Raw genomic sequence first — 57,671 nt, forward strand, 5'->3', positions numbered from 1 at the left:
GGACGAAAAAGATTTACCAGAAAAAGAACAACCAAAAGATAACATCTTATATTAATGCCAGTAATAGACTCTCAATATAATCCTCCTTTTTTATTTAGAAACGGACATATCTCCACCATATATCCTAACTTATTACGTAAAGTAAAAGACATATCTCAAAAAAGAGAACGAATAGAACTTGATGATGGAGATTTTATAGATTTGGATTGGAGTCATGGCTCAGCCAAGCATTCTAAAAAACTAGCCGTAATTATTCATGGATTAGAAGGCAATGGACAACGACAATATATGCTTGGATTAGCAAGACATCTTAATCATAATGGTTGGGATTCTGCCGCAGTTAATCTTAGAAATTGCAGTGGTGAAGTAAATCGCTTGTACAAATCTTACAATGCCGGAGCTAGTGAAGATCTTGATCATATTATCAATCATATCCTTTCTATCTATGATTACAACAGTATAACTATTTGTGGATTTAGTCTGGGAGGTAACCTTCTACTCAAATACTTGGGAGAAGGTCGTGTTCTTCCATCAGAAGTAAAAAATGCTGTTGCCGTTTCTGTTCCTTGTGATCTTTATGATTCGTTATCAGAAATAAATAAACCCAAAAATTATATCTATCAACAACGTTTTATTAAAAACCTTAAAGCCAAACTATATGATAGGCAGATTCAGTTTTCTGAGGTCCTAGATAAATCCGACATTAAGGCTTGCACTTCGCTTATAGATATTGATAACTTATATACCAGCAAAGCCCATGGCTATGAAGATGCCATGGACTATTACTCAAAATGTAGCAGCAAACAATTCCTAAAAGCTATCCAAATTCCTACACTTATTCTTAATGCAAAAAATGATTCTTTCCTTGGAAATCAGTGTTATCCAATAGATGAAGCAGAAAAAAATCCTAGTATATTTCTAGAAATGCCTGATTATGGTGGTCATGTGGGTTTTTATCTTCCAGACAAAACCTACTACAATGAGCGACGAACACTGGAGTTTTTTGAAAAACATATATCTTAAACCATCTTAAAGAAGGTTTTTTCCTACCCAAAAAACACCTTAAACGAACGTTAAGCGTTTGTTAAGGTTTTATGAAGTATTTTTCTTTCACTTGATCGAAAATCTTTTTTTAATTAAGAATATTTTAAGAATTTTGGTTGTTTCCTTTTAATTTTTCAAGGAAATGTATTTAACACTAACTCAAATTCAATTAAAATGAAAAAAAGCTACAAAAGCCTCAATACTTCATTGAGCTTTATGGGCAAAGTGACTCCTGCAATGAGCACCTTTGCTTTTATGACAATGGTTTTACTATCTTCAGGACTTTTTGCTCAAAATGCTAAACAAAAGCAACAAATCGCACAAGAAACTAATCTTGCAAAATTAAGTCAACTTCAGATTGAATCTTCTAACAAAGCAACTTTACAAAAGAAAGAAGCTTTACAGGCTGCAAAGTCTAATGGATGGCAGGTAAAAATGACCAATGCCGATGGAAGTTTTTCTGAATTACAAAGAATTGCTAAAGACGGAAGCCCACTTTATTACACAACATTTAATGTAGATGCGGCAAAATCTACAAGAACAAATCATCTTAATTCTGGAGGTTCTCTAGGATTAAATCTTGATGGTCAGAATATGACTGCCCACGTTTGGGATGGTGGTCATGCCAGAGCATCACATCAGGAATATGATGGTGCTGGAGGTAGCAATCGTGTTACTATAAGAGATATCGCTGGTGAAGGTGGTTTAAAACTTAACTTTCATGCAGCTCACGTAACAGGAACTATTGCTGCATCTGGTGTACAAGCTAACGCAAAAGGAATGGCTCCTCATACAAAAATCGATGGATATATGTGGAACAACGACGTTGCAGAGGCAACTGCTGCTGCTGCTAACGGAATGTTAGTTTCTAATCACTCTTATGGTTTTAGAGGTGACCTTGTTCCTGATCAGTATTTCGGGGCATATATTGACGAATCCAGAAATTGGGATGAGGTAATGCACAACGCTCCATTTTATCTAATGGTTGTTGCTGCAGGTAATGATGGTAACAGAGATACATATAATGCTGCACCTTTAGACGGTAATTCTTCTTATGATAAATTAACTGGTCATTCTACTTCAAAAAACAACTTGGTAGTTGCAAATGCACAAGATGCCAATGTAAATAGTAGTGGTACTCTGGTAAGTGTATCAATCAATAGTTCTAGTAGTGAAGGACCTACAGATGATTATAGAATCAAACCAGATATTACTGGTAACGGTACAGGTGTATACTCTACTTATGAAAGTAGTGATACTGCTTACAACAGCATTACCGGAACATCTATGGCATCACCAAATGTTGCTGGTTCTCTTTTATTATTACAGCAACATTATAACAACGTAAATGGAAACTTTATGAAAGCGGCTACTTTAAAAGGTTTAGCTTTACATACTGCAGATGATGCTGGACCTTCTGGACCAGACGCCGTATATGGATGGGGATTATTAAACGCTAAAAAAGCTGCCGAAACAATCACTGATAACGGTAGTGAAACAAAAGTTGAAGAATTAACACTTACTAGTGGTCAAACATATACAATAACTGTAGATTCTGATGGTACTAGTCCTTTAATGGCTTCTATCTCATGGACAGATGTACCAGGTGCTGCAGTTACAGCTACGAATTCTAACACAGCTGTATTAGTAAATGACCTAGACATTAGAGTATCCAAAGGAGGAACTACATATAACCCTTACAGATTAACAGGAATTACAACTAATGGAACTGGAGATAACACCGTTGATCCTTATGAAAGAATCGATGTTGCTAATGCATCAGGAACATATACAATTACAGTAACCAACAAAGGTTCATTAACAGGAGGAAGTCAAAATTTTTCTCTTATCGTAACTGGATTAACAGGAACTCCTGTAGTATGTTCTGCAACAGTACCTGCAGGTGTTAACAACTCTAATGTTGGAAACACTAGTGCAACTATTGGATGGACAGCTGTTCCAGGAGCAACATATGATGTTAGATATCGTCAAACAGGAACTACTTCTTGGACTACCCAGACTGCTAGTGCAACTTCTTACGCAATTTCAGGATTATCAGCTTCTACATCTTATGAAGCGCAAGTAAGAAGTAAATGTTCTGACGGAACGACATCTTCATATAGTGCTTCTACTACGTTTACAACTACAGCAGTACAATTAAACTATTGTGCTTCGAATGGAAATAGTGTAGCCGATGAATATATTAGTAATGTACAATTAGGAACAATTAACAATGCTTCTAGTGCGGGAAGTGGTGGTTATACTGATTTCACTTCTATTTCTACAACAGTAGCAAAAGGAAGTTCTAATACCATTTCTGTTACTCCTACCTGGACTGGCACCCAGTATAACGAAGGATACAGTGTATGGATTGATTATAATCAAGATGGGGATTTTGCAGATTCTGGAGAACAAGTTTGGACACAAGCTGCTACACAAACTACTCCGGTAAGTGGAACTTTCACTGTTCCTGCAAGTGCTGCAGATGGGAGCACAAGAATGCGGGTATCTATGAAATATAACGGTATCCCAACTTCTTGCGAGTCTTTCCAATATGGTGAAGTAGAAGATTATACAATAATAATAGGCACATCTACAGGAGGTGGAGGTGGAAACACAGGTTGTACGTCTGGTATTTCATCTTTCCCATATAATGAAGGGTTCGAAAACACTCTTGGAGCATGGACTCAATCATCTGCAGATGACATTAACTGGACCGTAGATGCTAGTGGTACTCCTTCTAGAGGAACTGGACCTTCTAGTGCAACTCAAGGATCTTACTACATCTTTGTAGAAGCTTCTGGAAACGGAACAGGATATCCAAACAAACAAGCCATCTTAAACTCTCCATGTTTTGATTTATCTGGACTTACTTCTGCAAGTTTTACATTTAGTTACCATATGTATGGTGCTGCTGATATGGGAAGTATTGCAGTAGAAGCAAGTAACGATAATGGAGCTACCTGGACTAGTCTATGGAATCAAACTGGAAACAAAGGAAATTCTTGGCAAACTGCTAATATTGACCTTGCTTCTTATGTAGGTAATAGTGTACAACTACGATTTAATAGAGTTACAGGCGCTACATGGCAAGCTGATATTGCAATAGATAATGTTGCTCTATCTTCTGGTTCTTCTACAACTTCAATCTTTGCTGTAACAGCAGATACTTTAGGACAAGAGGTTAGTGAATTAAGCACTAAGATAACTGCTTATCCAAATCCGCTAGCGCCAGGAGACGTTCTTAATATTGCTTCTCAAAACAGTGAAGCTAAACCATATACAATCTACAATACGCTAGGGCAAGTTGTAGGTCAAGGAAAAGTGACAAATACTATCAATGTTGATGGATTAGAAGCTGGACTATATATGCTTAAAGTAAATACAACGATAATTAATATCGTTAAGCAATAAAAAACCATAAATAAACAAATTTTTAACCCTCAGGAACAAGAGTTCCTGAGGGTTTGTTTTTTCAAAACTATCGTTTGACAAATAATATAACACTTACATTATTTAAAAATATTTAGATTTGTAGCAACTACGAACTGATTTAGTATTTTTTATTCGAACTGAGAACAAAACAAAAACATTATGATTTTTAGACTTTTAGTTATCTTTTTAGCTATAGCTGGGGCATACTATATTATAAGAAACGTATTTGGTAATTCTGAATACAAAAGCTGTAAAAAGTGTGATGGCAAAGGATATTGGATTGCTATGAGAGGCGAAAAAGATAAATGCGATATTTGTAAAGGATCAGGAAGAATTCCAAGGCAATATTAAATGAACATGAAGAAACTTATAATCCTTGCAATACTCGTTATACTCTCCATAAAAACTTATGGGCAAATCAAAACAATTCATGTTTTTGTTGCTTTATGTGATAACAAGAATCAAGGAATAGTTCCTGTTCCTGCAAAAATAGGAAATGGAAAAGACACTAGAAATAACTTGTATTGGGGAGCTGGATATGGTGTAAAATCATTCTTAAAACTAAAAACAAAAGACTGGAAATTAGTAAAAGAATTAGATACCTCCAACTCCAACATTTTAGACAGAGTATTATTTAAACATGCAACAGAAGAAGTCTACTTACTCGCCGATGCTTATGATGGCGAACAAATTAAAACATGTATTGAAGACTTTTTAAAGGCATCAAATGCGCAAGATCCTCAAAAAATTCAATTTAACACTAAAGAATTAGGGTTTGGCGGAGATTCTGATTTGTTAGCCTATGTAGGACATGATGGATTGATGGAATTTGATGTTTCTATTTCGTACAAACCAGTACAAACAAAACAGAAAGATATCATCGTTTTAGCTTGTTATAGTAGAAATTTCTTTTCTCCCGAAATTAAAAAAGCAAATGCCAATCCAATTTTATGGACTACACATTTAATGGCTCCTGAAGCATATACACTAAAATCTGCTATTGATGGGTGGATAAAAAATGAAACCGGAAAACAAATTGATGAAAGAGCAGCTCAAACCTATAATAAGTACCAAAAATGTGGAATACGAGGTGCGAGAAATCTATTTACTACTGGGTTTAAGAATTAAATACTCTCCTAAATAAAAATAAAATTCCCAGTCCCGAAAAATGAAACTGGCGGCGTTTATCTTTGTTCCTATGAAGTCGAAAACTCCGACTAAAAGCTTTATAGCTTATCCATAAAATAGGAAAGCCCTATGATATTAAAAACTCTGTAAAATCTAAAAACAATGAAAAACCTCTTCATTAAAAAGTCTTTAAAAGGTCAAATAACTAAGTTATTGTTAGCACTATTAGTCTTATCAGGATGTTCTAAAGATGATTATATTCTTGAAGCAAACAAGGATACTTCATCCGTAAAATCATCATCAAATAATTGTTCTATAGGCACCTCGACTACTGATCTTATTAATATCGGAAGTGCTTCGTATCAAGTAAATAATTTAGCTAGTTTAAAACAAGCTATTATCGATGCAATAGACGGTGATATAATTTACATTGAAGACTCTGCCATAATAAATGTTTCAGAATTTGATGCTATTATAGTAGATAAAGCTATCACACTAGCCAGTGGTCGTGGTGGGAATGGAAAATGTGGAGCCATTATAAAAACAGATGTATACGGTCGTTATAATACTATTGCAGGAGAATGGGAAGACTCCTTAGCCTATAACAGATCAAAAGCAATTCTAGAAATAAATTCTTCTAATGTTAGAATTACAGGAATCAGATTTGAAGGTCCTTTTGGCGAAAAAAACGAAGACGACACAAAACTAGAATTGAAACATGGAATTAGTATTAATGGGCAATTCCAAAATATAACTATTGATAATTCTGAGGTCTACAATTTCCCATATAGTGGGATTACTTTAGGTCAAGAAGTGAACAATAATATTGTTATAAAACATAATTATTTTCACAATAATAAACAAAAGCATTATGGATATGCTGTATCTATGGGAGGACAATCTTTTGCTCTGGTAACAAAAAATTTCTTTAAGCACAATAGACACGATATTACTTGTAGTGGGCTTAAAAATTCTGGTTATGAATTTTCCTATAATACTGTTTTAGGAGGTAGTACCAACGAAAATGTAGATACGCATGGTAATAAAGATATAAAACCAGAAAATCAAGATCCTGAAAACCCTCATATAGCAGGAACATTTTTTTACGTACATCATAATACTTTTTATGAAAATGAAAGAGGAACCGTTAGAAATATTCTGATTCGAGGTATTCCAGAAGTTATGTTTTTAGTGGAAAAAAATAACTTTATTAAAAGTAACATGGGAGACGTATTTATGATAAACAGCAGTAAATCAGGTGATGAGACTATTTATGGAGATAATGTCTTTGCCTTTAATAATAGTTATAATGGGTATGTAAAAGGTCATATATTCCCAAATATCTATAAGCATAATATCTCGGATGTAACTTATTTACCTATGGAAAATACGGGGGAGAATATCTTAAACATGATGGAAGTTGGATGCGGTGATTTTGATGGAGACGGAACTGCTGAAATTTTTACTAATAGAAATGGCAGATGGTATAGAATAAACTATCCAAAACCAGAAACCATGCATATTAGAGCTGAATTTAATAATTATAAATGGATCGATATGGGAGGTTCTGGTTACCAACCTAGTAATGTGAAAATTGCAGATTTTAATGGAGATGGTAAAACTGATATATTTTCTACTTCTGGTCACAATTGGCAAATAGCATATAGTCCAATTACCGGTTGGGAGCAAGTTAACTACTCCCCTTCTTATAATCTTACTAATCTAAAATTTGGTGATTTTGATGGAGATGGTAAAACTGATACTTTTAAAACAAATGGAACGGATTGGTCCATTTCTAAAGGAGCTACAACTAATTGGAACAAAATTGGATCATCAGATTATAATATTACCCAATTACTGACTGGAAATTTTAATCTTAACGAAACGACTGATATATTTGTTTCAAACCAGACCCATTGGTTTTATGCAGATTATAAAACTGGAAATAATTGGGAAATTCTAAATACAAGTGGTGAAGAGAGTGTAAATCTATTTTCTGCCGACTTAGATAATGATGGAGAAACAGATATTTATAAAAAGTTTGGTGATGGTTATAAAATATCAAAAGGCGGAAAAACTAACTGGGAAATATTTAGCTTATAAGTTTCTTCATATATTTATAAAAGTTTAAAAAGTAGTAAGACACGTGGATTATCTGCGTGTTTTACTAATTTCAGGAACCCATCGCCATGAAAATCTGTAGTGTACAGACTAAACCAATAACAGGAGATATCGAATGTAATATTGCAGATCATAAAGCATGGATAAAACTTGCTGTTTTACATCAAACAGATTGTATCATATTTCCAGAATTGTCATTGACTGGCTATGAACCAGAATTAGCAAAAAAACTTGCTATATTCCCCAATGATCATCGTCTTGATGATTTTCAAAAATTGAGTGACCAACATAAGATTGTTATTGGAGTTGGGGTTCCAACAAAAAGCAAGACAGGGATTTTCATTAGTATGATTGTTTTTCAACCCCACATCAACAGACTCACATATTCAAAAAAATATCTACATATAGACGAAGAGCCTTTCTTTATTCCTGGAGAGAATATAAAGCCGTTAATTATTAATGAAGAACAAATTGCAATTGCAATTTGTTATGAAACATCAATACAAGAGCATATAGATCAAGCTATAAAACACAAAGCCACTCTATATATGGCTAGTGTTGCAAAATTTACAAACGGAATTGAAAAAGCCAATCATCGATTAACAGAGATTGCAAAAACACATCATATAACAACGATGATGTCAAATGCTATAGGAAAAGCCGATAATGGTCAATGTGCAGGAAATTCTTCTGTCTGGGATGAGGCCGGTCATAAAATAGGACAATTAGATAACACCAGTGAGGGAATTTTAGTTTTTGATACAAAAACAAAAAAATTGACTACAGTATATCGTCAATAAAAATCAATTCATCCTTGGGTTCAGTACATCCAAAAATTTGTAGTAGCATTAAATTTTTGTAAGTTTAAGGGGATAAACCCAATTGATAAAATTGGTTTAGCTACATCTCCTCTAGTTCTTTAATTCAGTCACATAACCCTCACTCTAATGAATACAAACATCATAAAAATCCGTTTGCTTTTTACACTGGTTACACTTTTTATAGTAAATACATCATGCTCTCAAACTGAAACGATAGAAACGCAGATTGCCTGGGATACCTGGGGAGTTCCTCATATTACTTCAACTACTATTGAGGATTTATTCTATGCACAAGGCTGGGCTCAAATGCACAATCATGCTAACTTGATTTTAGAACTTTATGGAAGTTCAAGAGGAAAAGGAGCAGAATATTGGGGGCAAAGCAAGCTTCAAAATGATATGCTTATCCGTACATTAGGGTTTGAAGAATTAGCAAAAGAGTGGGAAACAAAACAAGATCCCGAAATCAAAACCATTTACTCTTCTTTTATCAAAGGTATGAATGCTTATGCAAAAGCCCATCCCGATGCAATAGATCAAAAAAATAAAGTTGTCTTACCGCTTACAGCTCAAGATATGAACATGCACAGTATGTATGTTATCTTCACTCGATTTATTGGTGGCAATGATTTGGGGCGTGTTCAACAATGGCCAGATATGGGATCCAATACGTATGCCATTGGTCCTAAACGCTCTGCTTCTGGAAATGCTATGTTAGTACAAAATCCTCATTTACCCTGGTGGAAAGAATTTTTATTTTTCGAATCACATTTAAATCTTAACGGAAAAAACATGTATGGGACAACGCTAGTTGGTTTTCCTGGAATTGCAATTGGTTTTAATGAAAATTTAGGATGGAGTCATACCGATAATACTATTGACAATGCAGATACATATGAACTAGAATTGAAGGATGGTGGCTATCTTTTAGATGGTAAACGAACAGCGTTTAAAACCTCTTCAAAAACAATAAAAATAAAACAAAAAGATGGTTCATTGATAGATCATAAAATCCCCTTGATGAAGACTATCCATGGTCCAGTAGTTAATAAAACCAAAGACAAGGTACTAGCATTGCGTATGGTGGGATTAGATCGCCCAAATATGTTATTACAATGGTGGAGAATGATTAATAGTGCCAATTTTAATGAATTCGAATCTGCATTAAAAATGGCACAAATCCCATTTTGGAATGTAATGTATGCTGACAAAAAAGGTGAGATTTTTTACCTGTTTAATGGTTTGGTCCCTAAAAGAAACCATGGTGATTGGAAGTATTGGAATAGAATTATCCCAGGAGGTAAATCCAAAGATGTGTGGACAGAAGTGCATCCTTATGCCGATTTGCCAAAAGTAAAAAACCCTGCGAATGGTTGGTTACAAAACGCAAATGATCCGCCCTGGACCAGCACTATACCTATGGCCTTAAATCCGGATGACTACCCCAGTTACATGGCTCCTCAATATATGCCTTTTAGACCTCAGCGTTCTGCAAGAATGTTACTAGAGGATGAATCTATAACTTTTGAAGAATTGGTAGCTTATAAACTCTCTACTCGGTTAGAATTTGCAGACCGTATTTTGGATGATCTTTTTGCCGCTGTAGATGCTTCTGATTCCAAAAAAGCAAAAGAAGCAAAAGTAGTTCTCGAAAATTGGGACAGAGAAGCAGATACAGATAGTAAAGGGATGTTACTATTCTTTAACTGGGCTCGTAAATTTAATGTAAGACGAAGCTCTAATTATTCTAAATCATGGAATATCAAAAATCCCAACACAACGCCAGATGGACTTTCTGATCCCAAAAGAGCAGTTGAATTATTAGAAACCTCAGCAACCGAAATAAAAACAAAATTTGGAAAACTAGATATGCCTTGGGGAGATTATTATAGAATCAGATATAACGGGAAAAACCTTCCTGCCAATGGTATTGATGGATCTATGGGTGTTTTTAGAGTAGCATGGCCAGGAGGTACTGATGAAAACCATATGTATGTAGGCGGTGGTGACTCCTGGGTAGGTGTCATAGAGTTTGGTGATACAGTACATGCAAAAGTATTATTAAGCTATGGTAATGCCACTCAAAAAGATTCTCCCCATAATGGAGATCAATTAGAGTTATTCTCTAAGAAAGAATTACGTGATGCATGGTTTACAGAAGAACAAGTCAAAGCCAATACTGCTAAAGTGGAAATTCTTACCGAAAGTGGGTTTCAGGAAAAAGAATAAGGAATATTTTTCATCTAATACAAACAAAAAATGATGTTTTAACTTTAATCATCTTTGAAGATATTATAGTAATTGATCATCATTCATTCCATTTTAGCAAAATAATAAAAACCGAATATTTCAAACAATGAAATTCATATTTTGTATCCTTGTAACCTAAAATCAATATTAATAAATAAGGTAATGAAAAATAAAAAAGCTCTTTTAGTGATCGACATGCAAAAAGGCTCTTTTACATCCAAAACACCCCGATTTGATACTAAAGGCGTGGTTAATAAAATCAATGCACTTGCCCAACTATTTAAAGCATCTGATTTGCCTGTAATCTTTATTCAGCATGATGGAACAAAAGAAAATGAATTTATACCTAGTACAGAAGAATGGGAATTATTAGACACTTTAGAGGTCGTTTCTAATGATATTTTTATTGATAAATATGCTAACGATGTATTTTACGAATCTAAGCTACAATCAACGTTAACCAATCTCGCTATAAACGAATTATACATTACAGGATGCGCAACGGATTTTTGTGTAGAATCCACTATACAATCGGCTCTGACTAAAGATTATAATATAACTGTTGTGAGTGATGGTCATACTACTGGTGAAAGACCACATCTCGAAGCAGAAAAAGTGATTGAACATTATAATTGGGTTTGGCAAAATATGATTCCAACCAAAGGAAAAATAGAGGTAAAAAGCTTCGAAGAAGTAAAAAATGATATATAAACACCCCCTTTAGGGAATGTAAATTTTTAGACTACATAAAAACAAGTTATTTTTGAAAACAGTCGACCAAAAAAATGTAATCCTTTATTGATCATGAAGCATATTTTTTTTATAATTTTTATCTTATTTATTTCATCCTGCGCTACAAATAAATCATCCAAAAATGTGGACATAATTATTTATACGGATTTTTTAAACCCGCAACAAACTTATGATCAAATAAGAAACAATATGATGCAAACGGGGCTTATAGACAGTCTTAAAATTATAGGTAGACCCATTACCGTTTCTTCTTTAGATATTCAAATTGATTCTGTAGCTGTACAACAACTTGAGATTTCGGTTGAAGATTTAGAAAATAAAATTGAGGCCATCTATACATCCAAAATTAGCCCTTCAGATGTAATGCATCAATCTATAAATAACAATAGTGGCAAAAAAATTCCGATAAGTGCTTTCTCAAAAATTATGATTAAGCCCATCAATTATGAGCCAAAAATATTTATACCGCTTCCAGAGGTTTATTATCATGAGGATAAAAAAGCGGTAAAGATTGAATGTTACCATAAAAAGAAAAACAGAAAAAAACTCCTCGAATTTATCCAAAAGACCATGCCTAAATATGCTGATGAGTTTTCTCTTCTAAAAATCGATTTTGAAATTATACAATAGAAAAATGCACAGTTCTGATGTTATAATAAACAGCATTTTTAAAGACATAGCCTTCACAAAACCAGAGGTTAGTTTTATGGAGAATACATTCGAAAGAGTTATACTAACCAAAGGGGAAATTGTCCTCAAAGCAGGTGAAAGAGTTACTGATCAATATTATGTATACGACGGATGCTTACGAACTTTCTTTATCGACAAGGCAGGAAAAGAGCATACTATACAATTTGCAATACAAGATTGGTGGATTAGTGATTATATTGCTTTTTTTACTGGCGAAAAGGCCGTGCTAAATATAGAATGTATTCAAAATGCGATATTATATAAAATTTCTAAAAAAAATATAGAAAAAACGTATGATAGAATCCCAAAAGTAGAACGATTCTTTAGAAAGAAAATGGAAAAATCATTTGCAAGTTTTCAGAAAAGAATTTTGGCTAATCTCGCACAGTCTGCTAAAGAACGTTATGTTAATTTTATCTCTACATACCCCAATATAGAACAGCATATAAAAAATTATCATATTGCTTCATATCTAGGAATCACAACCGAAAGTCTGAGCAGAATTCGAAAAGAATTGACAACAAGTTAATTTATTACCATACATCAATTTTTTTAATCATCATTAGTTCTAATTTCGCAATTAGAACTAACAAACTATATCTAACTAGTAAGATAAATTACCCCAATTATAATTATTATACTATTCTCTTCTTGTGAAAAGCATAGGAGAATTTCCCCGTTAAAGAAAAATAAATCAACAATAAAAGAAACACAAAAATGAAAAACGTATTATTTGTCTTAACAAGTCATGAGGATTTAGGAAACACTGGACATAAAACTGGATTTTGGATTGAAGAATTTGCAACCCCATATTATCTTTTAAAAGATAAAGGAGTTAAAATTACTATTACCTCTCCTAAAGGAGGTCAACCACCAATTGATCCAAAAAGTGCTTCATCAGATTTTGAAACAGAATCGACCAAAAGATTTGCCTCTGATAAGGAAACACAAGAAATTTTAGCAAAGACAGTACAATTAGAAACTGTAAATCATTCTGATTTTGATGCCGTATTCTATCCAGGGGGCCATGGTCCACTATGGGATTTGGCTGAAGATAAAAATTCGATAGCACTAATCGAATCCTTTTATACCAGTAACAAACCTGTAGCTGCAGTTTGTCATGCGCCTGCAGTCTTTAAACACACAAAAAACACAGATGGATCGTCTTTGGTAAACGGTAAAAAAGTTACCGGTTTTACAAATAGCGAAGAAGAAGCCGTACAATTAACTTCTATTGTACCATTTCTAGTAGAAGATATGCTACAAAAAAATGGAGGAATTTATTCTAAAGGACAAGATTGGACCCCTTATGCCGTAGAAGATGGGCAATTAATTACAGGGCAAAACCCTGCTTCATCAGAATTAGTAGCAGAGTTGTTACTTCAAAAATTGAGTTAAAGATAATTGATTGCTACATCGATATTATAGCGGCTTGGGTATATATCCTTGCCGCTATTATTTTTAATCAAATGTTAATAAAACATATACTATCAAGGGCTTACGGAAAAATTAAACATAATATCAAAATCGTAGATTCTTAAGGGGAAGATAAATAAATCTTAAAAAAATGTTAATAAAAATGTGATTTCTTAAGATAAATCTCTATATTCGCCCATTCAAAGTAGCTTCACAACCTCACACACATCATTTTAACATTTAGTATTTATTCTATACAATAGCTTAGTATTATTTCATTAATTTTTTTGACATTAAGCAATGTCATTTTTAATGAAAATACTAGAAAGAAATAATAGCATTAACAGTGCGGAAATTTTTCGCCTGCTTGCTAGTAATTATATCGAAGGGAAATTATCGAATTTAGCTGTAGTATCAGCATATAGTTCGAGTGTGTTGGGGGACACAACAGGTATATAATTACTGAATCCCTTCTCTGAGGAGAGGGGATTTTTTTTTATTTATTATAGTACATAATCTCTACATATCAAATTTTAAAAAAAACTGATATAAACTTCACAAAACAACTTTACAAGAATTTTCTCTTGAAAACATTTGTGTTTAGCAATAGAATCTGTATATTAGTTAGATACTTCGTAAATACTTCTTCCCCACATTTTTGTATATAAGCAAATAAAAGACTTGTTTCTTTTTCCAATATTTTATGCTTTAAAACCAACCATAAAACAAAAAAAATGATTACACCTCCTATAGAAAAAATACTTTCGGTAATGGATCAAAAAGGATATAGAGTTTATAATACTCCCGCAATCGATTGGAATCTAAATATAGTTGGAATACGAAATAAGAACATAGTTCCCGATAAATTTGATGACACTCTGGTTATCTTTCATAACTTTCTTAACCATTGGCATATCTCATATTATCCTATCACCACCGATCCAAGTATTTTTTATCTAAAAAAGCCTCTCAATCCTAAAGGGACAGCTATTTTATTAGAAGGCCAATATAAAAGCACATATAAAATCGATAAACATAATGGACGATATTATGCATTATGTCAAAGATTAGCAGACGTTTCTGTATATCGTGACAATGACAAAAATGGCACATTAGCTTTACAACCAGATACCATACAAACAGGTAGGTTTGGTATCAATATTCATAGAGGACCGAGAAATGGTAATTGGGGTACTGATAATAACCCTGCATATTCTGCAGGTTGTCAGGTTTTTGCAGACTCCAGACATTTTAATGAGTTCATGAATAAATGTAAAAACGGTGAGAAAGCATTTGGAAACAAATTCACCTATACTCTTCTTAATGAAGCTGATTTTTTATAAAGAAATTGTTACCCCGTTTTATCAACTTGACTTCGTAAGCACTACGTCATGATTTAGCAAAATTATGGAATAAGAAAGGACTTGTTTCCTTTCTTTTCCATATCAAAAGTTAACTACTGTAGATCTTCTTCTTTAAAATACAATAATATAAGAAGTCAAAGTACTTTACACAGATATCACTTCATCATCATCTAATAGTTCCTCTTGTCGAAGACGCAGCAAAATTTGGGCTACAGCAACAGTATCTTTTTCACAATAAATCACAATGCGATCGATATCCTCTTCTTCATAAAAAACCTGTCGTACCTGACTACCATCTATATCATCTTTTGGAGAGGGAATTCCCAGAATACCGGTAAGTAATTTTAAAGAAGTATAATGTTTGTAATCTCCGAATTTCCATAAATCTAAAGTGTCTAAATGTGGTACTTCCCAGGGTTTTTTACCAAAGAGATTAAGCTTGTGAGGTAGTGATATATTATGAATAATCATCCTACGGGCGATATAAGGGAAGTCAAACTCTTTTCCGTTATGAGCACAAAGTAAATGATGCGGCCTGCTAAAATGAGTTTCTATTAAATTCTTAAAATCTATCAATAGTTGTTTTTCTTCTCCAAAAAAGGAGGTAGTTCTAAAAGACCTCGTTTCTCCTTTGGACGTAAAATACCCAACTGATATACACACTATCTTGCCAAACTCTGCCCAGATACCAGCTCGTTCATAAAACTCTTCTGGAGAGAATTCTTCTTTACGTTGATATTTAGTTTTATCCGCCCAGAGATATTTCATTTCTTCACTGAGTTCTTCAAAATCTTTATGCTCAGGAACTGTTTCTATATCCAAAAACAGGATATGCTCTAAATTAAGTTTATGAAGCATTCTCCAACATTTTATATGCTTCTTCAATGAAGACAAAGAAATCTTCTGTAAATGATTCTCCTGGAACAAACTGACCTCTGTTATGACCTAATCTAACTATCATAATATTATCTTCTGGTATGCAAATTACGTACTGTCCCAAAATACCTCTCATTGCAAATATCTTCTTGTCCAAATGATCTGATAACCAAAAGCCATACCCATACATTTCGCCATCTTCAAATCTCGCTCTAGTTGCTATTTCAGTAAATTCTTCGGGTAGTATTTGCTCTCCCTCAAAAACACCTTTATTCTTAAACAACATCCCGAAACGTGCAAAATCTCTTGCATTACTTGCTACACAACAATATGCTTTCTCCATACCGCTATCATCACTATCTAATTGCCAGATTGCATCCTGCTGCATCCCTAAAGGTTTCCAGAAACTTTGACTTAAATATGATGATAATTGTTGGCCCGTAGCTTTCTCAATCACCATACCTAATAACTGAGTATTTCCGCTAAGATATTTGAATTTTTTTCCCGGCTCGTCTACCACTTCTAATCCTAACATTACATCTCTAATATTGGGATCATAGTATACCCTTGCTGTAATAGAAAATGGACTTGTGTAGTGTTCTGTCCAATTAAGACCCGATGACATAGAAGAAAGATCTCCTACTGTTGTTTTTGCTGCAAGTCCCTTAGAAAATTCAGGGAAAAAGTCTCCTAAAGGTTGATCTAGACTTTTTATATGACCATCCATTATTGCTTTACCGAGCATCCCTGTCACCAAGCTTTTTGCCATAGAGAAAGAATTAGTTTTTGAATCTTTATTATATCCTTCGGCATAATTTTCATACCAAATACTATCATTCTTAACAATCATAAAAGCAACAGTTCCAAGTTGTTCATTAATTGCATCCAATTTATCAGTAGATTTTGCCTTATTATAATCTGGATGAACAGCCCAAGCAGATGTACTATTTCCTTTTTCTATTTTACGGTTATCAAAATGTGGATAATCATCTATATATGCTGTAGTATGCCCAGTCATATATACCACTCTTACTCCTTTTAGGATATAATCGTAATCAAAAATATATAATAGTGCTACGCAAAGGAGAATAATAATTAGAAAACTTTTAAGAAGAAATTTAAGTATACGTTTTATCATTTCTATGTAAGATTGAGTTTATATGATCATTTGCCAAACAAGTACCTTGTTTATAGCTAATGTATGAAAATTAATTGCACATAAATAACCACTACAAAAATTTAAAAGCTCTAAAGTTTTTATGATTTATAGGATTAAACCACAATAATAGAACATCTCAGTTTCATTTTTTGAAACTGAATATTTCTATGACAATATTGTTTTAGGTTTAGGTTATAAAAAAGGAATTTTTAGAACAACGATTGTTGCTTTACTGGATTTTCATGATCTAGCAGCCATTTTTTTCGCCATAGTCCTCCTGCATACCCTGTAAGCGATCCATCACTTCCAATCACCCTATGACAAGGTATAATAATCCACAATGGATTCTTACCATTAGCACTTGCTGCTGCACGTATACATTTTGGATCTCCTAATCGTTTGGCCATATCCAAATATGTAGCAGTTTTACCAAAGGGAATATGAAGTAATTCATTCCAGACTTTTTTTTGAAAATCAGTACCCTCAGGATTTAAAACAAGATTAAAATCAGTGCGTTTTCCTTCAAAATATTCGTGTAATTGAGAAACTGCATTCTGTAAATGAGAAGGTATATCAATCGAAGGTGTATTTGTAGATTCTTTGGTAACAGAAACACTAGTTATTCCATCCTTATTTCCTGTTATAGTAGCAATCCCTAATGGAGTATCTATATACACTTCTTCTATCATTCTTCTTTTTTGTCGTCTAAAATCCCTAGGCGTCGGGCGCGGCTTTCCCAATTCTTACGAGCAAGTACCTGCATATCAGTTTCGGTATCACTTTCATCAACGATCTCTAATCCTAAAAGGGTCTCAATTACGTCTTCCATAGTTACCAAACCACTTATTGAACCATATTCATCAACAACCAATGCTATATGATTTTTGGTTTGAATCAATTCATTAAATAAATCTGGAATCGGTAGGTTTCTCGTTGTGAAAATTATAGGTCTTTTTATATCTGCCAAGGTTTTATGACCATTTTGATTGGCCATTTCTTTAAAAATCTCATCTTTTAATACCTGTCCCGTGATATTATCCGCTTTCTCATTATAAATAGGTATTCTTGAAAAACGAAGGTTTTGATTCTCATTAAAAAATTCTTCGACTGTGGTTTTTTCTGATGCAGTTTTCATTACTGTTCTTGGAGTCATTACATCTTTGGTGAAAATCTTTTTAAAATTTAATAGATTTTTGATCACTTTTGATTCTGACTCTTCAAAAACTCCTTCTTCTTCGGCAATATCTGTCATTGCTGTAAAATCCTCTCTACTCAATACTGATCCATGATGGCCTTTACCTCCAATAAGCTTGGTAGTAAGTCGTAATATCCACAAGATTCCTGTATATTTTAAAGGAGCTATTAAAATAACCAGTGCTTTAGAAGTAAAATTTGCCAATTGCTTCCAAAATGTAGCTCCAATAGTTTTGGGAATAATTTCTGACAATACCAGAATCAGTAATGTCATGATAGTAGAGACAATCCCTACCATATTAACCCCAAAAATTTCATACTTATATGGTAATTGCTCTGCTTGTACTCCCACTAAAATTGCTCCAACAGTGTGGGCAATTGTGTTTAAGGTAAGAATGGCAATAAGTGGTTGGTCTACATCTTTTTTTAGATTCTCTAATGTAGTTGCATACGATTTTCCTTCTTTCTTTTTAACATTAATAAATGTCGGAGTTACACTAAGCAATACTGCTTCTAATATTGAACATAAAAACGAAAAGAAAATAGAAAGTACGGCGTAAATAATTAGTAAGGTCATTGTTGTTTTATTGAAGATACTAAATTAACTAATTCCTTCTCTATTCGGCATTGAATCTACAAAATAAATTTATTTATAATCAATTTAATCGTATTAGCAAAAGCCCGATGTAAAACAAAATCAATGGAATAAGATTAATTATAGTTTTAATATAACTTGAATTATTGTACTTGAAAAAACCTTGAATTATAATTTTCATAGCAATTAGCCAACCTATATAAAAAATCATATTCCAATTAAAATCTAAATCCTTGAAAAAGAATCTTTTTGAAAAGAAAACAATAATTAGGCTTATGGTTATAGGCACTGATGTATGCGAAATAACTGATTGTATATCTGCATAACTTCCATTACCTGATAACCACATATTGATCTTGTGTAAGATTAAACTAAATAATACCCCAAAGAATATAAAAACAAACACGATAAGTACAAAATCAAGATAAGGATTAATCAAAATAGTGTTTACATCGATTTTCAAAAAAAACACAATCATCCCATAAAAAAAGAATAGAAATATGCTCTTGATATTGAGATTTACCTCATCTTGATTATCTAAATACTCTAAAGTTCTTTTTGTATTAAATATAATTAGGAAAATTGATTTCATACATCCTTATGTTCTTGTTCTTACCAACATATGTAATCAGAAAGTTTAATTTCATTAACGTTTCGAACCATATATCTGTATTCTTAATATCTTAAGCAATCATTCGGTTTTACCTTTACCCATCTCATTCATATACACAGTCACCGCTTTAAGTTCTTCTTCTGTGAATGTTTTGATAATAGCAAAATTGGTTTTCATCACCGCATAAGTTTCTGGATCCACAATAGGTTCTGCTTCTTGTTTTAAGAATGCAATTAGATCCCCATTTTGTTCTTCATATATCTTTATAATATCGATAACTCCGGGGCCTATAGATTTCTTATCAATTTTATGGCACGTATAGCACTTCCCTTTTCCATTAAAAACACTTTTTCCCAAATCAAAAGAAGAAATTTTCTCTTTCTTTGTCCCTATTTTTATCTTTTCTTTATCTTTTTTTTCTGATTGACAACTTGTTGAAAATAATAGTACTATTCCAAACAGTACTCCGATTTTATTTATGTAATTCATGAAAGGTTTTAACTATATTTTTCTTTAATCTTTTCGATATCATTTTTAAAGCGTTCTAATAAATCTCTTGAAAAATTAGTAATCACTTTTTCTTCTTTGCTATTCATTCCCTCACTTGCATCTGCAATTTTGGCAAGTGCGTAAAGCATAAATTCATACTCTTCATCGGGTCCATTATCAGAAAACACTTCTATTACTTTCTTGTATAGGGTTTCTATATCATTTTGATTTTTATTTTCATAATCAAAAGACCACTTGATTACCGCTCCTTTTGGATGTCCTTTCAAAATTTCTTCGAGTGTTTCGACTTCTTCTTTCTGAATAACCCCATCACTCATTGCAATTACATAAAGTAATTCTCCAAAGGTCTGATATAATCTATCTCTGCTTACCATAAAATCATAGTTTTATTTTATTAACCCCATTTAATTTATTTCAAACTTGTTATGCACAAACGACATTTGTCTTAACTCAAAAGCTTAACAATATCTTTTGCAAAATAACTAGCGATAATATGCGCTCCTGCTCTTTTGAATGCCATAATCTGTTCTAACATGACAGTATCATGGTCTAACCATCCTTTTTCTGCTGCTGCTTTCACCATTGCATATTCTCCACTTACTTGATATACAGCTACAGGAACATCTACTGCATCTCTTACATCTCTTACGATATCCAGATAACAAAGACCAGGTTTTACCATGACAATATCTGCACCTTCATCGATATCCATAAGCGTTTCTTTGATCGCTTCATCCCGATTAGAAAAATCCATTTGATATGTCTTTTTATCTCCAAATCCGGGAGCAGAATCCAGTGCATCTCTAAAAGGTCCATAAAAGGCTGATGCATATTTCGCACTATAACTCATGATCCCCGTTTGTTTAAAACTCTCTTTTTCTAATACTTCCCGAATGGCCAAAATTCGTCCGTCCATCATATCACTAGGTGCAACAAAATCTGCACCTGCCTGAGCATGTGACAAAGACATCTCTGCCAAAACTTTGCAGGTTTCATCATTGATGATATACCCTTTCTCTACAATCCCATCATGCCCGTATGAAGAATATGGATCTAATGCTACATCGGTCATTACTAGTATATCTGGAGCAGCCTCCTTCACTGTTTTAACTGCCCGTTGCATGAGTCCTTCTGGATTTATTGCCTCTGTTCCTTTATTATCTTTAAGATCATCGGGGACTTTTACAAAAAGTAATACTGATTTTAATCCCATAGACCAAAGTTCTTTTACCTCATTTGTAAGTAAATCGAGGCTATATCTATAATACCCTGGCATCGAAGGGATCTCTTCTTTTATTCCTTTTCCTTCTACTACAAAAAGGGGAACTAAAAAATCATGTGGAGTAATGGTATGTTCTCTAACTAAAGAACGAATCGCTTCATTAGTTCTTAGTCTTCTGTTTCTGCGAAGTTGTTGCATTCTTAATGGTAAAATTTGATATGTGTAAAGATACTCATATATCTGTTATTTTTTTTTGTATTCGAATTTGTCTAAAAACAAAATATATTTTTTCGCGTTTATGCAAAATAGAAATTCAAAAGTGGGGTTTGATTGGTCAAATTAAAATAAAAAAACAGTACTAGTTCAAGCCAAGTTGATAATTGGTTATAAAGGTAATTTTACTTAAAAAATATATCAAATAATGTAACAAAACCTTAACAAAACCTACTAACATTGAAATATCTAACTCGCAAATTCAACTGTATGCTTACGATAAAAAACCTCAATAAAACATATCCTAATGGAACACAAGCTTTGAATGATGTTAATCTGTCATTAGAAAAAGGAATGTTTGGCCTTTTGGGACCCAATGGTGCAGGTAAATCTACCTTAATGAGAACTATAGCTACTCTGCAACTAGCAGACTCGGGCACAATTGATTTTGATGGTATTGATGTGTTTAAACAGCCTGGAGAGTTGCGAAAAATACTAGGGTATTTACCACAAGATTTTGGAGTGTACCCAAAGGTTTCGGCAAAAATGATGCTTGATCATATTGCTAGGGTAAAAGGTATTACCAACAGCCAGGAACGTAAAGGTTATGTTGCCGATCTTCTTCATAAAGTAAATCTATACAAATTCAGAGATCGTAACCTCGGTGATTATTCGGGAGGAATGCGACAGCGTTTTGGTATTGCTCAGGCGTTGTTAGGTAACCCAAAATTAATCATAGTAGATGAACCCACGGCTGGTCTGGATCCTCTAGAACGTAACCGTTTTCATAACCTACTTAGTGAGTTAGGAGAAAATGCTGTTGTAATTCTAAGTACCCATATTGTGGATGATGTGACCAATCTATGTCAAAATATGGCTGTTTTTAATGAAGGGAAAATCCTGGTACAAGGAAATCCTCAAGAACTCTCGAATACTTTGAATGGTAAGGTATTTAAAAAGCGTATTGACAAATCAGAATTAGAAACACTTGAAAACGAATTTACCATATTATCAAACTACCTTAGAGCAGGACAATTTTATGTAAATGTATATGCCGAATCTAATCCTGGAGAAGGGTTTGAAGTAATAAACAATGATTTAGAAGATTTTTACTTCTACTGCATCAATAAGAAAGAACAGGAGGAGGTAACGGTATGATAGAAATCTTACGATTCGAATTACAATATAGATTAAAAAGACCCGCTACCTGGATTTATATCATTTTAGGGTTAATCATAGCAGGAATGTGGGGTGCATTGATGCAATCTTCTACACCAGAATTTATAAATAGCCCAAACAATATTATTGGAATCATCGGTCCTGTTTCTATTATTTCGATCTTTTTTTATGCTGCAATTATGGGAGTTCCGATATTTAGAGATAAGGATCATAAAACTGCACAAACCTATTTTACTTTTCCAATTACACAAAAATCGTATGTTTTAGGGAGGTTTTTGGGGAGTTTTACCATAGTTACTTTATTAAATCTATTTATACTTTTAGGAATTATTATTGGTCTTGGTATAAATATGTTCCTTGATCGCCCTGATTATGGAACCTTTACTTCATTTAATTTTACATCATATTGGCTTCCTTTTCTATTTTTATTAGAAATCAATGCATTTTTAATTGGATCTCTATTTTTTTGTTTGATGGCATTTTTTAAAAAGATGCCCATTATCTATCTTGGCGGAATATGTCTTTTTCTATTATATAGTATTTCTGGAGATTTACTAAGAAGTTTAGATAATCAATGGTTAAGCGTTTACTTAGATCCTTTCGGAACTAGAGCCTTTAGTTTTGTTAAAAAATACTGGTCAATCAATGAGTTAAATACAAACCAGCTTCCTATATATGGTAAATTTTTATTCAATAGAATATTATGGTTCGGCATAGGCTTACTTCTTTTTTTAATTACTTTTTTCAAGTTTAATTATAAAAAATTCTTGCTTTCCGGCAAGAAAAAGAATACTATAGAGAACGGAGAGTATACTCCATCATTAGTATCTTCAGTTACACAAGTATTCACCAAAAAAACAGAACGAAACAATTTACTTTCTCTTAGTAAAATTGAATTCTTATCTATTTTTAAAAGTCCGGTTTTTGTTATTCTCCTAATTATCGGAGTCATATTTTCTATATTTAGTATATATAGTGCCAATGAAACGTACGGAACCCCTAACCTGCCACTAACCCGATATGTGGTTATGTATATCAACGGACTTATTTCTTTCTTCTGTGTTATAATTTTAGTCATTTATTCTGGTGAAGCGGTACATCGAACAAGAAGTAACAAGACGTTTGTGTTTTATGACGCATTGCCCATTAGCAATTCTAGTTTATATTTTTCAAAAATAATATCGCTTATCGGTATTGCTTTTACATTGGTTATCGCTAATATTTTTATCGGTATTTTGTTTCAGACTTTTAATGGGTATTTTAGATATGATCTGGGTATGTATATCATTTATAATTTTGTTTTGGTATTTCCCAGTTTTATCACCACTATTCTGGTGTCATTTTTTATCCATGTATTAGTCAATAATAAATTCTTAGGTCATTTTATTATTATCTTGATCTATGTCGGATTACCACTTTTGGTTGCTTTTGCTTTTAAAAGCGTCAATCCGATGTATATTTTTACAGGAACCACTCCGATCTTTTTAAGTGACCTAAATGGATTTGGGCATTATCTGGAAGGAATTACATGGCTTAATCTATATTGGATTCTGATGGCTTCAATCTTAATGATGATTGGTAAAGTTCTCTGGACTCGAGGTTTCTTTTCTACAGCCAAAGAACGTTTATCTCTTGCAAAACAAAGATTTGATGCCAAGACTATTTTAGCATTTGTAGTCATTTTATTGGCTTTTATATCTGTAACCGGATATAATTATTATAACCTTAAAGTACTCAATACTCTCGAAGATGGCAATTATGCAGAAGAAGTAGAGGTTGATGCAGAAAAGAAATACAGTAAATATATTGGTCAAGCTCATCCGCAGGTCACAGATCTAAAAGCATATATTGATGTATTTCCTAAAGAACGAAATGTAAAAGCAAAAGGAGAATATAAAATCATTAACTCTTATGATACTCCGATTGACACTTTACTGCTGGAGATTCAATATCCTGGTCCTAATACCTATCTAAAAAAAGTGATTTATAATGGTACATCATTACATCCCGTCGTATCTGACTCGGTATATAGAATGTATTTTTATAAGCTACCCAAGGCTATGCTTCCTAATGAAAAAGCAGAGCTTACTATAGAAGTATCATCAGAAACTAAAGGATTTGCTAATGATTTAGAAACCGAGGTATTACATAATGGGTCTTTCTTTAATAGTAGTATTTTTCCGAGATTTCATTTTGAAAGAAGTCTTATTGATAATGGAGTACGTGTAAAACACGGATTAGAAAAACTGGATTATCTCTATCCTCCCCGAACAGATTCTTTAGCCCTTAAAAAGAATCTATTTAACGAAGATGCTAATTATATCAATTTTGAAGCTGTAGTAAGTACTGCCGATGATCAAATCGCTTTAGCTCCAGGAAAATTAATAAAGGAATGGAATGAAAATAACAGGGCATATTATCATTACAAATTAGAGTCACAAACCGATCTGTTTTTTAATGTCGTATCCGCCCGATATGATATTGAAAAATCCAGTTGGACTGCTCCTAGCGGGAAAGAGGTGGCCATAGAAATTTACCATTCTCCAAAACACAAGCGTAACCTCAAACATTTTGTTGAAGGCACACGAGTAGCATTAGACTATTGCTCTAAAAACTTTTATGAGTATCCTAACTCGGTGATAAGAATAGTAGAATTTCCGGCGCATGCTACCTTTGCACAATCATTTGTAACGACTATCCCCTACTCTGAAGATTTTGGATTTGCTGCTAATTTTGATAAAGCCGAGGATTTTAATTATGCCTTTAGAGTCACTACTCACGAAGTAGCTCATCAATGGTGGGGACATATTGTAACTCCTAGTAAAACCTCGGGAGCCAATATCATTTCAGAAACACTGGCAGAATATTCATCTCTTATGACTATGAAGCATCAATATGGAGAAAACGGAATCAAAAATTTCCTTAAATATTCTTTGGATGACTATTTAAGAAGCAGAGCTTTTAGCTTTAAACCCGAACGCTCCTTAATCAATGTCGAAGTAGGACCGCATATCTGGTATCGTAAAGGATCTATGGTCATGTACGAGCTTCAGGATATTATTGGAGAGGAAAAAATAAATACTGCGCTCAAAGATTTTCTTAATGAATATAAGAATTTTGAAAAAGGGGTGTATCCCACTTCAGAAAACTTGTATAATGCCATTTATAAAGTAGCCCCAGATTCTCTAAAATATGCTGTAGAAGATGGATTTACCAAAATAGCCTTATACGAAAACCGTGTCGTACAGGCCAAAACAAAGAAACTGGATAATGATACCTATGAAACTACTTTTACTGTTAATGCTCAGAAAATCTATTATGACGATACAGGAAAAGAAGAACGTATTGATGACAAAACCAATTATATCGAGGTTGGATTATTTGGTAAAGATATTGTAGATGACCAAGAAGTTCCTCTTAAAAATCCATATTACCTGGAACGAAAATGGTTACACCCTGGTGAAAATACCTTTACTATCATTACGGATAATAAACCTATAAAAGCAGGTATTGATCCTTATAATAAATTAATCGACAGGAATTCTGGTGATAACCTAAGGCCTGTTGAAGAAGAGTAATTTTAGTTAGTTGTAAAAATCACGATTGAGAAGCGCTGTCTCGGTCGTGATTTTTTTATGAGTATATTTTCTGTTAAGTAGTATTAACTTTTATTTTTCTTTTTAAGAACCCAATATTTCATTACAAAATATATATCGAAAACAAGTAACGCTATCAAAACAATACCTTCTTCTTTACCTATACATGGTGGGCAATATTGGTCACCAATACATGGAGTGCATTGAGGAGATAATACATATGCAATAAAAAAACCAATTACATTAATGGATATAAAAATTAATGTTTTTCTCATAAGTAATAAATATTTTAATTCCCTCTAAACTTATTCATATAAGTATTCTTAATATATCGATATGGTTTTTCAGAGCTTTTTTGATCTCCATATTGTTCTTTATATCTATTATAATTTTTAACTGCACCTTTTACAATTCCATCAATATTACGTTGCTCTACATTCATAGTTGTATGATCGGCCATAAAATTTGATTCCCATCCTTTGTCAGGTCTATATATACCTATCTTAGAAAGTAATACTGAATATCTATCCTTCAAACCAACCAAATGTCCAAATTCATGAGGATATATCGCAAAGTTTTCTCCTGCCATTTTTTCTTTTGAATACCAAGTCCCTGTATCTCCATTAATTTCGCTTACTTCTGATCTTCCCTTTTCATTTTTAACTTCAATGAGGTTATCTCCTTCCGCTAGCTCGGTATTTTCTTCATCATATACATCTACAGATGTTTCAAATTTCACATCAAACTCATTACCATCATCATCTGTGAATTTAAACTCATTATGTTCCCCAAATAAATTTTGGATTGTTTTTTGCATTTTATTTGCTTCTTTTTGATTTGCACCACTTCCATAAATATAAATCTGTGTAGAGACTGTTATAACGCCATCTTGTATTGAAATCACAGTATCTTTACCATCAGGATCAATTAGTAATACTGGATTATTAAGAGTATAGTTATAAGGGTTAATTCCATAATAACTATCTGCATGAGGATCAATATTCATCATTCTTCCTATAGATGGTTCGTACATTCGGGCATGATAATCATAAAAGCCTAACCCTAATTCTTTTTGCTCTTCCTTACCATTGTATCCATAAGGATATTCCGCTAATTTTTGTGTATTATATCCTTTATGTTCGAGTCCAAATGGGTAGTAATTTTTCTCCTCTACAATTTCACTTTGAGTAATACTACCATCTTTATTAACATCTTTATACGATACTCTGATATTACCTAAGTGATCTTTATACTGATAAACATACTTATACCCATCATCCTCTTTCTCTATATACCCTTCTGTATGATTAAAAAACTTCAAATTTCCATTTTTATAGATGTAATTTCCTGCGTACTCAGTTTCTATTAAGGAATTTTCTTCAGTTGCAATTTTCTTTATTTTTACTCCTGTGGCATCATAAATATAACTAATATTCCCTGCATGAAAAGCATTATTTACGGTTACTGTTTTGGGTAGATTAAGATGATTATACGTAATCTCTGTAATGCCTTTATTGCGATCTAAGATCATATTACCATTAGTGTCATACTCAAAATCATCATTGGTATTGGTACCATCTTTAAATCCAAAAGTTTTGTTTGCAGTATCTGAAACTTTTAGGAGTCTGTTCCCTGCATCGTAAGTGTATCTTAAATTATCCATCACTCCAAAAGAAGTAGCATCTTCATTAAGATGTCCTGTCCTATTTAACGTTAGGATATTCCCCATTTTGTCATAAGATATATTGTTTAAATTATACTTACCGTCATTATTACGTCCTTCTACAATTCTATTTAATTCATCATACTGATATCCATAAGCACGTTTGGTATTGTCATTGACTGTTTTCCAAAGAGTCTCACTAATATTACCATTATACAATGATTCTGCTCCCAAACCTTCTGTGGTTGTATTATAATGAATCCCAAAAGCAAAGAGATCGTTTCCTAGAGTATTTACATCATTAATTCCTGTAAGCCAACCTCGTATGTTGTAGGTGTAATCTACGGTTTGTAACCCTTCGACTACGCTCAGGGTTCCATCACCTGCACCGAGCGGAGTCGAAGTACCTCCCACATCCTTTTGTTTGAGTTGTCCAAGGGCATCATAGACATTACTTACAATCTGTTCGGTATCCTGTACATTGATCTTTTGGGTTTGCGTAAGGAGTCTCCCCATATGATCATACTCAAATTTGTCTACCGTTACTATGGCTGGATTACTACCTTTGGTATGTCGGGTAGTGGTTTCTTTTACTTTACCTACAAAATCCAGTTTGCTTTCTATGATATCGCTAGTGTTTAGATAGTCATTTTTACTAGCTACATATATTGGTCTTGATCGATCATCATAATAGGTTACTGTGGTAATCCAATCATTGGTGTCTAATATCCTCACTTTGCTTCCAGTAGGTAAAGATTTGATATTGGTATCAATCGTTTTTCCATATACTGTTCCTGGATGGGTTAATCCGTCGATATCAAAAGTGTAATCATCATAGTAATTAATAGTAAGTACTTTATATATACTTACAGGATATGCATCTTTGGTATAATATACTGACGTCCCTGCAATGGTAATTGGGCTTGTTGTTTTCGTTTCATAGGTGTCATAAGTAGATGAACTCAATCGACTACGTAGTAAAGCTACTGTACTCCCATTCTCTATTAATCCTGTATACGCCACTCTCCCAAAAGTATCATATTTAGTGAACAACCATCTACTTTTTGCTCTTAGATTTGCATCCTGGGTAAGTACGGGTTGATCTAATGTGTTGTAGATGATGTATTCCTTTCCTTTTCCCGGGATTTTCTTTTCTATTAATCTATTTCTGTGATCGTATGCATATTGGTAACACAATTCGGAAAGCTCTGTGGTACTTACTCTATCTGCGGTGTTCACTTTTGGTGGAATCACATAGGTAAGATTCCCGAAACGATCATAGACATAATAGGTATCATGTGCTTCTGAGGGTGCTGAAGGTGTCGATGCATAGGTTCTCTTCAGGATTACTCTACCTTGTTTGTCTTTATATTCTTTGGTCGTATGTAAGTCTCCATCTGCGGGTGTCCAGTTCTCGTCTTTGGTGATGGTCACATACAATTGATTGGCAGCATAATAATTATCTTGTATCAGTGCTGGTTTTTGGGTATCACTCCCTGTAAAGGTTACTTTAAAATTCACTACTTCGTTAGCTATATTGGTCCCCCAGTCAAATTTGATCGTATGATCGGTATCGCTGTTGGGATCAGCTTTCCATGATTTTCCGGGTGCACCTTGTTCTGTAACTCTATTTAGAGGAGAAGCTTCAAATACACTCTCACTATAGGCGTTAACATCTTCCAGATTGGTCGTAATCCCAGGAAAGTCGTCTGAATATGTATTTTTATAATACGCATTGATATCAATATTGACATCTACGGTTTTATAACTTCCAACAGTATTGTTCGCCTCAAAAGGCAAATGTTGTTTGGCTTGTCTACCATAGGCATCGTACTGCATATGGGTGACAATATCTTTACCCGTTGGAGAGGCTTTAATCGCTCTTTGCTGTATAGGTCTTCCCAGGCCATCATAGTAGGTAACACTCTCGATGGTGTTATCTACATCATTGGCATTGGTACAACTCACATTCTCTATATCAGCAATCGTTACTGCAGTTTGAGGAACCGTGGTATGGACATAATTCTTATCAGACAACACTACCTGGGCTTGTACTTGCAATCCCATAAGTAGTATCACTATGCTATATATTATTTTGTTATTTATCATCTTACTTGTCCTATGATTTGTTTTCCTGGTACAATAATAAAAGATGCCAGTTTCATTTTTCGGGACTGGGAAAATTTTATTGAATATTTTTTATTCCACGAAGTGGGAAGCTTTTTTTTAGTTTTAATGGAGCAGAGTCTCTACGCTTTATAGTTGTCCGAAGTATGAAGCCAGATGTATGATGTGTTTTTCACTTTTCATTTTCTAAGCTCCAGCATCTAACTTCTTAAAACTGTCTTCGACAGTGCCTGCCCTGAGCTTGTCGAAGGGCTCAGACTGACAATGAATACACTATTTTCTTCTAACTTCGGTCTTCTGACATCTTACTCTTTTCATTTTTCGTTTTTCACTCTTCACTTCTATACCTTCTGTCTTCCGTCTTCCATTACCCAACAAAAGGATTTAGCTTTTTGACCTCATTTTCTTTTGTATAAAATCCGAACTTGAAACCCACCTCTTGTACATACACATAACTTTGTATAGAAAAATCATATTCAATCGGAGCGTTTAAGTTTTTCATCACTCCTATGATTCGATATAATTTGGTTTTTGAAATTCCTAAACGAGCCGAACAATCCTCTGGCGACCCCGTTGCCTGTAGTCGAATCAGTTGATCAACACGTTCTATAATTTCGATATGTTTCATTATAATATTCATACTGTTTTCCCTTCAGATGATTATTTCTAGTTATTGATATATTCCAATTGCATAGTAAGAAGCCTAACTCACCTCTTACTATCTTTTGTTTTCCTCTTTTCACTTCACGTTTTATTCTTTTATATTTTGTTTTTATAGCTTTTAATCAGATCAACTATAAATTCTGCATCTAAGTAGTACATGAAATATCCTAGTATCTATCTATTTAAAAATAGATATACTATCATTTTAGAAAATACAGAATGAGAGAACTATACTATAACTTAGAATTAAGAAACAGTATATTCCTGGCTTTATAGATTAACTGTATGGCTTCATCCACAGATTTTCCTTTACCATATAGTTTATGAATCCATGTGTAGAGTATAATTTCATAAGGATTATGCTGCCCTAGATTATATACAAATTCGTCTGCTTTGATATGCAATGCTTCTAGGATTTCAGATATGAATTTATTTTTGATGAGATACAATGGGTAGGATTCCATAATACTATGTTTTTTGTTACCACAAATGTATGCGGGAAGATGGGCAATATGCAAGGCAAGTAAGTCGTGATTTATAAAAAACAGGGTAATAATTTATATATTAAGACAAGTAGAAAATCATGATTAAACACTGATAATCAATATGTTTATATTACAAAGATCTAAAACATAAGAAGATACTACGGTTTCAAAACACATCATGACACCACACTATTAATTTATCTCTAAAGCGATGCAGAACTTGCCGAAGTATACCTTTTTATCCAACCCACTAATCTCAAAATTCGTCACTACATTTCTAGCTTTTTGATAAAATATGAAGGATATATCCCTGTATTTTTATAGAATTTTTTAGCAAATATCTCAGAAGAATTAAAACCTACATCCTTGGCAATAGCTTTGATCGTATATTTTCTAAACGTTGCATCTGATTGTAATTTATCAATCGCAAAACCAATACGTAAATCATTAATATATTGACTTATACTCTTTTGCTTATATGTATTGATCACAATAGATAAGTAACTAGAGTTTGAACCAAAACTTTTTGCCAGATCTTTAGCATTAATATTAGGAGTAAGATACCCTTTCTGATCTTCGAACTGTTGTAATTGAGTGAGTAGATGCTCCAGGGCTTCTTCGCTTATACTAGATGAAACTCCTGTTTTGTATATCGCAGATGTTTTAATTGTATTCTTATTTTCATCTTTACCCAATAATTGTATAAATCGTTTTTTATATATCTGTTGTCGGTAATAATAATAACCTACGCCTGTCATACTTACTACCAGCAATAAAGAGATAATCCATGCTTGATCGGTTAGTTTATCTTTTTCCTTGGTCAAAATAACATTTTTATTGGTAAGTTTTTCGTTTTCATATTTGGTAACAGCATAGATTTCTCGATTTTTTTGATTGATCTCTTGTAATTTATGATGTATTTGATCATATACTATTGCTTCTTTGCTCACATTTTCTTTTAACTTAAAGATATACCCCAATGCTTTGATAATAAAAACTAAATCTCCTCGTATTTTTGCATTTTTATAAGCAGCTTCGGCATACTTTAAGGCCTTACTTCTATCTTTCTCAAAATAATATCTGGTCAAGTGAATATTACTACTCATCAAACCTCCAACATCGTTTATTTCGTTTCGTAAAGCTAATCCTTTTAAAAGTAATTTTTCAGAATATTTATTTTCCTTACCATCAACCCATTGCAAATGCCCTAAATTTGAAAGTACTCTAGCGTATTCATTTTTATCTTGTTGTAAAATAGTATCAGATTCCAATGTTTTTAATAAGCGTATAGCTTCCTGATATTGTCCCTCCGCAGCTAATATTAAAGCTTTCGTATTTTTAAAAATCAATATGTTTTTGATTCCTATGGTATTAATAGAAAAACTGTCTTTGCCTAAAGCTAATGCTCGTTCATTATACCTTCTGGCCTCATCATATCTTTTTGATTCTTTATTTGCCACAGAAATAATATGATATAATCCTGCAAGATTTCTTAGATCAGCAGTTTTTTCTAAATATCTTACACCGTCTATAGCTGTAGTCTTACTGCCAGAAAAATCACCCAATGAAGTTTGAATATTAGCCATATCTAATAAACTTCTCCCTAATGTTATTGTGTCTTTAGTTATTTTTGATAGTTTAAATCTTTCAGTATGATACTTAAACGATGTTGCTAATTGATTACTCTTTTTATGATATATACCAAACTTCAACAATGCCTTTTGGACATACAATGTATCTTTTTTTTCTATTGCCAGATCATATAATTGACGTGTATATATAATGGCACTATCATACTGTTTAACTTGCCCTAACAATCTTGTCTTTCTCATTAATCCAATATATATCAAGGAATCTTGTTGAGATGAATATGCTCCTTTTAAAAAAGAATTTATATACTCTAATCGTATAGGGATTGGTAAAGAATCTGCTTTACTTAGTTTATAGTATTGAGTCAGACTATCTTGTTGTTTTTGGCTATATATTGCATTAGATAATAATAGAGTTATTACTAATAAAGAAAAATTAATATGCCTGGACCTAAGCTTCATTTTACTAAGCTACTAAATTCACCTGAATACTGGTACTCTTGTTATTTCTATTGTAAACTTTTTTAGGACGAGATTCCCCCTTGTAACAATTCTTTCTTAATATAGTCTTCCTGTTATAGTATCAAAATCACTATTTATTTGACATGTCAGGCAACTATTTACGTCTAAATATTGTCTATAGGTATAGAAACTTGTTTGATATAAACTTCATCATAATGATATATAATAAAACCATCATCTTTTCATTTTTAATTGGCCTTGTGGGTACTATAGGCTCTGCACAAACAATTACTTCTAAAGTGGTAGATAAAAAAACCAACCAGCCTATACCATTTGCCACGATCCAGATATCAGAAAATGATGGGGTCATTACCAATGAAGAAGGAAGGTTTACGATACATATGTATCAGGCAAATGCCTCTGCAGATTCTATCTATATCTCTTCTATGGGATATGAAAAAATAGGTATTGCAGTACAGCCCGCAATAGATAGTATCATTTATATCCAACCCAAGGCGATAGAGTTAAAAAGTGTATACCTGTCTAACAAGAATTATACTATAGATGAAATCATGGATAAGGTCGAGGAACGATTGGCACAGAATTATCATTTTGATATGACGCAAAAGCGCTTGTTTTTTAGACAATCTGAGTTTAATACCATGAAGAAACTGGATGTGGAGTTTAAAAAATCTACCATCGAAGAACTTAATGAAGAATTTATCGATAGCGTGATTACTATTATCCCAAGAAAATCAGAATATTATATAGAGACCCTCTGTGATTATTATGGTAGTGTCGAAAAACGAAAAATCAATATCATTAAAGCTGCAGAATTATACGACAAAAATAATTCGGGTTCTATGGAAGCAATGTCAGAAAAGTTAGAAAAAATTTTTAAAGACAATGTAAAACCTGATTCTTATCTAAAAATTAAATCGGGATTATTTGGCACCAAAGTACAAGTAGATTCTATCCTCGAACAGAGTGAGGAAGCCAAAGCAGCCAAAGATGAGATTAATGATAAAAAAGAGGAAAAAAGTGAGTTTCTTAAATATAGAAGAATGGCAATAGAAGGGCTTTTTAAAAATATGTTCTTTCAGGAAGATCCCACAGTAAATTTTATCAGTAAATCAGGACGATATGAGTTTGAGTTGATTGATTACACCTATATGGATGACAGTAGCGTATACATCATCAATTTTTCGCCTAAAAGAAGAGAAGATTTTAAGGGGACTATATATGTAAATACCGAAGACTTTGCCATCATGCGTGTTGATTATACTAATGTAAAAAACTTACGCAATTTTAGACTGCTTGGACTTAGCTACCAGGAAAACCTTTATAAAGGAACAACAATTTTTACTAAAGGACAGGATAATAAATACACGGTAAAGTACCTCGAAAAAATAAAGGGTAATCTTTTTGGTGTGGATCGACCGCTAAAAGTAATCGAAAAGAACAAACACGTTAAGGGAAAACGCAAACAAAATGAATTATCTCTGGAGATCGATGCCGGTATTGGTAATGTTTCTAAATATGAAATAGTAGTTTTTGATTCTAAATCCTTAACCGAAACCGATTATAATGGTAGCATAGAAAACAAGTCCATCAGGCCTGAATACCTATCAAGATATAACCCAGAATTCTGGAAGGGGTATAATATCATTGAGCCTAATGCTGCCATAAAACAATTTACCGTAGCCCCAGAGAGTGAATGATTGTATTATTGTCATCCCAGTTTAGATTAGAAAGACAATTATAATAGATTCCGGATCAAGTCCGGAATGACAAAACTAAAATGTTTAAAATAATGATTATTAAGTTGTCATCCCAGCGTAAGCTGGGATCTATATGACTCTTTTAACTACACTTCGATAAACTCAGCAGGACTATCGAGATGCAACAATACCTAAACAATACTCCCATCCAACAAATTAATCACTCTCGATCCATAGGCCATATTTTTTTCAGAATGTGTTACCTGTATAATAGTTACACCTTCTTTATTAAGTTGTGTAAAGATCTCCATAATTTCTTCTCCTTGTTTAGAATTCAAGTTCCCGGTAGGTTCATCGGCAAGGATAAGTTTTGGACTCGCAATAAGTGCTCTGGCTACTCCTACCAATTGCTGTTGCCCACCACTTAACTGAGCAGGAAAAAGATCTTTTTTACCCACAATATTAAAACGATCTAGCATATCTCCAACGAGTGATTTTCGCTCAGAAGCACTGTGTTTTTTGTATAATAATGGCATTTCCAGGTTTTCCTTGACCGTTAATTCATCAATTAAGTGGTATGCCTGAAAAACAAATCCTACATATTGCTTATATAAGTTGGCGCGGTGTTTCTCTTTGAGCGTATGAACAGATTCATCCAAAAATGTATATTCTCCCTCATTAAAATCATCCAACATTCCAATTACATTTAGTAAAGTTGATTTTCCTGATCCAGAAGGTCCCATAATAGAGATAAAATCTCCTTCATTAACCCAAAAATTAATATCTTTTAATAAGAAAACCTTCTGTCCTCCAGAATGTACCCACTTCGAAATATTCTTTAAATTTAATAGCATCTGTATTTGTTTTATTTTTTAAAATTAATATTTATATCATTTGATTTTACATACAATTTATAAGAATTGATGTATTGTTTTTATTCTTCTCTAAGCGCATGAATCGGATTTGCCAACGCTGCTTTTATGGACTGAAAACTACAGGTTATTACTGAAATTATAAAAGTGATTAGTCCGCCACTTAAAAGCATCCAAATCGATATATCAATACGATACGTAAACTCTTCAAGCCATAAATTCATAAGATAATATACAACAGGAACGGCAATGATAAATGCCAAAGCGACTAAGCGCATAAACTCCTTTGTAAAAAAAGAAAGAATTTGCAAGATGCTGGCTCCCATCACCTTTCGAATTCCAATCTCTTTGGTTTTTCTTGAAGTAATAAACGACATCAAGCCAAAAAGACCAAGACACCCTATGCATATGGCGAGAATAGAAAAAATGGTAAATCCATTAAACACCAATCGCTCCAGAACATATTCTTTTTCGATAGCATCGTCTAAGAAATCATATCGATATATCGAAGAAGTAAACGTATCTTCCCATACCTCCTTAATCATCGCAAGGGATTCATAATTCTGATTTCCAATTTTGATAAATGCCTGGTTTTGATAATACTCCCAATTTAAAATAATACACGGAGTAATCTCATACTGAAAGGAATTATTATGATAGTCTTTTACTACTCCAACAATAGTGGCTTGACCTTCATTAATCTGAATTTTCTTTCCGATCGCCTCTTCTGGTGTCCAATTATAGGATTTCAGTAAGGTTTCATTCACAATAAATTCATCAAAGGTTTCTTTATTGGAAGTAAAATTTCTTCCGGCCAGGAGTTCTAAATCATAAAAATCCAGATAATTAACATCTCCTATTTTCATCTCAGCATCCAAAGATTCTTCTACTGTCTGTTCTGGACGACGAAAACTTGTTCCTAACTGAAAGCCATGAACTGCCATAGGAGGACCAGAACCAAAACTAACTTTAGAAATGTTATTGTTTTCTAACAGTACGTTTCTAAACACTTCCAATTTTGAAAACTCTGGTGTTGGTGTCATCACTACAGCATTTGATGAAAACCCCATAGATTCATTCTTAAAATAATTCATCTGTAAAGCCACAACTATCGCTGCAATGACAAAAAGCTGAACAATAACAAACTGAAATACAATTAATGATCTACGTAGATTAAAATTTCCCGTTCCGCGTAGCTGAATTCTATTTTTTAATGCTTGTATTGGTCTATATGCAGAAAGAACGATAGCAGGATAAATAGCTGCCAGAAGAATGGTAAAACAACCGATGAGTAGAATCAAACCTATATGACTCCAGGCAAACTGAAGCTTCAAATCAATAATAGATAAATTAGTATTTAACTGATGTAGTAAGGCACTCACAATAGCAACAGAAATACATAATGTCCCTATAATAATGATACTATTTTCAAATACAAACTGACGTATTAAATCTCTTCTTTTACTCCCTAAGACTTTGCGAATACCTACTTCTTTTGATCTAGATATCGATTGTGCAGTAAGTAGATTGATAAAGTTAACGATAGCAATGACCAAAATAAATAAGGCTACAATCGAAGCCGTAAAGAGAATTTTTGACGGCAAAATATATCCGCCAGGGCTACTGCCATATAATGTTTCGTTATGAATTTCTGTTAATGGCTGAAGAAAATATGAAATACGTTTATCATCTTCTGGTTTTAGGTATTTTTTCTTCCAGCTAGCAATTTTAGCCTCTAGAGGTTTCCTCAATTCTTCATTTTGTAAAACTACATAGGTCGTTCCCTGGTAATTCCCAGACCAATTTCCTGAGAAATAGGGATTATTAATTTTAAAGAATTCATACGGAATCAATATGTTGTATCGTTGATTAGAGTTTCCGGGAGCACTTTTTATAACACCAGTAACTTTAAGTGGATCTTTACTTTGTAGAGCTATGGTTTTGCCCAGAATCGATTGATAATTCTCGTTATGTTCGGGAAAATACTTGTTCGCCAATTCTTCTGTCAATATAATCGAATTGATATCTGAAAGTGCAGTATTGAAATCTCCTGCAATCCATTCGATATCAAATGTTTTAAGAAAGAAAGGGTCTGCAAACAATACATGAGATTCCTCGAATCGTATTAAGTCTCTTTCTCCGTCTTCAATACTAAACTCGCGACTTACTGGTCCAGCAGTCTGAGTAACCATATCAATTTCGGGAAAATCATTACGTAGTGCCGATGCTAAAGGATATGCCGTAGTATTCCAATATAACGTCTGATCGGGTAATTGATTATGTTGAACTACCCGATACGTGTTTTCTGCTTTTTCGTGATAGTGATCAAAACTAGATTCATACCTCACAAAAATCAATATGACCATACAAGTACTAATCCCTATGGACAATCCAAAGATATTAATAGCAGTATTCACTTTATTTTTCAAAAGATTTCTCCAGGCTATTTTGATATAGTTTTTAATCATCACGTTTTCTTTTACTCGGTTCGTAAATTATGTATTGGATTAGATGATGCTGCTTTAACCGTTTGAAAGCCAACAGTTAGCAATGTAATAATCACCGCACATAGTGCAGCCAATATAAATACCCATATATCGATCGGGGTTCTATAGGCAAATCCTTTAAGCCATTCATCAACCAGAAAATAAGCAAGAGGTGAAGCTAACAGAATCGAAACTCCTATAAGTTTGGCAAATTCTGATGAAAATAATACTGCTAATTCTGATACTTTGGCTCCCAATACTTTTCTAATACTTAATTCTTTTACCCGCTGTTCTGCTGTAAAGGCAGCCAAACCAAATAATCCAAGACATGCAATAATAAGCGCCATAAGAGTGAATATATTTAGTACAACTCCCATTCGTTGTTCTGACTCGAAGGTGTTTTCAAATTCCTGATCCATAAAACTATACTCAAAAGGTACTGATGGATCCATCTGTGCAATCTCATTTTTTACATTTTCGACCAAAGCTTGCAGGTCAGTTGCAGTCTTCACTACTTCTGGATTAAGTTTCATGGAGTAAAAAGACAATCCTCCTCCATAATCCCAAACTTTATCATTTTGATGGTGGATAATAACCAATGGTCCTATTTCCTGATGTACACTATTAAAATTAAAATCCCTTACCACTCCCAAGACTTCAAATTCATCCTCGCTTCCAGAAGCAAGAGCCACTATTTTTCCGATTGGAGAGTCTGAAGCATACATTTCTTTTGAGCCCCAGCCTAATGTTTTAACTGCTTTCTCATTGAGTATCACTTTATACTTATCATTAGGTCGGGAGGAATCAAAATTACCTCCTGCAACAAATTCTACTCCCAATACATCGAGATAGTCCTCTTCTGCTCTTACATTTCTAAGCTGAACCACATCATTTTCGGGTCCCAGAGCTTTGTATCGATCTCCGGACCATATGTTTGGAGGTATCCCAAAAGATTTACCAACTTTAGAAAATGCAGGGTTTGATGCAAATTTTGCTTTAAGTGATTCTGTGTCAAATCCCATCTGTTCTATATTATGAATCTGCAAAATATTATCCTTTTCAAATCCTATATCAAGAGTAGAAGTATATGATAATTGTTTTTGAACAAATAGTGTACAAATAACCAATGCAATAGAAATGGTAAATTGAAATACCACTAGTCCGTTTCTAATTCCTTTTCCTCTAAACTTATTACTGATTTTTCCTTTTAGTGTTTCTACAGGTTCAAACATAGAAAGATAAAAAGCCGGATAACTTCCAGATATAAGACCTAAGCCTAATATAAATAGTACCACGATTCCCAAAAATATGGGATTGATGAGGTACGGAATTAATGCTAGTTGTACCTCTGCAATATCGTTAAATGTATGTAAGGATACTTGTACTAATACCAAAGCGATAATCGTACCTGCCAATACAAAAAGTGTTGATTCTAATACAAACTGTTTGATCAATGCTTTTCGTTTTGATCCCAGAACTTTTCTTACTCCTATCTCCTTTGCTCTTTTGGAGGATCGCGCTGTAGAAAGGTTCATGAAATTGATACTAGATAAAATAAGTACCAGAATACCAATAGCTCCAAATATGTTCACAAACATAGGATTACCAGAAGGTCCAAAAACATTAAAATTAGGAGATTCTGATAAGTATATCTCTCTAAGTGGTTGAAGATTTAATGTCCAGGCATGTCCAGCTGTAAACTCATCAAATGTCTGGTTAAAAATACGTTCGGTTGTTGGTGGAGCCCATTTTGGGGGTATTGCCTGAATTTTATCAGTAAATGCCTTCATATCGGTTCCTTCTTTTACCAGACCATAGGTTGCAAATGCTGTCCATATCCATTTCCATCCATTAGCATCCATCATTTCTGAATAGCTTTTTAAAGAAACGATCATATCAAACTGAAGGTGCGATTTATAAGGAACCTCAGCAATAATACCTTGTACAGTATATGTTTTCCAGGAACCATCATAATCCTTAACCTCCAATGTTTTTCCCATAGGGTCATCATCACCAAAATAACGTTCTGCTGTTTCTTTGGTCATCACCATAGTAAGAGGCTCACTAAGTGCTGTTTTGGGATCTCCCTGAAGAAACTGAAAGGAAAATACATCAAAAACATTCTCTTCGGCGGCAAAGTAACGGCTTTCATTATAGAAATTAACTTTATTATTATGGTTAGCACGAATTGTTTGTCTTCCGGTACTCAAAAGTCTTGTTACTTCTTCAAACTCTGGTGCATCTGCTCTTAGTGCGGTAGCTACATTAGGTCCTGTGCTAGAAACCATTTCGTCCCAATCTCCCCAAATATTGGGTTGATTCACTCTGTATATACGATCTGCTTTTTCATGAAAGGTATCATACGTCATTTCGCTATGAACATATAAGCCAATAATAAAACAAGTTGCAATACCGATGCTAAGTCCTAATATATTTAGAATTGTAAATTGTTTTTGTCGAATGGCATTTCTCCAGGCTATTTTGATATAATTCTTAATCATAATTTTCCTTTTATTCTGTTCGTAAACTTTTAACAGGGTTAGATACAGCTGCTTTTATAACCTGAAAACTTACCGTTGCAAAAGCGATACCTAATGCTACTCCACCAGCAATAACAAATAATCCCCAACTAATATTAATATGATATGCAAAACCTTCTAGCCATCTGCTCCCGAGATAATATGAAATCGGACTTGCAAAAAGAATAGCGATAACCACCAACTTTAAAAAATCCTTAGACAGTAACGTGGTAATTCCTAATACAGACGCCCCAAGAACCCTACGTATTCCGACTTCTTTTTTTCGTTGTTCTGTTGTAAACGAAGCCAATCCTAATAATCCCAGACACGCTATAAAAATGGCAATGAATGTAAAACACATAATTACATTAGACATACGTTGTTCTCGTTCATAATTTCTTTGGAAATCCTGATCTAAAAAAGAATATTGAAATGGAACTTCAGGATTTATTTTTTCCCAAACTCCTTTCACACTAGACAATGCATTATCAAATTGCCCTTCTTTAATATTTACAATAAAATAATTGGGCTGATTACCCTTATCAAATTTTCGTATAGCATAAGGCAAAATGCTTTTATGGAAGCTACGTGAATGAAAATCTTTAATTACACCAACAATTTGTAATGACTGTTGCTGATTATCAAACTCGTAATGTACTTTTTTTCCTATGGCATTATTAGCATCATATCCTAGTTGTTTAATAGCAGTTTCATTAAGTACTACTCCATCAAGATCTGCTTCTGGATTTGTAGATAAAAGCCTACCTTTTATTAATGTATACCCCAATGTTTTGATATAATCTTCATTGGCCTGGGCATAATGAATTTCGACTTTATCATCCAAGGATTTATCTTCAGCATAAATGAACATATCCTGTACCAGGTCAAAACCCGGATAAGTAGATCCCGCAGAAACCGAAGCTACTTTTGGGTTCTTAAGCATTTCATTTTTGAAAGCATTGTAATTATCTACTGCAGTCGTGCTTCGCAAGGGTAATATAATTTGTTGATCTTTTTTAAACCCAAGGTCTTGGTTCTTAATAAAATCTAATTGTTTTGCGATGACAACCGCTACTAAAATTAAGCATACCGATATTGCGAATTGAAAAACGACCAATCCTTTGCGAATAAAAGTTGCAGAAAAGCTATTGACTAGTTTTCCTTTTAATACGGTTGTTATCTTAAAAGAAGACAAGTAAAATGCAGGGTACAATCCCGAAAGAAGGCCTGTAAAAAGTGTAAGGCCAATACCCCAGAATATGAGTTGCGGGCTCTCTAAAAAGACAAGCTCTTTCTGTGAAAACTTATTAAAAATTGGTAAAAATAATACTACAATCACCACAGAAAGGCCTAACGCCAATACAGACATCATCAAAGATTCCCCCAAATACTGAAATATCAATGATTTTTTATGTGCTCCCATTACTTTGCGTACTCCTACTTCTTTTGCTCTTTTTTCTGAACGCGCTGTAGAAAGATTCATGAAATTAATACATGCAATCAGCAATAAGAAAGCTGCTATAGAACCAAAAATATACAGGTATGTCATGTTACCATTTACAGAAAGTTCATTACCTATATCAGATTTTAGGTAAATATCTTTTACCGGCTGCAGAAATAGTTGTTTAGAAAGGTTCATTTCCTTAAAATCAACAGCAGCGTTACGTTCTAGAAAAGCAGGTAGCTTTTCTTCAAAAGCAATAGTGTTCGTTCCTTTTCCAAGTTTGATATACGTATGAAAGATATTATTGTATGCCCAGTTGGTTTGTTGACCTACCCACTCTCCTATATCTGTGTTTTGCATAGAGAGAAAAAGGTTTGCATTAATATGCGACTTAGTGCTATTGTTTTTAAAAACTCCTTTAACGGTGTAATTGTATTTTCCGTAGGGGATTTCAATATTAATTACTTTATCAATTGGATTTGCATTACCATATAATTTATGGGCAATAGCTTCAGAAATCACTACGGTATTAGGTTGATTGAGTGCCGTTTTTAGATCTCCGTAAGAAAAATCATATGTGAATACTTTAAAAAAAGTAGAATCTACATAATACCCATTGGTTTCATAAAATTTAATATTAGTACTCTCATCTTTTAAAAGCATTTTATCTGTTGTCGGAAAATTAAGGATACGTGTTGCCTCTTCAATTTCAGGGAAATCAGAGGCCAAACCTTGGGCTAATGGTGCAGGACCTGCAGCCCATTTTTCTCCATCAGCTTCTAGAGCTATGCGATATATCTGATTTATATCCTTATGATGCTTATCATAACTTGTTTCACTAAATACATATAACATCAAAAGAAAACATGTAGCCAATCCTACTGCTAACCCAAAGATATTGATGAGTGAAAAAAACTTGTTTTTTAATAAGTTCCTCCAGGCTATTTTGATATAATTTTTAAACATAACTTTTTGTTTTTTGATATTCTGATTCTCCTTATTCTTCTTTTAATCCATCAACAGGGTTTTTATTTGCTGCACCTATTGCTTGTGATCCAACCGTGAGCAAAGCAACAAATAAGGCTATACAACCTGCACCTATGAAATACCATATTTTTAAAGGGATTCTATATGCAAAACCTGATAACCAATTACCTGCCAATAGATATGCTATGGGTATTGCAATACCTATAGCTATCAATACTAACTTCGCAAATTCGCCAGATAACATAATTGTAACCTGAGAAACGCTTTGCCCCAGTACTTTTCTAATACTAATCTCTTTTCGTCTTCGCTCTGCTGTATACATCGCTAAACCAAACAAACCTAGACAAGAGATTAAAATAGCTAGGCCCGCAAAATACTTTGATAAGGAAGCTACACGTTGTTCTGCTGCATACTGTGCCTGAAAATCTGTGTCTAAGAAACTATATTCAAATACATACCCAGGATTAAATTTGGCATATGCATCTGCAAGCATAGTAAGTGTTTCTTTTTCTGTTCCACTAGCAATTCGAACTACAAATTCTAAATTGGATCTATTATTATTTAATCTAAAAAACATGGGACGTACAGTTTCTCGAAAAGATTGAAAATGAAAGTCTTTTAAGATTCCTATAATCGTATATTGAGTAGATCCGTAACGAATTGTTTTTCCAATTGGATTTTTGATCCCCATCATCTTTATGGCGGTTTCATTAAAAACTATTGCAGCACTGTCTGCGGGAAACTGCCGAGAAAAGGATCTACCTTCTTTAACTTTCATATCCATGGTCTCTATAAAATCATGACCTATACGAAGTGTTTTAAAACGGGATTGACGTTCTTCTTCGTTACCTGTCCAAACTACCCCCCCGGTTGTATTAATGTTTGTTCCTATGATATTTTGACTGGTCATAGCAGCATTAACTATGTTTGGAAACGTTTTTAATTCTTTTAAAAATGCCTCAGCATTTTGTCTTAAGTGACCCTCCTGACTAAAATAAACAACATTGTCCTTATCCATTCCCAAGTTTTTGGACCGTACATAATCCACTTGTTGAGAAACTAATAACACTGCTATAATTAAAATAATTGATAATGAAAATTGAAATATCACTAACCCTTTTCTGACCCAAACCTCTCCCCAAGAATTTTTTAATTGACCTCTTAAAATGGTTACCGGTTTAAAACGAGAAAGATGTAATGCAGGATAACTTCCTGCCAATACCCCAGTAAAAAGAGCAATCAATAATAGTAAACCAAAAGTCAAAGGCTCAAAACTTAAGGATAATGTTTTACCAGTAATTACATTAAATTGTGGGATAAAAAGAAACACTACTAAAAGCGCAAATAATAGAGAAATAAACGCAGTCATTACCGATTCTCCAAAATACTGTGTAATAAGCGTAGTTCTTTTGGATCCCAATGCTTTTTTAACCCCTATTTCTTTTAAACGTCTTGATGCATTCGCTGTAGAAAGATTCATGAAATTGATACAAGCAATGGTCAAAATAAATAATGCAATACAGGAAAATAAGTATACATAATTCATGCGTCCAGAAGTTTGTTTCCCATTTTCAAAATTACTGTACAGATAATTAGATGAGTATTTAGTGATTATAAGATCTGCTTCAACATCTTCGTCTTGTAGCTTCGAGAAGTTTTCTATTTTAGCAGCAAATTCCTGTACATTCGTTCCTTCATTTAGTAAAATATACGTTATCGGGTTATTATTAACCCAATCATTTTTTCCGCCATTATGTATAATTCCTTTTTTATATGCCGCTAATGGTAATATAAAATCGAAATGAGTTGTTGAATTAGTAGGAATATCTTTAAAAACACCACTCACTTGATGTTTTCCTAGCATGCCCATTGCATCCCATTCGATTACTTTTCCTACTACTTCTTTTGGAGATCCAAAAAGTTGATTTGCCAGAGATTCTGAAATCACAATCGAATTAATTTCCTCTAGTACCTGATTTTTATTTCCTTCTATCAAAGGATAAGAAAATATATTAAAATAGTCTTTGCCAGCAAATACACCAGCAGTTTTTATAATTTTGTTATTTACTCGAAGTGGTGTTTTAGCAAATTGTGCAGGCACTGTTTGGGATGCTGCATATTTTACTTCGGGTAATTTATCGGCCATTGTTTCTGCCAAAATACTTGGGGTCCAATTAAGGACTCTAGGGCCTTCACGACTTTCAAACTTATTCCATACCTGATACAGGTATTCATCATTTTCATGAAATTTATCTACTTGAACCTCATCTAATACCCAAAGAGCTATTAAAAACACACAGGCCAATCCCGAAGATAGTCCTATAACATTAATCATAAATGTGGTTTTGTACCTCTTTATAGTTCTGAGAAATAATTTTACATTGTGTTTAAACATAATTGTTTGTCTTTGATTGAATCGTTGATGAAATTTATTCTTCTCTTAATCCATCTATTGGATTTTTATTTGCTGCACCTATTGCCTGTGCCCCTACAGTAAGCATAGCTACCAACAAGGCCACAAAGCCAGCCACAAAGAAGTACCAAATTTTCAAGGGAATTTTATATGCAAAACCCGAAAGCCAATCACTAGCTAATAGATATGCGACAGGAAGTGCAATACTAATTGCTATTAAGACTAATTTTGCAAATTCACCAGATAGCATCATGGTCACTTGAGAAGTACTTTGCCCTAGCACCTTTCTAATACTAATTTCTTTTCGTCTTCGTTGAGCAGTAAAAATAGCCAGGCCAAAAAGTCCCAAACAAGATATTATAATGGCGAGACCTGCAAAGTATTTTGATAATGACGACACCATACGTTCTGCCTTATATAATTTTTGAAAGTCAGCATCTAAAAATTTATATTCTAAAGGAAATCCAGGATTGTATTTTTCATAAAATCTGGTTAATTCATCGATTGTCTTAGCTAAATCACCTTTTTCTAATTTTAGCATTACAGTATTAAGTCTCTGGGGTTGCATGTACATAAAGATTGGTTTTAATTCTTCCTGAAGTGATTCGAAATGAAAATTCTTAACCACTCCTACTATCTCCATAGGCGTGTCCCACAATGTTATTTTTGCTCCAATAGGATCTTTTAGCCCCATTTTTTTGATTGCAGCTTCATTGAATATGATCTTTGTACTATCTGATCCAAAATCTCTTGAAAATGACCTTCCTTCTAGAATTTCCATCCCCATAAGTTCAATCATATCATAGTCTGTAACCAAATAACTCATTTGCGTGTTGTCTTCTTCATTTTTTCCTTCCCATGTAATACCTGAAGTGCCTCCATGACCGCCAAAAAAACCAGAGTTAGCAATCGATGCATTTTTTACTCCTGCAAGATTTTTGACTTCTTCAAGAAAAGTTTTTGGATTGTTTTCTAGAGTTCCTTCTAACGAAAAATAGACAATATTTTCGCGGTCAAAACCTTGATTTGTATTTTGCATCAAGCTTATCTGTTTATAAATAATCAGTACACCTATAATTAAAATAACAGATATTGAAAATTGAAATACTACTAAACCTTTTCGTACCCAAAACTCACTAAATGTGGTTTTAAGCTTACCCGTTAAAGCCTGTACGATGTTAAATCCAGATATATAAAATGCCGGATACATTCCTGCTACTAAACCCGTCACTAAGTTAACTCCAATGAGAAACAACACCATTTCTTTTGTCATCCTAAATACCATCGTTTTATTAGTAAGCTCATTAAAAAATGGTAACAAAACAATCACAAGTACTATTGATACAATAAGAGCAATTGAAACCAAAAAAGTAGATTCCCATAAAAACTGAAAAACAAGAGATTTTCTTTTACCTCCTAAAGCTTTTCTTAGTCCGATTTCCTTAGTACGTAATGAGGCATGAGCTGTGGACAAATTCATAAAATTAATACAAGCTATAAACAGAATAAAAAAACCAATAACGAAAAATAGACGAACATAATCAATACGCCCTCCAGTTTGAACTCCATCTTCATATTTGCCATATAAATATCCCTCTGAAAAAGGTCTGGCTAGCAAAAGATTTGTACTATCTTCTATCCTTGTAGTAAGATATTTTTCAATTTTTGTATTGAGCTGTTGTAATGTAGTTTCTGGTGTTAAAAGCACAAATGTCCTTGCATAGTTATAATTCCAGTCTTTATATAGGTATGGATAATGCCTAAACAGAACATCAAAAGGTAATACAAAATCAAACTTTAAAGTAGACGCACTAGTAATATTCTCAAAAACAGCTGATACCTTAAAAGTTTCATCTTTATTAAAGCTAATTGATTTACCAATACTATTATCTACAGAACCAAATAAACTAGTGGCCAAATCTCTAGAAATTACCATGTTATTTGTTCCTTCTAATGCTTCTTTTTCAGTACCCTGAATCAGTGAAAAACTGAACATATCAAAAAAACCATGATCTGCATAAAGTCCTTCTGCTTTTAATGCAATATCAGCATTTGAAAGTGTGTTTTTATAAAGTCCATTGATCGTTCGAACCGCCATTTCGACTTCGGGAATATCTTCCTTTAGTGCATCCGCTAAATAAGCAGACTGATTTGGGTATACTATTTTTTGATCGGTATCTATTTGTTTCTGCATGATTTGAACAAGTTGACCGTCCTTTTCATGAAATTTGTCAACATTTAGCTCATCACTTACCCATAAGTAGATAAACAATACGCATGTTAGTCCACTGATCATACCAACAAGATTGATAAAAAAAGTGAGTTTCGATTTTTTTATTTGTCTAAAAAATAATCGCAGTCTTCGTATAAACATGATTTCTTTTTTTTTATTCTTCTCTTAATGCCTCTATAGGATTTCTACTCGCGGCTATAAAGCTTTGCCAACTTACTGTCAATAATGCAATCGTTAACGCCCCTAGACCAGCCAAAACATATACCCATAACCCCAAAGTTGTTTTATAAGCAAAATTCTCCAGCCATATATTCAATGCATACCAAGCAATAGGACACGCTAATACATAAGCAATGGTTACCCATTTTATAAAATCTTTATTAAGTGTAAATAAGATCTGTTTAACCTTTGCTCCGTTTACTTTTCGAATACCTATTTCTTTGACTCGTTTCCTGGTATTAAATAGTGCAACTCCTAATAAACCTATACATGAAATAAATAAGGCAAGTATCGTAGAGGAATTTAAAATCTGACTGAATTTCTGATCCTTTGCATATTGGTTTTGAAAAACTGTATTAGAGAAATTAAAGATAAACTCTTCTTTAGGATACAATTCATTCCAAATTTGGGCTATTTGATCCATAGTCCCCGCAATAGTATTTGATTTTAATTTAAATGAGTAATACCCAACAGCATGATCCCACTCCAGGTTCTGGATATAAATAGTTGGTTGTACAGTTTTGTGAAGTGAAACATGATGATAATCTTCTACTACACCTTGTATTCGATAATTTTTATTGCCAATAGTAATAGCATTTCCTATAACATTATCAGCTTGAATATTGCCCATTTTAGAAAGTGCCGTTTCATTAATTAATATCCCATTAGATTTCCAATTGTTTTCGGGGTTTAAATTCTTACCTGCAATTAGGGGAATATCATAAGTATCCAAATATCCATCATCAATACTAATCTGGTTAAAGGTTACCGGATAAGGCTTAGCAGCTACTACAGCTTTTACCTGATCATTTAGACGAGTAATCGCTTTACCTGGTATTGATGAACTCGCCGAAAATGAAGCAACGCCTCCTAATGCAGATACCTCGTTTTTAAAAGTAGAGAGTCTACTCACAAGATCAGGATGTTGATTCATCGTCATAGGCGTAAAACTGAATATCGTTTGCGTACCATTAAATCCTAATTCCTTATCCATCATAAATTGCATCTGCTTATAAATTCCAACGGTACAAATCATCAATACAATGGTGATTGAAAATTGTAAGGTGACCATTACTTTTTGACTTGTCCATTTTTGATGTAGTTTTTGATCACCTTTTTTAACTACCGAGAAAGCCTTGTTCTTGATCACCGACATAAACGGTACAATAGAAGCAATACCCACAACAACTATCCCAATAGTTCCTAATAGTGCATATGTAGAAAATGTGATTCCATCAATTGGAAGTTGCGAATCGATCAAATAATGTGCTATTGGTATAGAGACAATAATAGCAACAATATTAAACAATATCGTTTCTACAAACATTAAGTAGAACACTTGATTATATCCAGAACCATTAAGTATTCTTATTGAATAGTTTTTAGCATTTTCGAGAGTTGTAATCGTATTTAGATTAATAAAATTGATAAGACATACAAGTAACACTACTAGAATAATTATCGACAGGAAAAATACTTGCGTTTGTTCTCCATTAACCGATAGTTCATGATCAAGTTTAGATTTTAAATGGATATCAGCTATAGGTTGTAATATAAAATTCATTTTAGCCTCCTTTAATTTTTGTGGAAGCGCCACCTTACCAAGCAAACCACCTAATCGACTTTCTATCGCATTGATTGATGTATTTTTGTCTAGTTTGATATAGCAATAGGATCGATATTGTACCGGTGCTTGCCATCGTTTTGTTTCATATGGAGTTGCCCTTTGATATTCATAATCAGGATTGTCAACCAATACTTGATTTTTATTGTCAAAATTTTGAAGATAATAAAACAGTGTTTTAAAAGTTCCAATAACATCAATATTCATGTGGCTATTGCTGGGGATATCTTCAAAAACTGCGTCAACAACAAATTTCCACCCTTCATTGACAGTTAGTTCCTTTCCTAATGGGCTTTCTTCTCCGTATAATTTTTTTGCAAAAGATTGTGAAATGGCTATACCATGAATATTTTCTAGTAAAGAATTCGTCTCGGCAGTGATGATTTTACGATCAAAAACTGAGAAAAAAGAAGGGTCACTCCAAACAAAATCAACATCTTGTATTTTTTGTTGAGGACCATTAAAAATAGTTACCACATCTCTACCAAAATTACACTGAGCGACAACACCTGGTATTTCTGCTTCTAAAAGCTCTGAGGACCCACCAAAGTTTTTTGCAGACCTTACTTCTTCACCATCCTTATATTTTAAATCTAAACCTACTCTATAAATAGATTCAGAATCTTTCCAGAATGTATCGTAACTAGTTTCATGTTTTATTTTTTCAAGAAGAAAAATGAACACTGTAAACCCAACAATTAGCCCTAAAATTTTTGTTGATGACAAGAATTTCTTCTTCCATACATTTCTAATAATCGCTTTTAATATGTGCGTGTTCATAATATTATCTGTGTTATTTTATTCTACATATCCTGTATCCAACCAAAAAGCATCTATAATGGCCATTATCTGTATTAACAAAGGTTTTTATTTGAATCAACACTGCTCATTACAATCTTTTGTTTTTATAATCTCTTCCATCAAAAATGTAACAGAATGTAATTCCATCTCATTAAGAGCAGGTAAATTGTTAACAATGAAAAGGCGTAGTTCTAACCCTACTTTTTCTTTCTCTATTTGTTCTTTTATCTCTTCCATGGTATTAACATTTTTAGACTATTAATAGTTATTCATCTCTTAAGGCATCCACAGGGTTTCCATTTGCAGCCATAAAACTTTGCCAGCTCACTGTAAGGAGTGTAATTCCTAATGCCATAATCCCTGCCAGTATAAATACCCACCAGCTTATGTTAGTTTTTACTGCAAAGTTTTCTAACCATGAATTCATAGCATACCATGCTATAGGAACAGCGATAATAAATGCAATCCCCACCCACTTGATAAAATCTATATTTAATAGTTTTAATATTTTAAAAATCGAGGCTCCGTTTACTTTTCGGATTCCGATTTCTTTTTTTCGTTGTATACAGGTATAAGAAGTAAGCCCGAACAGGCCTAATGCAGCAATAAAGATGGCCAACGCGGTAAATACCTTAAACGCTTCACTAAACTTAGTATCCTCTTCGTACTGCGCTTGAAACTTTTTATTAATAAAAGTATAATTGAACGTACTTTCGGGAAAAACTTCTTCCCAAACATTTTGTAACTGTGACAATGAGTTTTGATATCCTATTGTTGAAGCCACCTCTGGATCTAACTTTACCAACAGATTGTTTCTTGTTTTTCCATATCGAATCATTACAGGCTGCATAGGGGTTTTCAAACCAAAGTGATGATAATTTTTGATGACTCCTATGATATTCCATTCTACATCCCAAAATTTTACTTTTTGATTGATTGCTGCTTTAGGGTTGGCAATACCTACTTCTTTTGCGAATTTTTCATTAATAACCAGGTTTCTATCATTTCTTTTACTATTTGGAAGAAAAGTACTACCTGCTAAAAACTCAATATCCATCAGATCAAAATAGTTTGATTCTACTCTATAATTATAATATACTACGTTTCCTTCTTCTGTGCCATCTGGATGCGTAATCCCCATAAAAGAAGATAGATTTTCATAACCATCTCCAGGATATGTTTGAGTTGTTGTCACATCTTTGACCATTGATAATTTTCTTATTTCACTACTAAGTGCAGTAAAATCTTGAATTAGCAAGGAATCAGATTTTTTATTTAAAATCTCTCCATGTATGGCTACAATATTATTAAGATCAGAACCAATAGGCTGTTTCTGTATATAATTGATCTGCTTTGTAACTACTATGGTTCCAATTAATAACACTATGGTAGCCAGAAATTGTGTAATAATTAGCCCTTTACGAATGTTTAATCCGCTAGCCGAAGTTCTTATTTTCCCTTTTAATGCTTTTGAAGGAGAATAATTACTTAGTAACATTGCAGGGTATAGGCCTGCAAGCATCATTCCCAGAAGAATGAATCCTAAAATTGGGAGGATATTTATTAAACTCGCTAGTTCAAAAGTCAATGCTTTTCCTGTAAACGAGTTGTACAGTGGTAATATAATAATGGTAATTGTAATTGCCATTATTATAGCAATCATATTAAGGATAATTGATTCTAACAAGGATTGAATAATAAGTTGTTGTTTTTGGGCACCAGCTACTTTTCTAATCCCTATTTCTTTTGCTCGTTCTAATGATTTGGTAGTAGATAAATTAATATAATTTAGCCAAGAGAGTATTAAAATAATAAAGGCGATTGCTGTTAAAAACTTAACTCTAACTACACTTCCATTTAATTCGGCTTCATAGGGTTTATTAGAATATAAATGAATATCCTCGATGGGTTCTATATTATGCCTTTCATCGGGATCATCTTCAAAATCACTTTCGATTATTTTTTTGCGTAAAGCTGTTATATCTGCGTTTGGGCTAAGTTTTAAATATGTATAAAACACATTATTATTCCAATTGGGTATTTTTTGATTCTCATCAATAGCTTCCCATCCCTTCATGGTAGTATAGGATAACAAATAACTAATCTTAAAATGTGTATTCTCAGGAATATCTTTCATTATTCCTGTAACCGTTGCCAAGGTAGGATCTCCCCAAAAAACAGATATGGTTTTCCCTAAGGGGTTATCATTACCAAAGAGTTTTGCTGCAACCGTTTCAGTCAATACAATACTATTAGGTTCTACCAATGCAGTAGCTAAATCTCCTTTGAGTAATGTTTGATTAAATATCTCAAAATAGGAAGGGTCAGCTACATTTCCGTTGGTTTCTTCTATTACTTTATCTTTTATTTTAAGTGTAGTTTTGTCTAATCTATAAAACCGTGTATAGTCTAATACTTCTGGAAATTCTTTTTCAAATGTTGGCCCCGCCATATTATAAGTCTGTGCATCGCCTTGTATAAAATGATCTCCTTTTTTATAATCCATGTATACCCTGTACACATTTTCAGATCCTGTAAACTTGTCATAATTATTTTCATAATTCACATAAACCATGATCAAAATAAAAGACGCTACTCCAATAGCTAAGCCCAGAATATTAATAAAAGAATAGCGTTTATTCTTTAAAAGATATCTGATTGCTATTTTGAAATATAAATTATACATATCTCTGGTCGTTTTATGATTTTATTCCGTTCTCAAACTTTTTATAGGATTCATATTTGCTGTTTTAAATGACCTAATACCTACTGTAAGCATCACCATAATGATTGCAGCAAAACCAACAATCATAAAAATCATCCAGGAAATATTAATTTTTAATTCATATTTTGACAACCAATTATCTATAAAAATATAGGCTATAGGAAATGCAAGAATGCAGCCCAAAATCATGAGTACCATAAAATCAGCTGTCATAAGCCGAATAATATTTTTGAGAGAAGCTCCTAATATTTTTCTAATTCCAATTTCTTTATTGCGTTGTTCTGCCATAAAAGAAGAGAGTCCAAAAATCCCCAAGAGACTTATGAAAATGGCCATTATGGATAAAGAAGAAGCTAACTTGGCTACTTGTTCTTCACGCCATAATTTAAGCCCAAATTCTTCATTAGCGAATTTGATATTAAATTCTCCGTTAGGACTAAAACCCTGGAGTACTTTGGTCACTCTCGATCTACTTTCTGAAACGGATAGATCGGGATTCATTCGCATAGTGACAAAGGGTAGATTAGCCTTTCTCATGGTAAAAACTGTTGGTTTTACTTTTTCAAAAGGTGATTCCATCACCAGGTTTTTACAAACTCCTACAACTTTATAGTTAACTCCTTCCCATCGAATCATCTGATCTATCGGATTTTCAAATCCCATATACTCAACCGCAGATTCATTAAGAATTATGGCTTCTGTATCTGTTGAAAAATCTCTAGAGAAATCTCTTCCTTTTAAAATTTCCCATGCAGTAGTTTTTCCAAATTCGGGAGTAACTCTTAACGTGATAAAATTATCTCTTGATTCAGGATTTTTACCTCCCCATTCAAAGCCAGAATTCATTGTCCACATTTCGGTTATAGGTCCAGACGATTCTGACATTTCTACAATTCCCCCAGAGTTTAAAAGATTTTCTCGCATAGCAAAAAAATGTCCTTTCAATTCGTTTGATCTTTTTTGAAAAAAGATCAGATTATTCTGATCATACCCCATAGGCCTATTTTTACCTAAATCAATCTGTTGATAAATAAAAACTGTACAAATTATTAAGCCTATAGAAATTGCGAATTGTGTAACAACCAATCCTTTTCTTAAAACAGATTCTTTTTTACTGTATGTTTTAGTTCCTTTTAGCGCTTTGACAGCTTTAAAAGAAGACAGATACAAAGCAGGGTAACTTCCTGACAAAAAACCTATTGCAAGAGTAAAAACAACAATTGCACTTATAAAAATTGGATGCAACCAAGGGATTTGTATTACATCATTTGTTAAAGTATTAAAGGTTGGAAGAAATAAACGTGCTAGGACCAGTGCGATTACTACGGATAAAATCACCATTATATAGGTTTCTATCAAAAACTGTTTTACCAATTGGCGATTTGATGAACCTATAGCTTTTCTAACTCCAATTTCTTTTGCTCTTTTTGCAGATCTTGCCGTACTCAGATTCATAAAATTTATACTTGCCAGAAGCAATATCAATACTCCGATGATTGCAAAAAGACGAACGTTTTTAAGTCCGGTACCTATTGCTTTTCCATTCTTAAATTCCTGATATAAGTGCCATTTTTCCATAGGATGAAGGAATAACTCTGGCGTTGATATATCTTTTGTAACATTATATAGGGTATTCTTTATTTTTTCTGACACTAGATCCATGTCAGTTCCCGAGGCAATTTTAATATATATTGGAAAAGAATTGTTCCCCCAATCTTCTCTTGAATTTTTCACCCATAACTCCAGGTTTTCAAACAATTGAAAAGAACCATAAAAGGAAATGCTTTTATATGTTGAGTTCTTAGGTAAATCTTCAAAAACACCAACAACTTCGACATCTACATTTTCATCCAAGCGAATTACTTGTCCAACTCCCGATTGATTTCCAAAAAGTGCCTTATTTGCAGATTCTGATAGATATATTGTATTTGGTTCTAACTGGTGTTTTAAAGTTCCTTGAATTATGTTTAACCCCAGTATATCAATACCTCCTTCTTGCATAAAAAGACCTCTTCGTATTACAGTTTTATCACCAATTCGTAAAGAACGTTCTCCTCCATATGAAGAAACCACCACCTCATCTAAATCATCAGCAAAAAGATTTTTTAATTCCTGCCCTAATGGAACTGGATTAGAAACTTCTGTGAAAATACTTCCATTATATTGTCTGTTTTTATGAAGTAGTCCTATTCTGGTATAATCCTCATGATAATGATTGGCACTTAATTCATCTACCAACCAAAGCCCAACCAAAATTGCTGCTGCCATACCCGATCCTAAACCCATAATATTTAGAATTGTATATAGTTTATTTTTTGATAAACTTCTCCACGCTATTTTGATATAACTTTTAAACATTGTATCTATTTTTAATTAACCCTATTCGTCTCTTAATGCATCCACAGGATTTCTATTCGCTGCAATCATAGTTTGGGTACTCACTGTAAAAATGGTTACAATAAGCACTAACACTCCGGCTGTAAAAAAATACCAAAGATTTAGTCCTGTCTTATAAGCAAACCCCGAAAGCCAATTATTAATTAGCATGTAGCTTATGGGTAAGCCTATAACAATGGCTACCAGGACTAGTTTTACAAATTCTTTGGATAATAAAAAAGAAATATGTGCACTGCTATCACCCAAGACTTTACGAATCCCAATCTCTTTCTTTCTTCGTTCTGCGGTAAAGGATACTAGTCCAAAGAGACCTAAACATGAGATAATAATAGCTAGTACAGCAAAATAACGAGACAACTTAGACACTCTTTGTTCTGCAACATAAAGTTCTTGATAATTCTCATCCAGAAACATATAATCAAACAAAAATCCAGGGTTATATTTTTCATAAAAATCCTGAAGTGACGCTAAGGTTTCCTGTTCTTTACCTACTTCAATTTTTACCATAAACTTAGTAAGTCTTTCAGGCCATAAATTGACAATCATCGGTTTTATATCTTCATGAAGAGATTCAAAATGAAAGTCTTTTATTACTCCTATAATTTCTCTTTTTTTATTTCTAAACCCGATAAACTTACCAACAGGATCTTTCAATTGCATTCGTTTGATAGCAGATTCATTAAGGATAACTTTAGTATTTTCTTCGCTAAAATCTTTTGAGAACGATCTGCCCGCTAATATTTCAATATCTAACATTTCAATCAAACCATAATATGCTATCATGTTTTGAAATTGAGTGTAATCATTAGGGTCTTTTCCTTCCCAATCAAAACCTCCTACACCCCAACCATCTCCAGTCATTGCATTACGAGTACTTGATGCATCTGCTACTCCCGGGATATTCTTAAGTTCTGCCAAAAAAGTATCTATATGATTATTATCCAATGTTTTTCCTTCTCGACTAAAATGGATAATTTGTTCTTTGGTATACCCTAAGTTCTTATTTTGGATATATTCAATTTGTTTATGTACTATTAATACAGATACAATGAGCACTATCGAAACCGTATATTGAATAATAACCAGCCCTTTACGTGTCCATACTTCCCCAACAGAAGTGTTTAATTTTCCTTTTAATATGGTAGCAGGCCTGAAACCTGATAAATACAAAGCAGGATAACTACCGGATAATAATCCAGTGAATAATGTGATCCCTAATAATGCCAAAACAAAACCAGAACTTATCGTCATGGAAAGTTGTTTTCCGGTAATTTGATTAAACTCAGGAAGTAATAGAGTAACAAAAATCATTGCTAGGAATAGAGCTATAAACGCAATTCCTACGGCTTCTGTCAAATATTGAAAAATAAGTGTTTTCCTATTTGCTCCTATAGCTTTTTTAATCCCTATTTCCTTAAGTCTTCTCGAGGCTTTTGCCGTCGACATATTCATAAAATTAATACAAGCGATAACTAGAATAAATAAGGCTATAATAGAAAACAGTTTTACATATGTAATTCTGCCACCAGCCTCAACACCATTTTCATAACTCCCGTATAGATACTCATCTGTATATTTTTTTAAGAACGGAGTGCGATAAGATTGCCCCCTATTGGTTTTCTTGCGAATAAAATCATGAATCTTGTCATTAAAAGCAACAATATCGGTACCAGGCTTCATACTTAGGTATACATATGTTGATTGACTTCCCCAATGCAAAAGATTCGTTTGAGAAAGTGCTTTTTCTTCATAAGAAAGTACAAAATCAAATCGTTCTGAAGATCGCTGTGGAACATCTTCAAAAACACCAGCAACGGTATATTCTTTTTCTTTCTGAAATTCAATATTTTGTCCCATTGCGTCTTCTACAGAACCAAAAAGAGTTGTAGCTATAGTTTCTGATACGAATATGGTATTTGTATTTGACCATATATCATTTTTATCTCCCTTGATAATAGGAAAAGAGAATATTTTAAAAAAATCTTTGCTCACATAATGACCATCTCCTTTAATAGATTTGTCTTCTATAGAAAGTGTGGCATTTTGAGGATATTTTACTACC

Annotated in this window: 39 protein-coding genes (2 of these 39 cut by a window edge); 16 read left to right on the forward strand and 23 right to left on the reverse strand. The window is 33.3% G+C overall.

Annotation, left to right across the window (positions count from 1 at the left end; genetic code table 11):
* The 13 genes from DK442_RS11215 to DK442_RS11275 all read left to right on the forward strand — a co-directional run.
* Positions 1-55, forward strand: partial view of a bestrophin family protein gene (locus DK442_RS11215; RefSeq protein ID WP_109435975.1) — the 3' end only. 947 nt of this gene lie to the left of the window's left edge; the window shows 55 of its 1,002 coding nt (coding positions 948-1,002); its start codon lies beyond the left edge, outside the window; the stop codon is at positions 53-55.
* Complete coding sequence (locus tag DK442_RS11220; RefSeq protein WP_109435976.1) at positions 55-1,023, forward strand: YheT family hydrolase; 969 nt, start codon at positions 55-57, stop codon at positions 1,021-1,023. Before DK442_RS11215 ends, DK442_RS11220 begins: the two co-directional genes overlap by 1 nt.
* A 195-nt stretch (positions 1,024-1,218) precedes the next feature.
* A complete protein-coding gene (locus DK442_RS11225) occupies positions 1,219-4,458 on the forward strand; it encodes a S8 family serine peptidase (protein WP_235010942.1) in 3,240 nt (1,079 codons plus the stop codon).
* A gap of 180 nt (positions 4,459-4,638) precedes the next feature.
* Entirely contained in the window at positions 4,639-4,830 is a 192-nt protein-coding gene (locus DK442_RS11230) for a hypothetical protein (protein ID WP_109435977.1), read from the forward strand.
* A 6-nt stretch (positions 4,831-4,836) separates the two neighbouring features.
* A complete protein-coding gene (locus DK442_RS11235; RefSeq protein ID WP_109436439.1) occupies positions 4,837-5,607 on the forward strand; it encodes a hypothetical protein in 771 nt (256 codons plus the stop codon).
* 162 nt (positions 5,608-5,769) lie between these two features.
* Positions 5,770-7,710 carry a VCBS repeat-containing protein gene (locus tag DK442_RS11240; RefSeq protein ID WP_109435978.1) on the forward strand — a complete coding sequence of 647 codons (1,941 nt, stop codon included), beginning with the start codon at positions 5,770-5,772 and terminating at the stop codon, positions 7,708-7,710.
* Positions 7,711-7,796: 86 nt separating this feature from the next.
* A complete protein-coding gene (locus DK442_RS11245) occupies positions 7,797-8,528 on the forward strand; it encodes a carbon-nitrogen hydrolase family protein (protein ID WP_109435979.1) in 732 nt (243 codons plus the stop codon).
* Between the two features lie 147 nt (positions 8,529-8,675).
* Positions 8,676-10,778, forward strand: a complete 2,103-nt coding sequence (locus tag DK442_RS11250; protein ID WP_109435980.1) for an acylase — start codon at positions 8,676-8,678, stop codon at positions 10,776-10,778.
* 183 nt (positions 10,779-10,961) lie between these two features.
* Positions 10,962-11,510 (forward strand): isochorismatase family protein, encoded by a 549-nt coding sequence (locus DK442_RS11255; protein ID WP_109435981.1) that lies wholly within the window; start codon positions 10,962-10,964, stop codon positions 11,508-11,510.
* A 165-nt stretch (positions 11,511-11,675) separates the two neighbouring features.
* Complete coding sequence (locus DK442_RS11260; RefSeq protein WP_143917600.1) at positions 11,676-12,182, forward strand: hypothetical protein; 507 nt, start codon at positions 11,676-11,678, stop codon at positions 12,180-12,182.
* A 76-nt stretch (positions 12,183-12,258) separates the two neighbouring features.
* Complete coding sequence (locus DK442_RS11265; RefSeq protein ID WP_235010943.1) at positions 12,259-12,771, forward strand: Crp/Fnr family transcriptional regulator; 513 nt, start codon at positions 12,259-12,261, stop codon at positions 12,769-12,771.
* A 188-nt stretch (positions 12,772-12,959) separates the two neighbouring features.
* Positions 12,960-13,640, forward strand: coding sequence for a type 1 glutamine amidotransferase domain-containing protein (locus tag DK442_RS11270; protein ID WP_109435984.1), 681 nt, complete (start codon positions 12,960-12,962; stop codon positions 13,638-13,640).
* A 752-nt stretch (positions 13,641-14,392) separates the two neighbouring features.
* On the forward strand, positions 14,393-15,001 hold the full coding sequence (locus tag DK442_RS11275; protein WP_109435985.1) for a hypothetical protein: 609 nt from the start codon (positions 14,393-14,395) through the stop codon (positions 14,999-15,001).
* A gap of 165 nt (positions 15,002-15,166) precedes the next feature.
* Here the strand turns inward: DK442_RS11275 and DK442_RS11280 are convergent, their stop codons facing one another.
* The 7 genes from DK442_RS11280 to hemB all read right to left on the reverse strand — a co-directional run bounded on the left by DK442_RS11280 (position 15,167) and on the right by hemB (position 21,389).
* A complete protein-coding gene (locus tag DK442_RS11280; RefSeq protein ID WP_109435986.1) occupies positions 15,167-15,880 on the reverse strand; it encodes a 3'-5' exonuclease in 714 nt (237 codons plus the stop codon).
* Positions 15,870-17,036, reverse strand: a complete 1,167-nt coding sequence (locus DK442_RS11285) for a serine hydrolase (protein ID WP_109435987.1) — start codon at positions 17,034-17,036, stop codon at positions 15,870-15,872. The genes DK442_RS11280 and DK442_RS11285 overlap by 11 nt, the downstream gene beginning before the upstream one ends.
* Positions 17,037-17,266: 230 nt before the next feature.
* Positions 17,267-17,746 carry a methylated-DNA--[protein]-cysteine S-methyltransferase gene (locus DK442_RS11290; protein WP_370444658.1) on the reverse strand — a complete coding sequence of 160 codons (480 nt, stop codon included), beginning with the start codon at positions 17,744-17,746 and terminating at the stop codon, positions 17,267-17,269.
* Entirely contained in the window at positions 17,743-18,828 is a 1,086-nt protein-coding gene (locus DK442_RS11295; protein WP_109435988.1) for a CNNM domain-containing protein, read from the reverse strand. Before DK442_RS11295 ends, DK442_RS11290 begins: the two co-directional genes overlap by 4 nt.
* A 709-nt stretch (positions 18,829-19,537) precedes the next feature.
* A complete protein-coding gene (locus DK442_RS11305; RefSeq protein WP_109435990.1) occupies positions 19,538-19,948 on the reverse strand; it encodes a c-type cytochrome in 411 nt (136 codons plus the stop codon).
* An 8-nt stretch (positions 19,949-19,956) separates the two neighbouring features.
* Positions 19,957-20,343, reverse strand: a complete 387-nt coding sequence (locus DK442_RS11310; RefSeq protein WP_109435991.1) for a permease — start codon at positions 20,341-20,343, stop codon at positions 19,957-19,959.
* Between the two features lie 71 nt (positions 20,344-20,414).
* Positions 20,415-21,389, reverse strand: a complete 975-nt coding sequence (gene hemB / locus DK442_RS11315; protein ID WP_109435992.1) for a porphobilinogen synthase — start codon at positions 21,387-21,389, stop codon at positions 20,415-20,417.
* Positions 21,390-21,674: 285 nt separating this feature from the next.
* Between hemB and DK442_RS11320 the strand changes: the two genes are divergently transcribed.
* A complete protein-coding gene (locus DK442_RS11320) occupies positions 21,675-22,562 on the forward strand; it encodes an ABC transporter ATP-binding protein (RefSeq protein WP_109435993.1) in 888 nt (295 codons plus the stop codon).
* A complete protein-coding gene (locus DK442_RS11325) occupies positions 22,559-26,161 on the forward strand; it encodes a M1 family aminopeptidase (RefSeq protein ID WP_109435994.1) in 3,603 nt (1,200 codons plus the stop codon). Before DK442_RS11320 ends, DK442_RS11325 begins: the two co-directional genes overlap by 4 nt.
* An 83-nt stretch (positions 26,162-26,244) precedes the next feature.
* Here DK442_RS11325 and DK442_RS11330 read toward each other — a convergent pair whose 3' ends face one another.
* The 5 genes from DK442_RS11330 to DK442_RS11350 all read right to left on the reverse strand — a co-directional run bounded on the left by DK442_RS11330 (position 26,245) and on the right by DK442_RS11350 (position 33,168).
* Complete coding sequence (locus tag DK442_RS11330) at positions 26,245-26,454, reverse strand: hypothetical protein (protein WP_109435995.1); 210 nt, start codon at positions 26,452-26,454, stop codon at positions 26,245-26,247.
* Between the two features lie 14 nt (positions 26,455-26,468).
* On the reverse strand, positions 26,469-29,921 hold the full coding sequence (locus DK442_RS11335; protein ID WP_160114131.1) for a DUF6443 domain-containing protein: 3,453 nt from the start codon (positions 29,919-29,921) through the stop codon (positions 26,469-26,471).
* Between the two features lie 415 nt (positions 29,922-30,336).
* Complete coding sequence (locus DK442_RS11340) at positions 30,337-30,609, reverse strand: hypothetical protein (RefSeq protein ID WP_143919196.1); 273 nt, start codon at positions 30,607-30,609, stop codon at positions 30,337-30,339.
* Positions 30,610-30,865: 256 nt separating this feature from the next.
* Positions 30,866-31,096 (reverse strand): hypothetical protein, encoded by a 231-nt coding sequence (locus DK442_RS11345; RefSeq protein ID WP_109435998.1) that lies wholly within the window; start codon positions 31,094-31,096, stop codon positions 30,866-30,868.
* 290 nt (positions 31,097-31,386) lie between these two features.
* Positions 31,387-33,168 carry an AraC family transcriptional regulator gene (locus DK442_RS11350; protein ID WP_109435999.1) on the reverse strand — a complete coding sequence of 594 codons (1,782 nt, stop codon included), beginning with the start codon at positions 33,166-33,168 and terminating at the stop codon, positions 31,387-31,389.
* Positions 33,169-33,383: 215 nt separating this feature from the next.
* Here DK442_RS11350 and DK442_RS11355 point away from each other — a divergent pair, with 215 nt between their 5' ends.
* Positions 33,384-34,889, forward strand: coding sequence for a carboxypeptidase-like regulatory domain-containing protein (locus DK442_RS11355; RefSeq protein ID WP_160114132.1), 1,506 nt, complete (start codon positions 33,384-33,386; stop codon positions 34,887-34,889).
* Between the two features lie 191 nt (positions 34,890-35,080).
* On the opposite strand, the gene DK442_RS11360 is transcribed toward DK442_RS11355, so the two are convergent.
* From DK442_RS11360 to DK442_RS11405, 11 genes are all read right to left on the reverse strand, one after another.
* Positions 35,081-35,743: an ABC transporter ATP-binding protein gene (locus DK442_RS11360; RefSeq protein ID WP_109436001.1), complete on the reverse strand. Its 663-nt coding sequence runs from the start codon at positions 35,741-35,743 to the stop codon at positions 35,081-35,083.
* 80 nt (positions 35,744-35,823) lie between these two features.
* Positions 35,824-38,229 (reverse strand): ABC transporter permease, encoded by a 2,406-nt coding sequence (locus tag DK442_RS11365; protein WP_109436002.1) that lies wholly within the window; start codon positions 38,227-38,229, stop codon positions 35,824-35,826.
* 11 nt (positions 38,230-38,240) lie between these two features.
* The gene (locus tag DK442_RS11370; protein WP_109436003.1) at positions 38,241-40,748 is read right to left on the reverse strand and encodes an ABC transporter permease; all 2,508 of its coding nucleotides are present in this window, start codon (positions 40,746-40,748) and stop codon (positions 38,241-38,243) included.
* 10 nt (positions 40,749-40,758) lie between these two features.
* Positions 40,759-43,176, reverse strand: coding sequence for an ABC transporter permease (locus tag DK442_RS11375; RefSeq protein ID WP_109436004.1), 2,418 nt, complete (start codon positions 43,174-43,176; stop codon positions 40,759-40,761).
* A 31-nt stretch (positions 43,177-43,207) separates the two neighbouring features.
* Positions 43,208-45,532 (reverse strand): ABC transporter permease, encoded by a 2,325-nt coding sequence (locus tag DK442_RS11380; protein ID WP_200825108.1) that lies wholly within the window; start codon positions 45,530-45,532, stop codon positions 43,208-43,210.
* A gap of 94 nt (positions 45,533-45,626) precedes the next feature.
* The gene (locus DK442_RS11385) at positions 45,627-47,984 is read right to left on the reverse strand and encodes an ABC transporter permease (RefSeq protein ID WP_109436006.1); all 2,358 of its coding nucleotides are present in this window, start codon (positions 47,982-47,984) and stop codon (positions 45,627-45,629) included.
* A 13-nt stretch (positions 47,985-47,997) separates the two neighbouring features.
* Complete coding sequence (locus DK442_RS11390; protein ID WP_109436007.1) at positions 47,998-50,466, reverse strand: ABC transporter permease; 2,469 nt, start codon at positions 50,464-50,466, stop codon at positions 47,998-48,000.
* Between the two features lie 96 nt (positions 50,467-50,562).
* Entirely contained in the window at positions 50,563-50,724 is a 162-nt protein-coding gene (locus tag DK442_RS28205) for a hypothetical protein (protein WP_160114134.1), read from the reverse strand.
* A gap of 28 nt (positions 50,725-50,752) precedes the next feature.
* Positions 50,753-53,173, reverse strand: a complete 2,421-nt coding sequence (locus DK442_RS11395) for an ABC transporter permease (protein ID WP_109436008.1) — start codon at positions 53,171-53,173, stop codon at positions 50,753-50,755.
* 21 nt (positions 53,174-53,194) lie between these two features.
* The gene (locus tag DK442_RS11400) at positions 53,195-55,570 is read right to left on the reverse strand and encodes an FtsX-like permease family protein (RefSeq protein WP_109436009.1); all 2,376 of its coding nucleotides are present in this window, start codon (positions 55,568-55,570) and stop codon (positions 53,195-53,197) included.
* Between the two features lie 21 nt (positions 55,571-55,591).
* Positions 55,592-57,671, reverse strand: the 3' portion of a protein-coding gene (locus DK442_RS11405; RefSeq protein ID WP_109436010.1) for an ABC transporter permease. Its footprint extends 287 nt past the window's final position; the window shows 2,080 of its 2,367 coding nt (coding positions 288-2,367); the start codon falls outside the window, past its right edge — the gene reads right to left on this strand; its stop codon occupies positions 55,592-55,594.

The sequence above is a fragment of the Aquimarina sp. AU119 genome, assembly GCF_900312735.1.
Lineage (GTDB): Bacteria > Bacteroidota > Bacteroidia > Flavobacteriales > Flavobacteriaceae > Aquimarina > Aquimarina algiphila.

Excerpts from the sequence above, each read along its gene's own strand:
- DK442_RS11220 (WP_109435976.1), top strand. The coding sequence starts at position 55 with ATGCCAGTAATAGACTCTCAATATAATCCTCCTTTTTTATTTAGAAAC.
- DK442_RS11225 (WP_235010942.1), top strand. The coding sequence starts at position 1,219 with ATGAAAAAAAGCTACAAAAGCCTCAATACTTCATTGAGCTTTATGGGC.
- DK442_RS11230 (WP_109435977.1), top strand. The coding sequence starts at position 4,639 with ATGATTTTTAGACTTTTAGTTATCTTTTTAGCTATAGCTGGGGCATAC.
- DK442_RS11235 (WP_109436439.1), top strand. The coding sequence starts at position 4,837 with ATGAAGAAACTTATAATCCTTGCAATACTCGTTATACTCTCCATAAAA.
- DK442_RS11240 (WP_109435978.1), top strand. The coding sequence starts at position 5,770 with ATGAAAAACCTCTTCATTAAAAAGTCTTTAAAAGGTCAAATAACTAAG.
- DK442_RS11245 (WP_109435979.1), top strand. The coding sequence starts at position 7,797 with ATGAAAATCTGTAGTGTACAGACTAAACCAATAACAGGAGATATCGAA.
- DK442_RS11250 (WP_109435980.1), top strand. The coding sequence starts at position 8,676 with ATGAATACAAACATCATAAAAATCCGTTTGCTTTTTACACTGGTTACA.
- DK442_RS11255 (WP_109435981.1), top strand. The coding sequence starts at position 10,962 with ATGAAAAATAAAAAAGCTCTTTTAGTGATCGACATGCAAAAAGGCTCT.
- DK442_RS11265 (WP_235010943.1), top strand. The coding sequence starts at position 12,259 with ATGGAGAATACATTCGAAAGAGTTATACTAACCAAAGGGGAAATTGTC.
- DK442_RS11270 (WP_109435984.1), top strand. The coding sequence starts at position 12,960 with ATGAAAAACGTATTATTTGTCTTAACAAGTCATGAGGATTTAGGAAAC.
- DK442_RS11275 (WP_109435985.1), top strand. The coding sequence starts at position 14,393 with ATGATTACACCTCCTATAGAAAAAATACTTTCGGTAATGGATCAAAAA.
- DK442_RS11280 (WP_109435986.1), bottom strand. The coding sequence starts at position 15,880 with ATGCTTCATAAACTTAATTTAGAGCATATCCTGTTTTTGGATATAGAA.
- DK442_RS11285 (WP_109435987.1), bottom strand. The coding sequence starts at position 17,036 with ATGATAAAACGTATACTTAAATTTCTTCTTAAAAGTTTTCTAATTATT.
- DK442_RS11290 (WP_370444658.1), bottom strand. The coding sequence starts at position 17,746 with ATGATAGAAGAAGTGTATATAGATACTCCATTAGGGATTGCTACTATA.
- DK442_RS11295 (WP_109435988.1), bottom strand. The coding sequence starts at position 18,828 with ATGACCTTACTAATTATTTACGCCGTACTTTCTATTTTCTTTTCGTTT.
- DK442_RS11305 (WP_109435990.1), bottom strand. The coding sequence starts at position 19,948 with ATGAATTACATAAATAAAATCGGAGTACTGTTTGGAATAGTACTATTA.
- DK442_RS11310 (WP_109435991.1), bottom strand. The coding sequence starts at position 20,343 with ATGGTAAGCAGAGATAGATTATATCAGACCTTTGGAGAATTACTTTAT.
- hemB (WP_109435992.1), bottom strand. The coding sequence starts at position 21,389 with ATGCAACAACTTCGCAGAAACAGAAGACTAAGAACTAATGAAGCGATT.
- DK442_RS11320 (WP_109435993.1), top strand. The coding sequence starts at position 21,675 with ATGCTTACGATAAAAAACCTCAATAAAACATATCCTAATGGAACACAA.
- DK442_RS11325 (WP_109435994.1), top strand. The coding sequence starts at position 22,559 with ATGATAGAAATCTTACGATTCGAATTACAATATAGATTAAAAAGACCC.
- DK442_RS11330 (WP_109435995.1), bottom strand. The coding sequence starts at position 26,454 with ATGAGAAAAACATTAATTTTTATATCCATTAATGTAATTGGTTTTTTT.
- DK442_RS11340 (WP_143919196.1), bottom strand. The coding sequence starts at position 30,609 with ATGAATATTATAATGAAACATATCGAAATTATAGAACGTGTTGATCAA.
- DK442_RS11345 (WP_109435998.1), bottom strand. The coding sequence starts at position 31,096 with ATGGAATCCTACCCATTGTATCTCATCAAAAATAAATTCATATCTGAA.
- DK442_RS11350 (WP_109435999.1), bottom strand. The coding sequence starts at position 33,168 with ATGAAGCTTAGGTCCAGGCATATTAATTTTTCTTTATTAGTAATAACT.
- DK442_RS11355 (WP_160114132.1), top strand. The coding sequence starts at position 33,384 with ATGATATATAATAAAACCATCATCTTTTCATTTTTAATTGGCCTTGTG.
- DK442_RS11360 (WP_109436001.1), bottom strand. The coding sequence starts at position 35,743 with ATGCTATTAAATTTAAAGAATATTTCGAAGTGGGTACATTCTGGAGGA.
- DK442_RS11365 (WP_109436002.1), bottom strand. The coding sequence starts at position 38,229 with ATGATTAAAAACTATATCAAAATAGCCTGGAGAAATCTTTTGAAAAAT.
- DK442_RS11370 (WP_109436003.1), bottom strand. The coding sequence starts at position 40,748 with ATGATTAAGAATTATATCAAAATAGCCTGGAGAAATGCCATTCGACAA.
- DK442_RS11375 (WP_109436004.1), bottom strand. The coding sequence starts at position 43,176 with ATGTTTAAAAATTATATCAAAATAGCCTGGAGGAACTTATTAAAAAAC.
- DK442_RS11380 (WP_200825108.1), bottom strand. The coding sequence starts at position 45,532 with ATGATTAATGTTATAGGACTATCTTCGGGATTGGCCTGTGTGTTTTTA.
- DK442_RS11385 (WP_109436006.1), bottom strand. The coding sequence starts at position 47,984 with ATGTTTATACGAAGACTGCGATTATTTTTTAGACAAATAAAAAAATCG.
- DK442_RS11390 (WP_109436007.1), bottom strand. The coding sequence starts at position 50,466 with ATGAACACGCACATATTAAAAGCGATTATTAGAAATGTATGGAAGAAG.
- DK442_RS28205 (WP_160114134.1), bottom strand. The coding sequence starts at position 50,724 with ATGGAAGAGATAAAAGAACAAATAGAGAAAGAAAAAGTAGGGTTAGAA.
- DK442_RS11395 (WP_109436008.1), bottom strand. The coding sequence starts at position 53,173 with ATGTATAATTTATATTTCAAAATAGCAATCAGATATCTTTTAAAGAAT.
- DK442_RS11400 (WP_109436009.1), bottom strand. The coding sequence starts at position 55,570 with ATGTTTAAAAGTTATATCAAAATAGCGTGGAGAAGTTTATCAAAAAAT.